Source organism: Corynebacterium accolens (assembly GCF_023520795.1).
GTDB lineage: Bacteria > Actinomycetota > Actinomycetes > Mycobacteriales > Mycobacteriaceae > Corynebacterium > Corynebacterium accolens.
The window spans coordinates 1,325,960-1,383,630 of the sequence record NZ_CP046605.1 but is presented as its reverse complement, the minus strand read 5'-3'; the positions used below and the strand labels follow the sequence as shown (position 1 = coordinate 1,383,630).

The 57,671-nt window shown below is 59.7% G+C and carries 53 protein-coding genes and 1 pseudogene (2 of these 54 running past the window's edge); 38 read left to right on the top strand and 16 right to left on the bottom strand.

Going from position 1 to position 57,671, the window contains the following annotated elements:
* The 19 genes from mihF to whiA form a co-directional block, all read left to right on the top strand.
* Positions 1-152: the end of an integration host factor, actinobacterial type gene (mihF, locus tag CACC_RS06620; protein ID WP_023017443.1), read on the top strand. Its footprint begins 172 nt before the window's first position; 152 of the gene's 324 nt are visible here — the last part of the coding sequence; its start codon lies off the left edge, out of view; it ends in the stop codon at positions 150-152.
* 8 nt (positions 153-160) lie between these two features.
* Positions 161-730, top strand: coding sequence for a guanylate kinase (gene gmk, locus CACC_RS06615; RefSeq protein ID WP_005279073.1), 570 nt, complete (start codon positions 161-163; stop codon positions 728-730).
* A 40-nt stretch (positions 731-770) separates the two neighbouring features.
* On the top strand, positions 771-1,073 hold the full coding sequence (gene rpoZ / locus CACC_RS06610; protein WP_005279075.1) for a DNA-directed RNA polymerase subunit omega: 303 nt from the start codon (positions 771-773) through the stop codon (positions 1,071-1,073).
* 138 nt (positions 1,074-1,211) lie between these two features.
* Positions 1,212-2,465, top strand: a complete 1,254-nt coding sequence (gene coaBC / locus CACC_RS06605; protein WP_035108465.1) for a bifunctional phosphopantothenoylcysteine decarboxylase/phosphopantothenate--cysteine ligase CoaBC — start codon at positions 1,212-1,214, stop codon at positions 2,463-2,465.
* Between the two features lie 97 nt (positions 2,466-2,562).
* Positions 2,563-3,795 carry a methionine adenosyltransferase gene (gene metK / locus CACC_RS06600; RefSeq protein WP_035108466.1) on the top strand — a complete coding sequence of 411 codons (1,233 nt, stop codon included), beginning with the start codon at positions 2,563-2,565 and terminating at the stop codon, positions 3,793-3,795.
* Positions 3,796-3,806: 11 nt separating this feature from the next.
* On the top strand, positions 3,807-5,837 hold the full coding sequence (locus CACC_RS06595) for a primosomal protein N' (protein ID WP_005279079.1): 2,031 nt from the start codon (positions 3,807-3,809) through the stop codon (positions 5,835-5,837).
* A gap of 52 nt (positions 5,838-5,889) precedes the next feature.
* Positions 5,890-6,405 carry a peptide deformylase gene (gene def, locus CACC_RS06590; RefSeq protein WP_005279086.1) on the top strand — a complete coding sequence of 172 codons (516 nt, stop codon included), beginning with the start codon at positions 5,890-5,892 and terminating at the stop codon, positions 6,403-6,405.
* 75 nt (positions 6,406-6,480) lie between these two features.
* Positions 6,481-7,422, top strand: coding sequence for a methionyl-tRNA formyltransferase (gene fmt, locus CACC_RS06585; RefSeq protein WP_005279087.1), 942 nt, complete (start codon positions 6,481-6,483; stop codon positions 7,420-7,422).
* Positions 7,419-9,044, top strand: a complete 1,626-nt coding sequence (locus CACC_RS06580) for an RsmB/NOP family class I SAM-dependent RNA methyltransferase (RefSeq protein ID WP_035108469.1) — start codon at positions 7,419-7,421, stop codon at positions 9,042-9,044. The genes fmt and CACC_RS06580 overlap by 4 nt, the downstream gene beginning before the upstream one ends.
* A gap of 10 nt (positions 9,045-9,054) precedes the next feature.
* Positions 9,055-9,723 carry a ribulose-phosphate 3-epimerase gene (rpe, locus tag CACC_RS06575; protein WP_035108471.1) on the top strand — a complete coding sequence of 223 codons (669 nt, stop codon included), beginning with the start codon at positions 9,055-9,057 and terminating at the stop codon, positions 9,721-9,723.
* Between the two features lie 11 nt (positions 9,724-9,734).
* Entirely contained in the window at positions 9,735-10,757 is a 1,023-nt protein-coding gene (ribD, locus tag CACC_RS06570; protein ID WP_425265812.1) for a bifunctional diaminohydroxyphosphoribosylaminopyrimidine deaminase/5-amino-6-(5-phosphoribosylamino)uracil reductase RibD, read from the top strand.
* Positions 10,758-10,795: 38 nt separating this feature from the next.
* On the top strand, positions 10,796-11,398 hold the full coding sequence (locus CACC_RS06565; protein WP_005279094.1) for a riboflavin synthase: 603 nt from the start codon (positions 10,796-10,798) through the stop codon (positions 11,396-11,398).
* A 23-nt stretch (positions 11,399-11,421) separates the two neighbouring features.
* Entirely contained in the window at positions 11,422-12,699 is a 1,278-nt protein-coding gene (locus CACC_RS06560; RefSeq protein ID WP_005279095.1) for a bifunctional 3,4-dihydroxy-2-butanone-4-phosphate synthase/GTP cyclohydrolase II, read from the top strand.
* Entirely contained in the window at positions 12,696-13,169 is a 474-nt protein-coding gene (ribH, locus tag CACC_RS06555) for a 6,7-dimethyl-8-ribityllumazine synthase (RefSeq protein ID WP_005279097.1), read from the top strand. The genes CACC_RS06560 and ribH overlap by 4 nt, the downstream gene beginning before the upstream one ends.
* 31 nt (positions 13,170-13,200) lie before the next feature.
* A complete protein-coding gene (locus CACC_RS06550; RefSeq protein ID WP_005279101.1) occupies positions 13,201-13,749 on the top strand; it encodes a PH domain-containing protein in 549 nt (182 codons plus the stop codon).
* Between the two features lie 3 nt (positions 13,750-13,752).
* A complete protein-coding gene (gene uvrC / locus CACC_RS06545) occupies positions 13,753-15,822 on the top strand; it encodes an excinuclease ABC subunit UvrC (protein ID WP_005279102.1) in 2,070 nt (689 codons plus the stop codon).
* Positions 15,823-15,866: 44 nt separating this feature from the next.
* Positions 15,867-16,748 (top strand): RNase adapter RapZ, encoded by an 882-nt coding sequence (gene rapZ, locus CACC_RS06540; protein WP_172596749.1) that lies wholly within the window; start codon positions 15,867-15,869, stop codon positions 16,746-16,748.
* Between the two features lie 23 nt (positions 16,749-16,771).
* Entirely contained in the window at positions 16,772-17,749 is a 978-nt protein-coding gene (locus tag CACC_RS06535) for a gluconeogenesis factor YvcK family protein (protein WP_035108474.1), read from the top strand.
* 155 nt (positions 17,750-17,904) lie between these two features.
* Entirely contained in the window at positions 17,905-18,882 is a 978-nt protein-coding gene (whiA, locus tag CACC_RS06530; protein ID WP_005279109.1) for a DNA-binding protein WhiA, read from the top strand.
* Positions 18,883-19,057: 175 nt separating this feature from the next.
* Here whiA and CACC_RS06525 read toward each other — a convergent pair whose 3' ends face one another.
* Positions 19,058-20,704 carry an L-lactate permease gene (locus CACC_RS06525; protein WP_005279111.1) on the bottom strand — a complete coding sequence of 549 codons (1,647 nt, stop codon included), beginning with the start codon at positions 20,702-20,704 and terminating at the stop codon, positions 19,058-19,060.
* A 545-nt stretch (positions 20,705-21,249) separates the two neighbouring features.
* On the opposite strand from CACC_RS06525, the gene gap reads away from it, so the two are divergent.
* From gap to secG, 4 genes are all read left to right on the top strand, one after another.
* Positions 21,250-22,257, top strand: coding sequence for a type I glyceraldehyde-3-phosphate dehydrogenase (gap, locus tag CACC_RS06520; protein ID WP_005279113.1), 1,008 nt, complete (start codon positions 21,250-21,252; stop codon positions 22,255-22,257).
* A 129-nt stretch (positions 22,258-22,386) separates the two neighbouring features.
* Positions 22,387-23,604 (top strand): phosphoglycerate kinase, encoded by a 1,218-nt coding sequence (locus tag CACC_RS06515; protein ID WP_005279114.1) that lies wholly within the window; start codon positions 22,387-22,389, stop codon positions 23,602-23,604.
* Positions 23,605-23,650: 46 nt separating this feature from the next.
* On the top strand, positions 23,651-24,433 hold the full coding sequence (gene tpiA / locus CACC_RS06510) for a triose-phosphate isomerase (RefSeq protein WP_005283078.1): 783 nt from the start codon (positions 23,651-23,653) through the stop codon (positions 24,431-24,433).
* A 198-nt stretch (positions 24,434-24,631) separates the two neighbouring features.
* Entirely contained in the window at positions 24,632-24,868 is a 237-nt protein-coding gene (gene secG / locus CACC_RS06505; RefSeq protein ID WP_005279116.1) for a preprotein translocase subunit SecG, read from the top strand.
* A 123-nt stretch (positions 24,869-24,991) separates the two neighbouring features.
* Here the strand turns inward: secG and pgl are convergent, their stop codons facing one another.
* The 5 genes from pgl to tkt all read right to left on the bottom strand — a co-directional run bounded on the left by pgl (position 24,992) and on the right by tkt (position 31,573).
* Complete coding sequence (gene pgl / locus CACC_RS06500) at positions 24,992-25,753, bottom strand: 6-phosphogluconolactonase (RefSeq protein WP_005279117.1); 762 nt, start codon at positions 25,751-25,753, stop codon at positions 24,992-24,994.
* Positions 25,754-25,800: 47 nt separating this feature from the next.
* Positions 25,801-26,736, bottom strand: a complete 936-nt coding sequence (locus tag CACC_RS06495) for a glucose-6-phosphate dehydrogenase assembly protein OpcA (RefSeq protein WP_005279118.1) — start codon at positions 26,734-26,736, stop codon at positions 25,801-25,803.
* A gap of 14 nt (positions 26,737-26,750) precedes the next feature.
* Entirely contained in the window at positions 26,751-28,283 is a 1,533-nt protein-coding gene (gene zwf / locus CACC_RS06490; RefSeq protein WP_005279119.1) for a glucose-6-phosphate dehydrogenase, read from the bottom strand.
* A gap of 99 nt (positions 28,284-28,382) precedes the next feature.
* Positions 28,383-29,468: a transaldolase gene (gene tal / locus CACC_RS06485; protein ID WP_035108475.1), complete on the bottom strand. Its 1,086-nt coding sequence runs from the start codon at positions 29,466-29,468 to the stop codon at positions 28,383-28,385.
* A gap of 32 nt (positions 29,469-29,500) precedes the next feature.
* The gene (gene tkt / locus CACC_RS06480) at positions 29,501-31,573 is read right to left on the bottom strand and encodes a transketolase (RefSeq protein WP_208854188.1); all 2,073 of its coding nucleotides are present in this window, start codon (positions 31,571-31,573) and stop codon (positions 29,501-29,503) included.
* A 364-nt stretch (positions 31,574-31,937) separates the two neighbouring features.
* On the opposite strand from tkt, the gene CACC_RS06475 reads away from it, so the two are divergent.
* Positions 31,938-32,882, top strand: coding sequence for a heme o synthase (locus CACC_RS06475; protein WP_005279123.1), 945 nt, complete (start codon positions 31,938-31,940; stop codon positions 32,880-32,882).
* Positions 32,883-32,935: 53 nt separating this feature from the next.
* On the opposite strand, the gene CACC_RS06470 is transcribed toward CACC_RS06475, so the two are convergent.
* The 5 genes from CACC_RS06470 to mptB form a co-directional block, all read right to left on the bottom strand.
* The gene (locus CACC_RS06470; RefSeq protein ID WP_005279125.1) at positions 32,936-33,904 is read right to left on the bottom strand and encodes a quinone oxidoreductase family protein; all 969 of its coding nucleotides are present in this window, start codon (positions 33,902-33,904) and stop codon (positions 32,936-32,938) included.
* A gap of 57 nt (positions 33,905-33,961) precedes the next feature.
* Entirely contained in the window at positions 33,962-34,990 is a 1,029-nt protein-coding gene (locus tag CACC_RS06465; protein ID WP_005279127.1) for a COX15/CtaA family protein, read from the bottom strand.
* 70 nt (positions 34,991-35,060) lie between these two features.
* Positions 35,061-35,825 carry an ABC transporter permease gene (locus CACC_RS06460; RefSeq protein ID WP_005279129.1) on the bottom strand — a complete coding sequence of 255 codons (765 nt, stop codon included), beginning with the start codon at positions 35,823-35,825 and terminating at the stop codon, positions 35,061-35,063.
* An 84-nt stretch (positions 35,826-35,909) separates the two neighbouring features.
* Positions 35,910-36,839 (bottom strand): ABC transporter ATP-binding protein, encoded by a 930-nt coding sequence (locus CACC_RS06455; protein WP_005279130.1) that lies wholly within the window; start codon positions 36,837-36,839, stop codon positions 35,910-35,912.
* Between the two features lie 6 nt (positions 36,840-36,845).
* Positions 36,846-38,570 carry a polyprenol phosphomannose-dependent alpha 1,6 mannosyltransferase MptB gene (gene mptB / locus CACC_RS06450; RefSeq protein WP_005279132.1) on the bottom strand — a complete coding sequence of 575 codons (1,725 nt, stop codon included), beginning with the start codon at positions 38,568-38,570 and terminating at the stop codon, positions 36,846-36,848.
* Positions 38,571-38,785: 215 nt separating this feature from the next.
* On the opposite strand from mptB, the gene CACC_RS06445 reads away from it, so the two are divergent.
* The 9 genes from CACC_RS06445 (at position 38,786) to CACC_RS06405 (ending at position 48,116) form a co-directional block, all read left to right on the top strand.
* On the top strand, positions 38,786-39,523 hold the full coding sequence (locus CACC_RS06445; RefSeq protein ID WP_005279134.1) for a helix-turn-helix transcriptional regulator: 738 nt from the start codon (positions 38,786-38,788) through the stop codon (positions 39,521-39,523).
* A complete protein-coding gene (gene sufB / locus CACC_RS06440) occupies positions 39,520-40,959 on the top strand; it encodes a Fe-S cluster assembly protein SufB (protein WP_005279136.1) in 1,440 nt (479 codons plus the stop codon). Before CACC_RS06445 ends, sufB begins: the two co-directional genes overlap by 4 nt.
* 4 nt (positions 40,960-40,963) lie before the next feature.
* Positions 40,964-42,118, top strand: a complete 1,155-nt coding sequence (gene sufD, locus CACC_RS06435) for a Fe-S cluster assembly protein SufD (RefSeq protein WP_005279137.1) — start codon at positions 40,964-40,966, stop codon at positions 42,116-42,118.
* Between the two features lie 29 nt (positions 42,119-42,147).
* Complete coding sequence (sufC, locus tag CACC_RS06430; RefSeq protein WP_005279139.1) at positions 42,148-42,906, top strand: Fe-S cluster assembly ATPase SufC; 759 nt, start codon at positions 42,148-42,150, stop codon at positions 42,904-42,906.
* Positions 42,907-42,952: 46 nt separating this feature from the next.
* Complete coding sequence (locus tag CACC_RS06425) at positions 42,953-44,197, top strand: cysteine desulfurase (RefSeq protein WP_005279141.1); 1,245 nt, start codon at positions 42,953-42,955, stop codon at positions 44,195-44,197.
* Positions 44,197-44,649 carry a Fe-S cluster assembly sulfur transfer protein SufU gene (gene sufU, locus CACC_RS06420; RefSeq protein WP_005279143.1) on the top strand — a complete coding sequence of 151 codons (453 nt, stop codon included), beginning with the start codon at positions 44,197-44,199 and terminating at the stop codon, positions 44,647-44,649. Before CACC_RS06425 ends, sufU begins: the two co-directional genes overlap by 1 nt.
* Positions 44,650-45,057 carry a metal-sulfur cluster assembly factor gene (locus CACC_RS06415; protein ID WP_005279145.1) on the top strand — a complete coding sequence of 136 codons (408 nt, stop codon included), beginning with the start codon at positions 44,650-44,652 and terminating at the stop codon, positions 45,055-45,057.
* 93 nt (positions 45,058-45,150) lie between these two features.
* Positions 45,151-46,782, top strand: a complete 1,632-nt coding sequence (locus CACC_RS06410) for an ABC-F family ATP-binding cassette domain-containing protein (RefSeq protein ID WP_023030716.1) — start codon at positions 45,151-45,153, stop codon at positions 46,780-46,782.
* Between the two features lie 5 nt (positions 46,783-46,787).
* A complete protein-coding gene (locus CACC_RS06405) occupies positions 46,788-48,116 on the top strand; it encodes a DUF2254 domain-containing protein (RefSeq protein ID WP_005279149.1) in 1,329 nt (442 codons plus the stop codon).
* Between the two features lie 60 nt (positions 48,117-48,176).
* Here CACC_RS06405 and CACC_RS06400 read toward each other — a convergent pair whose 3' ends face one another.
* Together CACC_RS06400 and CACC_RS06395 are read right to left on the bottom strand one after the other, a co-directional pair.
* Entirely contained in the window at positions 48,177-49,541 is a 1,365-nt protein-coding gene (locus CACC_RS06400) for a PFL family protein (RefSeq protein ID WP_005279150.1), read from the bottom strand.
* Position 49,542: 1 nt separating this feature from the next.
* Positions 49,543-49,812 carry an ACT domain-containing protein gene (locus tag CACC_RS06395; RefSeq protein WP_034654051.1) on the bottom strand — a complete coding sequence of 90 codons (270 nt, stop codon included), beginning with the start codon at positions 49,810-49,812 and terminating at the stop codon, positions 49,543-49,545.
* A 115-nt stretch (positions 49,813-49,927) separates the two neighbouring features.
* Here CACC_RS06395 and CACC_RS06390 point away from each other — a divergent pair, with 115 nt between their 5' ends.
* From CACC_RS06390 to CACC_RS06370, 5 genes are all read left to right on the top strand, one after another.
* Positions 49,928-50,596 carry an NAD(P)H-binding protein gene (locus CACC_RS06390; RefSeq protein ID WP_005279152.1) on the top strand — a complete coding sequence of 223 codons (669 nt, stop codon included), beginning with the start codon at positions 49,928-49,930 and terminating at the stop codon, positions 50,594-50,596.
* A gap of 18 nt (positions 50,597-50,614) precedes the next feature.
* Positions 50,615-51,592, top strand: a complete 978-nt coding sequence (locus CACC_RS06385) for a nucleoside hydrolase (RefSeq protein ID WP_005279154.1) — start codon at positions 50,615-50,617, stop codon at positions 51,590-51,592.
* A 121-nt stretch (positions 51,593-51,713) separates the two neighbouring features.
* Positions 51,714-52,460 (top strand): ECF transporter S component, encoded by a 747-nt coding sequence (locus CACC_RS06380; protein ID WP_005283022.1) that lies wholly within the window; start codon positions 51,714-51,716, stop codon positions 52,458-52,460.
* On the top strand, positions 52,460-53,152 hold the full coding sequence (locus CACC_RS06375; RefSeq protein WP_035108476.1) for an energy-coupling factor transporter transmembrane component T family protein: 693 nt from the start codon (positions 52,460-52,462) through the stop codon (positions 53,150-53,152). The genes CACC_RS06380 and CACC_RS06375 overlap by 1 nt, the downstream gene beginning before the upstream one ends.
* Positions 53,143-54,297 (top strand): ATP-binding cassette domain-containing protein, encoded by a 1,155-nt coding sequence (locus CACC_RS06370; protein WP_005279157.1) that lies wholly within the window; start codon positions 53,143-53,145, stop codon positions 54,295-54,297. The genes CACC_RS06375 and CACC_RS06370 overlap by 10 nt, the downstream gene beginning before the upstream one ends.
* Before the next feature lie 205 nt (positions 54,298-54,502).
* On the opposite strand, the pseudogene CACC_RS06365 reads toward CACC_RS06370, so the two are convergent.
* From CACC_RS06365 to can, 3 genes and pseudogenes are all read right to left on the bottom strand, one after another.
* A pseudogene (locus tag CACC_RS06365) lies at positions 54,503-54,640 on the bottom strand (IS110 family transposase); the annotation flags it as partial.
* Positions 54,641-54,720: 80 nt separating this feature from the next.
* Positions 54,721-55,296 (bottom strand): TetR/AcrR family transcriptional regulator, encoded by a 576-nt coding sequence (locus CACC_RS06360; protein ID WP_005279159.1) that lies wholly within the window; start codon positions 55,294-55,296, stop codon positions 54,721-54,723.
* A gap of 194 nt (positions 55,297-55,490) precedes the next feature.
* Positions 55,491-57,671, bottom strand: the 3' portion of a protein-coding gene (gene can, locus CACC_RS06355) for an aconitate hydratase (protein WP_023017477.1). Its footprint extends 636 nt past the window's final position; 2,181 of the gene's 2,817 nt are visible here — the last part of the coding sequence; its start codon lies beyond the right edge, outside the window; its stop codon occupies positions 55,491-55,493.

The window sequence follows — 57,671 nt, the reverse complement described above, 5'->3', positions numbered from 1 at the left end:
CCGCACTCCTCGAGGCTCTGCCTAAGGTTGGCAAGGTCAAGGCCAAGGAAATCATGGAAGATCTGGAGATTGCGCAGACCCGTCGCCTGCGCGGTCTGGGTGAGCGCCAGCGTCGTGCTCTGCTTGAGCGCTTCGGTTACGACGACGAATAATCACGTCTATGGCTGACGCAACTGCTCGCGGTCGCCTCGTCGTGTTGGCGGGTCCTTCCGCAGTGGGGAAATCCACCGTAGTCTCGCGTCTACGGCATGACGTCGAGGGGCTGTATTTCAGCGTGTCTATGACAACGCGCCAGCCCCGCCCCGGGGAAAAAGACGGCGTGGATTATTTCTTCGTCACCCCTGAGGCCTTTCAGGAACGCATTGATGCCGGTGAGATGCTCGAATGGGCAGATATTCACGGCGGATTGCAGCGTTCCGGAACACCCGCCCGGCCCGTAGAAGAGGCCTTGGACGCCGGTCGCCCGGTTCTCGTCGAGGTCGATTTGGCCGGTGCGCGCAGCGTTCGCAAGGCCTTGCCGGAAGCGGATTTGGTCTTCTTGGCACCGCCTTCGTGGGAGGTGTTGGTAGAGCGCCTGACCGGTCGCGGTACCGAACCGCAAGACGTCATTGATCGTAGGTTGCACACTGCGTACGAGGAACTAGCTGCACAGGATGAGTTTGATCACGTTGTGGTCAATGAAAACCTAGATGAGGCAGTGGCCGCCATTAGTGATATCCTGCGTGGATAGACTCTTCTTTTGACCATCTTCAACCAATGTAAAGGTGCATGTGACTAACGTGACCACCCCTTCTAACACTGAATCCGCGAAGTCGGAACCGGTATTTGATGACCCGATTGGCATTACGGACCCGCCAATCGATGAGCTGTTGGACAAGGTTTCTTCCAAGTACGCCTTGGTAATTTTCGCTGCCAAGCGTGCGCGCCAGATCAATAGCTACTACCAAGAGCAAGATGAAGGCGTCTTTGAGTTCGTCGGCCCACTGGTTAACCCAGAGCCCGGCGAGAAGCCACTGTCCATCGCGCTGCGCGAAATCGACGCAGGTCTGTTGGACCACGAGGAAGGCAAGTAAGTAGCGCTCGCTTTCGCGTGCGCACCTTGTGCCTCATTTCAGCCCCGTCCGGCCAAGCCCACTTGGTTTCACTTCTGTGGAACTAACGTGGTGGCCGGGCGGGGCTCTTGTCATGCCTGCACGGTACGATTGTGCGATGTGACTGTTTCAAAATCTCCTCGCAATATCGTGCTTGGCGTTGCCGGTGGCATCGCCGCGTATAAGGCCTGCCACTTGGTGCGCAATTTCAAAGAACATGGCGATAATGTCCGCGTCGTTCCTACAGAAAGCGCATTGAACTTCGTAGGTGCCGCCACTTTTGAGGCATTATCCGGAAATCCCGTTTCCACCAGTGTTTTTGAGGCCGTAGAGGACGTTCAACACGTAGCGGTAGGTCAGGAGGCCGATGCCGTGGTCATCGCCCCTGCCACGGCTGACCTCATTGCGCGCTTGGCTGCGGGACGCGCCGATGACTTGTTGACCGCGACCGTGCTGGTGGCAACGTGTCCCATCATCGTGGCGCCCGCCATGCACACCGAAATGTGGAATAACCCAGCGACACAAGACAACGTAAAGACCCTGCGCCGGCGCGGAATTACCGTCATGGAACCAGCGCACGGGCGCCTTACGGGTAAGGATACGGGCGCAGGCAGGCTGCCGGATCCAGAACAGATTGCGGCCATCGCGCGCACCGAGCTCGCGGGTTTTCATATCGATCACAGCTGGGCGGGGCTGAAGGTCGTGATCTCTGCCGGTGGCACTCAAGAGGAATTGGATCCGGTTCGCTATTTAGGAAACCGTTCCTCCGGCAGGCAGGGGTTTGCGCTGGCTGAGGTCGCCGCACACAAGGGCGCGGATGTCACGGTTGTGGCAGGCAATACGGCGGAGCTGCCCGTACCGAGCGGGGCTACGATCCGGAATATCGTTTCCGCCCAAGACTTGGAGGCCGCGATGCGCGAGGAATCCCGCGATGCCGATATCGTCATCATGGCCGCGGCGGTCGCGGATTACCGGCCCGCGAACGTGGCTGAGTCCAAAATGAAAAAGGGCAAGGCGGATGATGCGCTCGCGACGCTAGAGATGGTGGAAAACCCAGATATCTTGAAGTCTCTCGTGGCAGCGCGCGAGGAGGGCGAGGTGCCGCAAAAGTGCGTCATCGTCGGTTTCGCGGCCGAGACGGGGGATGGCGATTCTTCGGCGCTGGATTATGCGAAAGAAAAGTTTGCGCGCAAGGGGTGCGATGTATTGATGGCTAATGAGGTCGGCCGCGGCGTGACCTTTGGCCAGGAAAGTAGCGAGGGGTGGATCCTGAGGCGGAATGAGGAACCACAGCGCGTAGAGCATGGATCCAAGCAGGTCGTCGCGGCGCAGATTCTGGACGCCGTGAATGAAATGATTGAACCGGGAAATTAAATATTGCGTTTATAGACCGCTTGGTCTAGGGTTGCCTTGTAATGGGTTGGGGCAGAATGCCTCGGTATCGAATACGTAATAATCAAAGGAAGTTTTTGTGACTGATAACGCTGCAGTGGAAGCTCGTCTTTTTACAAGCGAGTCCGTTACTGAGGGGCACCCGGATAAAATCTGTGACGCCATCTCGGATGCCATCTTGGATGCACTTTTAGAAAAGGATCCGGAGTCTCGCGTCGCCGTGGAAACGCTGGTTACCACCGGCCAGGTACACGTCGTGGGCGAGGTCCGCACCAACGCCTACGTGGAAATTCCGGCCCTTGTGCGCGAGACCCTTAAGTCCATCGGCTTTACCTCTTCCGATGTGGGCTTTGATGGCAATACCTGCGGCGTCAATATCGCCATCGGCGAGCAGTCGCAGGAAATCGGTGCCGGCGTGGATACCTCCACCGAGGCGCGCGACCAGGGCGCGGATTATGACGAGGAAAATGACACCGCCGGCGCCGGCGACCAGGGCCTGATGTTTGGTTACGCGTCGAATGAAACCGCGGAGTACATGCCGTTGCCCATCGCCTTGGCGCACCGCCTGTCCCGCCGCCTGACCCAGGTGCGCAAAGAGGGCATTGTGGACCACCTGCGCCCGGATGGTAAGACCCAGGTGACCTTCGCTTATAACGATAATAATGAGCCGTCTCACCTGGATACGGTCGTTATTTCTACCCAGCACGATCCTGAGGTTGATAGCCAGTGGCTAGAAACCCACCTGCGCAGCGAGGTGCTGGACTGGGTCATTAAGGATGCCGGGCTCGATAAGTACTACACCGATGAGACCAACCTCTTGGTCAATCCTTCCGGCTCCTTCATCTTGGGCGGCCCAATGGGCGATGCAGGCCTTACCGGCCGCAAGATCATCGTGGATACCTACGGTGGCATGGCCCGCCACGGCGGCGGTGCCTTCTCCGGCAAGGACCCCAGCAAGGTGGACCGCTCTGCGGCCTACGCCATGCGCTGGGTGGCCAAGAATATCGTCGCCGCGGGCCTGGCGGATCGCGCAGAGGTGCAGGTGGCCTACGCCATCGGTCGCGCCAAGCCGGTTGGCCTCTACGTCGAGACCTTCGGAACCGCGAAGCAGAACTTGACCGATGAGCAGATCCAGGCTGCCGTCAATAAGGTCTTTGACCTTCGCCCGGCCGCCATCATCCGCGAATTGGATCTGCTGCGTCCTATCTACGGCCAGACCGCCGCCTACGGCCACTTTGGACGTACCGACGTTGACCTGCCGTGGGAGCAGTTGGACCGAGTGGAGGAATTGCGCGCTGCCGCTGGTCTGTAGAATGTGGGCTTATGCCTAAGAAAACACCCGCCGCCCGGAAACCGGTCGCGCGGGTGTTGCCTCTTTTAGGGGTTGCCCACCTCGATCGGGGCTTTGATTACCTGGTAGATGAGGCCGAATCTGATAGCGCCCAAGCCGGGGTGAAGGTGCGCATTCGGTTTAATGGGCGCTTGGTGGATGCGATCATCGTCGAGCGCAAGCATGAGTCCGATTTTGGCGGGCAGCTGCGCTTTATCGAGCGGGTCATCTCCCCATTCCAGGTTTATCCACCGCAGCTGTCCCGGCTGGTGGAAGCCCTTGCGGATCGCTATGGCGGAATTTGCTCCGATATCATTCGCTCCGCCATTCCGCCACGGCACGCAAAGGCAGAAGAAGCGGATTTGGATACGCCGTGGGAAGAACTCGGCGCCGCCAGCGAGCCCGATTTATCCGGGTGGTCTGCCTATCAACATGGGGAAACCTTTGTTGATTCCATCCTGGGCGGGAAATTAGCACGTGCCGCGTGGCAAATCGCTCCCGGCGATGAATGGGAAGATGCACTCGCGGCCTTAGCGGTCAAGGTTGCCCTGGGTGGGGGAGGCGTCCTTATCGTGGTCCCAGACCAAAAGGTGGTCGACGCCCTTGAAAACGCCCTGCGCGGTGTTGTGGGGCCGAAACAAATCACGGTGCTCACCAATAGCATGGGCCCGCAAGCGCGCTATCGCCGCTATCTTTCGGCCTTGGTGGGGCAGGCGCGAATCGTCATTGGAACGCGCTCGGCGGCTTTTACCCCCGTGGACAACCTGCAGCTGGCCGTTATTTTTGATGACGGCAACGATAACTTGGTGGATAATATCAAGCCCTACGTCCACGCCCGGGAGGTGCTTACCACCCGATCTGCCTTTGAAAATTGCAGCTTCATTGCGGCGAACCACTCGCGCACGGCGGAAACCCAATTATTGGTGGATTCAGGGTGGGCACACGACCTCATACCGAGCGCCTCAACCATAGAGGCACGCCGGCCGGATATTTTGGCCATTGGCGCCTACGGGCTGTCCATTTCCAGGGAGTTAGAGGGCGGTACGACCTCTGTGCAGGCGCCGGCCTTTCAGGCGGCGCAGCAGGCCCTCGACCGCGGCGAACCAGTGCTAGTGCAGGCCCCGCGCAAGGGGTATGCGCCTATTTTGGCTTGTGGAAAGTGCCATTCTCCTGCGCGGTGCCGTCACTGTAACGGGCCATTGGGGTTGCCTCCGAGCTCGGAGCGCTCAAGCGAGGAAGCCGTCATGCCTACCTGCCGTTGGTGCGGGCGCATTGCCACCAATCATCGCTGTACCGAGTGCGGTTCGCCGCGCCTGCGCGCCATCGTTTTAGGCTCTGAACGCACCGCGGAGGAATTGGGGCGCGCCTTTCCTAATACGTCCGTCGTGGTTTCTGGCGGCAATAAGGTCGTGGGCTCAATTGAAAATGCCCCGGCATTAGTGATTGCTACCCCTGGCGCCGAGCCGCGGGTGAATGGCGGCGCCTATGGCGCGGCGCTGCTATTGGACGCGGGCACCTTATTAAACCGGCAAGACTTGCGCGCCACCGAGGACTGCCTGGCCAAATGGGCGCAGGCGGCCACCATGGTCAGGCCGCATTTTAAGGGCGGGCGCGTCATCATCGCCGCGGATCCGGAACTTCCCGTCGTCCGCCACTTCATGAGCTGGGACATGGTCGCGGCCGCGGTAGAGGAATTGCGGGCCCGGCGCGAGGTGCGCTTTCCGCCGGCCGTGCACTTCGCCGCCATCGATGGGGCGGACGCGGCTCTGGATTCCTTCGAACAGTTGGTGGACCTGCCAGAGCACGCCGAGGTCTTAGGCCCGGTTCCGCTCCCGCCAGGGGACAGCCTCCCCGGGGAATACGATGCGGACCGCTTTGGCCCACCCCAACGCCTAGTGGTGCGCGCCCCGCTGGGGCCGCGATCGCAGTTGGGACGCGCGCTGCGCAAGGCTAATGCGGCGCGCAGCGCAAGAAAAGATGAATTGCCGCTTCGCATCACGGTCGATCCCATTCACGTGGGTTAGAAGTGCGCATAGACTTACCCGATTAGGCAGTACAAGAGAAAGGGACAAATCAGTGGCGGAATTAGACATCAGGCTCTACGGGGATCCCGTATTAAGCTCGCGGGCAGAAGAGATTACGACCTTTGACTCCAGCCTGCGCACGCTGGCGCAGAACATGTTGGACACCATGGATGCCGCCGGCGGGGTGGGGCTCGCGGCGAATCAGGTGGGCATACTCAAGCGCATCTTTGTCTATGACTGTTCGCCTATCCAGGCCGGATTGCGCGGGGTTCTCATCAACCCCGTGTGGACGCCGCTGGGAGAAGACATGCAGGTTGGCCCGGAAGGATGCCTATCCATCCCGGGGATTAGCGCCGATACCCCGCGGCACAACCGGGTATTTGTCTCTGGGCGCGATGTAGAAGGCAGGCCGGTGGGGATGGTCGCCTCGGGGCTTTTGGCTCGGTGCATTCAGCATGAAACCGATCACCTTGATGGAGTGTTATTCCTGCGCCGGCTTGGCGATGCCGACCGCAAGGCCGCCATGCGTACCATCCGCGAAGCCGATTGGTTTAATAGCGCGGGGTAGGCGAGCTTCGGCAACGCAGGCAGGCTCGTTGTACCCTAGAATTTTCACCCGAGACCTCGAGGAGACTCATCCAGTATGCGGATTATTTTTGCCGGCACCCCAGAGCCGGCGGTGGTGGCATTGGAGAAATTGCTTGCCTCCAGCCACGAAGTGGTAGCGGTCATTACCCGGCCCGATGCGAAGAAGGGCAGGGGCCGCAGCCTTCACCCGAGCCCGGTAAAGGCGCTGGCGCAAGAACACGGCATCGAGGTGTTGACCCCGACCACGCTGCGGCCTGGCACGGAGGATGGCGATAACCTGCGTGAGCGCCTGGCGGAGCTGCAGCCCGAGGCCATTCCGGTGGTGGCCTATGGCAATCTCATTAGCAAGGATCTCTTGGATGTCGCGCGCCATGGCTGGGTCAACCTGCACTTTTCCCTTCTTCCCGCCTGGCGCGGCGCGGCGCCGGTGCAGGCGGCTATCGCGGCAGGCGATGATATTACCGGCGCGTCCACCTTCCGGATTGAAGAAGGCCTGGATACGGGACCGGTCTTCGGCACGGTCACAGAAGCCATCACTGGGACGGATACCGCGGACGATCTGCTCACGCGGCTGGCGTATTCCGGGGCGGATCTCCTGGTAGCCACCATGGATGGGCTGGAGGCCGGCACGCTTGAGCCGCAGGCCCAAAGCGGCGAGGCCACTTATGCGCCGAAGATTTCCACGGCCGCAGCCCGCATTGACTGGGCGCAGCCTGCCTTCTCCATCGACCGGCATATCCGCGCCCACACCCCAGGCCCGGGCGCGTGGACGCTGCTTGACGATGCCCGCCTCAAGCTCGGCCCGGTGAGTCTCACCGAGGGCATCGGCAAGCAGCTGCATCCGGGCGAGGCGCTGATTAGCAAGGACGCGGTGTACATCGGGACCGCGACGCAACCGGTGCAGCTGGATAGGATTCAGCCGCCGGGCAAAAAGATGATGAATGCGGCCGATTGGGCGCGTGGATTAGGAAAGAACGCAGAGGTGAGGTTCCAGTGACTGGTGGATTCCGCTCCCGCAGTAAGTCCGGCGACAAGGCGCCGGAGGCTACACAACACGGCAAGAACGGCGCGCCCCAGCGCGGCGGTGGGCAGCGAGGCAATGCGCAGCGTGGCCAAGACAATCGCGGCCAAGCTCAGCGTGGATCCGCACAGCGTGGTCGCGGCATGCAGGACCAGCGCAACCGCGACCACCGGGATAACCGAGGAAACCGAGGTGATCGGAATGCGGGCACAAAGAACACGGGCGCGGGGAAAACACTGGTGCAGGCCGCCATCGACCAGGGCGTGGATCCGGCCCGCGCCGTTGCCTTCGATGTGGTGCGCCGGGTAAGCGAAGAGGATGCGTTTGCCAACCTTGTCCTGCCCAAGGCGCTGCGCAAGCAGAAACTTACTGGCCGCGATGCCGCATTTGCCACGGAGATTACCTATGGCACCCTGCGCACCTTGGGCGTGCTCGATGCGGTAATCGCGCAGTGCTCCTCGCGCGAGTTGGAGGCAATCTCGCCGGTGGTCATCGATGCCCTGCGCCTGGGCACCTACCAGGTGCTCTATACGCGCGTGGAACCCCACGCTGCGGTAGATACCTCCGTCCGGCTCGTCGTGGCGGGCGGGGAGGAAAAAGCCAAAGGGTTTGCCAATGGCATTTTGCGCACCATTACCCGCACGCCGCCGAATGAGTGGCTCAAGCGCCTTGCCCCAGAAGGTGAGATTGCGGGCCTGGCCTTTAGGCATGCGCACCCAACGTGGATCGCGGAGTCTTTTGCCCGCGTTGTCGACCCCGAGGAATTGCCGGCTGTCCTAGCGGCGGATTCCGAGCGCCCGAGCGTGCACCTGGTGGCGCGGCCGGGCGAAATTTCCGCCGAGGAACTGGCACTGATTACCGGAAACGAAGAAGGTACCTACTCGCCCTACGCGGTGTATATGGATTCCGGGGACCCAGGCCAATTGGAACCGGTCCAGCAGGGCATGGCCGCGGTGCAGGATGAAGGCTCGCAGCTTATCGCCCGCGCGGTCTGCGAGGTGCCCGTCAGCGGTACCGACCAGGGCCGCTGGCTCGACCTATGCGCGGGCCCGGGTGGCAAGGCGGCCCTGATGGGGGCCTTGGCGCGCATCGAGTCCGCGCACGTTGATGCCGTGGAAGTATCACCGCACCGCGCGAAACTGATTGAAAAGACCGTGCAAGGGCTGCCGGTGACCGTCCACGTGGCCGATGGCCGCAACCCGCAGGTGGGCTCGGGATTCGATCGCATCTTGGTGGACGCGCCGTGTTCAGGGCTGGGCGCTTTGCGGCGCCGCCCAGAGGCACGCTGGCGGAAATCTGAAGCCGATATTGCCGAGCTTTCGACACTTCAATTCGAGCTATTGTCCTCTGCTCTCAAGCTCGTGCGGCCGGGCGGGGTCGTGGTGTATTCCACGTGTTCGCCGGACCTGCGCGAAACCCGTGACATCGTCGACCAAGCGGTAGAAAAGCTGGGCGCGCAGGAGCTAGATGCGCGGGAATTTATCCCAGATATGGGCAATGTGGGCAAAGAAAAATCCGTCCAAATGTGGCCGCACCGCCACGGGACCGATGCCATGTTCATGGCGGTATTGCGGCGCGGCGATGAGGAAGGGCGCTAGGATTAAAGGTATGCCTGCACCACTTATTTCTCCGTCAATTTTGGCTGCTGACTTCGCGCGGCTAGGTGAACAACTAGAGGCCATCTCGAATGCCGATTGGATCCATGTAGACATCATGGACGGGCACTTTGTCCCCAATCTTTCCTTCGGCCCGGATATTACGGCCACGGTGAAAAGGTCCACGGATAAGCCGCTTGACGTGCACCTGATGATTGAAGATCCGGCGAAATGGGTGGAGACCTATATCAAGGCCGGTGCCACCACCATTATTTTCCACGTAGAAGCAGTGGAAGATGAGGTAGCCGCGGTGGAATTGGCAGAAAAGATCCGGGATTTGGGCGCGCGTGCGGCCTTTTCCATCAAGCCGGATACGCCCATTGAGCCGTGGCTGGATAAGCTGCACCATTTTGATGAGGTGCTGGTCATGTCCGTGGAACCAGGTTTCGGCGGGCAGAAATTCATGCCCGCCATGCTGGATAAGGTCCGCGCCCTGCGCGAAAGCATTGACCAGCAGAACCTGGATACCGTCATTGAAATCGATGGCGGCATCGATCCGGAAACCATTGGCTTGGCCGCGGAGGCCGGGTGCGATTCCTTCGTGGCGGGATCGGCCGTATTCAAAAGCGACGATCCAGCGCAGGCGGTAGAAGAACTGCGCGCGCTTGCGGCGCGGTCATAATGGCCGGCGCGATGGATGAAACCAATATTCCCGGAGCATTGCTTCAGGCCATGCAGGCCGGCGCGGCGGTGCGCGGTACCACAAGCCCCAATCCTCCTGTAGGCGCGGTGATTTTGTCTGCTACCGGCGCCGTTGTGGGCATTGGTGCAACCCAGCCGGTGGGCGGTGCCCACGCGGAAGTCATGGCGCTGCGTGCGGCCGGTGAGAAGGCCCGCGGCGGCACGGCCGTGGTTACCCTGGAGCCCTGCGCGCATACGGGCAGGACGGGTCCCTGCGCCACGGCGCTTATCGATGCCGGAATTGCTCGCGTATTCTACCTGCATCCCGATCCCACGCCCCAAGCGGGCGGGGGTGCGCAGGCCCTGGCCGCCGCCGGGGTAGAGGTGGGCCGGCTCACCGCACCGGATGGCGTCGAAGACGCGGTGCGTGCCTGGTTGCGCGCGGTAAAGCTGCAGCGCCCGCACGTCACCCTGAAATTTGCGCAGACCTTAGATGGGTTTACCGCTGCCGCCGATGGCACGAGCCAGTGGATCACTGGGCCTAAGGCCCGCGAGTGGGTCCACGCCGATAGGGCGCGGCGCGATGCCATCATTATCGGCACCGGCACCGCGCTTGCCGATAACCCCTCGCTTACCGCGCGCTTTAGCGACGGGAGTCTGCGCGAGCACCAGCCGCGCCGCGTGGTCATCGGCAAGCGCGACCTCCAAGCCGCGGGTGAGAAGGCCTCGCACCTGCAGCAGCTGGGATTTGAGCAATATGACACCATCGAGGGCGCGCTGAAGGAGCTATATGCCAGCGGCGCCCGCGATGTCTTGGTGGAAGGAGGGGCTGGCCTGGCCCAGGGCTTTATCGAGGCTGGCGCCGCGGATGCGCTGGCGGCGTATATTGCCCCCATCCTGCTCGGACAAGGGCGCGGGGTTCTGGCGAATGCGGTGGCGCACACGCTTGCCGATGCCCCACATTTTACCACCGTGCGCACCACCAGCCTCGGGCCCGATGTCCTCATCGAATACGAGGCGCGGAATGAGCGTTAAGAGATTAGATACTTAAGAGATAAACACAAGGGGATTAATTGTTTACAGGGCTAGTACAAGAACTCGGCACGGTAGCCGCGCTCGAGCAACAGGCGGATGCGCTGCGGCTGAGCATTCGCGCGCCGCAGACGGTGAGTGACGCGCGCCTAGGGGATTCCATCGCCATCAATGGCGTGTGCCTTACCATCGCGGAATTGGATGGGGATATTTTCTGCGCTGATGTGATGCAAGAGTCATTGGACCGGACGGGACTCGGTCAGCTGAAAGAGGGCGCGCGGGTGAACGTTGAGCCGGCATTGCTGCCGACCACGCGGCTGGGTGGACACATGATGCAGGGCCATGTCGATGGCACGGCGCGCTTGGTCTCGCGCGAGCACTCGGAGCACTGGGACGTGCTGCGCTTTAGCTTGTCCCGCGATCTTGCTCGGTACGTCGTGGAAAAGGGCTCCATCGCGGTCAACGGCACGTCCTTGACCGTCAGCGCCGTAGGCGAAGATTGGTTCGAGGTCTCCCTCATCCCAACCACCTTGCGGGAGACGACGCACGGTGAATCTCAAGTTGGCGATATTGTAAACCTCGAGGTGGATGTGCTGGCGAAGTATGTAGAAAAGATGCTTCACCCCGAATCCGGGATTGCTTAAGCAAAGGACTAGACTGCTAGGTTATGTTCGCGACTGAAGAGAGCATCCATTTTGATGCCATCGATCACGCCATTGCGGAGATTGCCGCCGGCAAGCCGGTCATCGTCATGGATGATGAAGGACGGGAAAACGAAGGGGATCTGATCTTTGCCGCGGAGCTGGCAACCCCGGAACTGGTCGCGTTTATGGTGCGGTATTCCTCCGGATACGTGTGCGCCTCGCTATTGCCGGAAGATTGCCAGCGGCTCGATTTGCCGCCGATGATGGCGCAGAATCAGGACGTGCGCCAGACTGCTTATACGGTCACCGTGGATGCGGCAACGGGCTCTACCGGAATTTCTGCGGCCTCCCGCGCGGAAACCATCCGCCGCTTGGCGGATCCTTCGACCCGGTCCAGCGACTTTACCCGGCCAGGACACGTCGTTCCCCTGCGCGCACGGCCCGGTGGGGTGCTGGAGCGCGATGGGCACACGGAAGCCGCCGTCGATTTGGCGCGCCTTGCTGGCCTTCGTCCTGCGGGCGTGCTGTGTGAAGTCGTATCAGAAGAAGACCCGACGGATATGGCCCGCGGGCCGGAGCTGCGCCGCTTTGCCGATAAGCACGGCCTCGCCCTGATTTCTATCGCGCAGCTCATCGAGTGGCGCCGCCACCATGAGGTGCAAACCCAGCGCGCGGTGGAAACCCGCCTGCCCACCGAGTATGGCGAATTCACCGCGATTGGTTACCGCCATGACCTCGATGGCCAAGAGCACATCGCCTTGATCGCCGGTGATCCCACGCAGCTTCGTGGAGCCCGCGATGTTGTGGTGCGCGTGCATTCCGAGTGCCTGACCGGAGACGTCTTTGGCTCGCGCCGCTGCGATTGCGGCCCCCAATTGCAGGAATCCCTGCGCAAGGTGCAGGAAGCCGGCAGCGGGGTAGTCATTTACCTGCGCGGCCACGAGGGCCGCGGGATCGGGTTGGTGCACAAGCTGCAGGCGTACAGGCTCCAGGACGAGGGCTGGGATACAGTCGATGCCAACCTGGAACAAGGGCTGCCCGAAGACGCCCGCGAGTATTCCGTGGCCGGCCAGATCCTGAAGGACCTTGGGGTGGAATCGGCGCAGCTGTTGACCAATAACCCACACAAGGGCGAAGGCCTTGCCGGCTTTGGCATCGAGGTCAGCCGGCACACCCCGCTGACCATCGCGGCAAATGCCGATAATATTCGGTATTTGCGGACTAAACGCGACCGCATGGGCCACAATCTTCCGCAGGTGGCACAGTGGGACGCGCAGCACGAAGGAGAATTAGGTAAATGAGTAAAGAAGGATTACCGGCTATCGCCCAGGTAGATGCGCGCGGCCTCCGCGTCGCGGTGGTGACCGCGACGTGGAACGAGGAAGTCTGCGATCAGTTGCACCAACAAGCGGTGGACACTGCGCGTGTTAATGGGGCAGAGGTCGCGGAGTTCCGCGTCGTCGGCTCCCTGGAACTGGGCGTGGTTGTCCAAGCAGCCGCGCGGAAGTTCGATGCCGTCGTTGCCTTGGGCTGCGTCATCCGCGGCGGCACCCCGCACTTCGATTACGTCTGCGATTCCGTCACCCAAGCCCTAACGCGCATCTCCTTGGATGAATCGACGCCGATTGGCAATGGGGTATTAACGGTCAATGACCAGCAGCAGGCCATCGATCGCGCAGGTTTTCCTGACTCGGCGGAAAACAAGGGCGCAGAATCCATGATTGCGGCTTTAGATACCGCGCTGCAATTGCGTAGACTAAACGCAGATTAAAGGCAGGCAGGACTTCCGGAGGAGTAAGCACATGAATGAGGCCGCAGCCTCGAATGAATCCCACCCGCGCCGCTCTCTCAGCGATGCAGAGGTATTGGCCTATACCAGCGCGGATCCCTTCGCACGGACCACGTCGAAGCCGTGGGAATATACCGCCAAGTCCCCGTTCTTGCGCAAGATTGCCATCGGCTGGGTCATCCTAGTTATGGCCATCCATATTTTCATGGGTGTCACGCTCGATATCTCCTTTACCGGCGCGCACGTGACCACCATCGATAAATTCGCTTTCCCCGGTGTGGGCGTAGTTATTTCCATCTTGTCCTGGATTGCGCTGAACCGGCCGCGGCTGCAGGCCAATGAGGATGGGGTAGAGGTCCGCAATATCATCGGCACGCGCTTTTACCCGTGGCAGGTGGTCTACGGGCTATCCTTCCCCGTCGGCCAGCGCATGGCCCGCCTCGAGCTGCCTGAATTTGAGGCCGTGCCCGTGTGGGCGCTGCAGTCCGGCGATAAAGATACCGTGATCACAAAAGTCCGTGACTTCCGCGATCTGGAAGCCAAATACATGCCGCAGGATTAAGCATTGGCAGATCCAACCACCTATCGCCCCGCCCCAGGAACCATTCCGACGGAGCCGGGCGTTTATAAGTTCCGCGATGAAAACAAGCGCGTCATCTACGTAGGCAAGGCCAAAAACCTGCGGGCGCGCCTGTCCAATTATTTCCAAGACATCACGCAGCTGCACCCGCGCACGCGGCAAATGGTGTTGACCGCCAGCTCCGTGGAGTGGACGGTTGTTGCCAGCGAAGTTGAAGCCCTGCAGCTGGAATATACCTGGATTAAGCGGTTTGACCCGCACTTCAACGTCATGTACCGCGATGACAAGACGTATCCCATGCTTGCCGTCTCGGTGGGAGAGGTTGTCCCGCGCGCCTTTTTCTACCGCGGCCCCCGGCGTAAGGGGGTGCGCTACTTCGGGCCCTATTCCCATGCATGGGCGGTGCGCGAAAGCCTGGATCTGCTCACCCGCGTCTTTCCCATGCGCACCTGTTCAAAGGGTGTATATAACCGGCATGAGCGGCTGGGGCGGCCGTGCCTTTTGGGCTACATCGGCAAGTGCGATGCGCCCTGTATCGGGCGGGTAAGCAAGGAAGAACACCGCGAGACCGTCAATGAGTTGGTCTCGTTCATGAACGGCAATACGGCTGGTGTTAGGCGCAAGCTGGTCAAAGACATGGAGGCCGCCGCCGAAAACTTGGAATTTGAGCGCGCGGCGCGGTTGCGCGATGACCTTGGGGCCATCGATAAGATTATGGAGCAACAAGCGGTTGTCTTCGCCGATGGCACCGATGCCGATCTGATTGCGTTTAATTCCGACGAATTGGAAGCCGCCGTCCAAATCTTTCACGTCCGCGGCGGCAGGATCCGCGGCCAGCGCGGCTGGGTCGTTGAACGCGCCGGCGACCAGGCAACCTCTGAGCCCATTGAGGAGGGCCAACCCGATCCCGCCTTGCCCGCCCTGGTGCAAAACTTCCTCATCCAATTTTACTCGGATGCCGTGGAGCGCGAAGAACAAGAAGCCCGTGAGGACGCGGCTTTAGCTGCGGATGTGCCGCGGCGCGGGGTGGACCAGGAATCGCACATGGAACAGCGCCACGTCCACGTCATCCCGCGCGAGATTCTGGTCCAGGCCATGCCGGAGGAGTCCGAACAAGTGGTGTCCCTCTTGGAAGACCTGCGTGGTGCGCGCGTCGATCTGCGCGTTCCCCAACGCGGCGATAAACGCTCCCTTATGGATACCGTGGAGAAGAACGCCAAGGAGCAGCTGCGTCAGCACAAGCTGAAGCGCGTGGGCGACCTCACCGCGCGGTCTGCGGCGCTGCAGGATATCCAGGATGCCTTGGGCATGGACCAAGCACCGCTGCGCATTGAGTGCACCGATATTTCGCATATCCAAGGCACCGATGTCGTCGCCTCGCTGGTGGTTTTTGAAGACGGCATCCCGAAGAAATCCGATTACCGGCGCTACCGCATCAAGGAAGCCGCCGGCGACGGGCATTCCAATGACGTCGGCTCCATTGCAGAAATCACGCGGCGCCGGTTTAAGCGCCACAACCAAGATAAGTTGGCGAACCCGGACGAGGAAAAGGAAGAGTCTTCGTTCGCGGAAGAAAAGGTGGCGGAAGAATCCGCCGAGGCAGGCCGCCGCTTTGCCTATCCTCCTCAGTTGTTCATCGTGGACGGCGGCGCGCCCCAGGTGGCTGCGGCGCAAGAGGTATTTGATGAACTGGGCATTGTCGATGTCACCCTCGTGGGGCTGGCCAAGCGCTTGGAAGAAATTTGGGTGCCAGGCGATGATGAACCGGTGATTTTGCCGCGCAATTCCCAGGCCCTGTTCTTGCTGCAGCAGATTCGCGATGAGGCGCACCGCTTTGCCATTACCTACCACCGGCAACAACGGTCTAAGCGCATGCGCTCTTCGGCGCTCGATGCAATTCCTGGTCTCGGTCCACAGCGCCGGACGGATTTGGTCAAGCATTTTGGCTCCGTCAAAAAGCTCAAGGCTGCTTCGGTGGATGAGATCTGCGAGGTCAACGGCTTCGGGCCGAAGCTGGCCCAGACCGTCTACGATAAGTTGCACGACGCACAGTAAATAAGCAGCATTCTGGCAGAAGTGTAGAGCGCGAAAACGCTAGACTGGTGTGCATGACGCACTTCGAGACTCCGCCCATCTTGATTACCGGCATGTCCGGCGGCGGGTTGAGTTCCGCCGCCAAGGTTTTTGAGGATAAGGGCTACTACGTGGCGCATAATATCCCGCCGCGCGCCATCGTGGACCTGTGGAAATTGTGCAACCAGGAAGAAACGCCCGTTGAAAAGGTTGCGGCGGTAACGGACGTGCGTTCCCGCATGTTTCCGGGTTCCCTCATGGAAACCATCGATGAGTTAACGGCGCTGGGCATGAAGCCCACCGTGCTCTTCCTCGATGCCCGCGATGATGTGCTCATTCGCCGCTTCGACTCTGTGCGGCGCACCCACCCCTTGCAGGGCGAAGATACCTTGAAGGTGGGCATTCAACGCGAACGCCAAGCGGTGGCGGAGATTCGGGATCGCTCCGATATCATCATCGATTCGACGAACCTCTCGATTCATGATTTGCGCCGGGCTATCGAAGCTGCGTTTGGCGAATTTCAAAATACCAACCAGCACGTCACGGTGGAATCCTTCGGTTTTAAGAATGGTTCCCCGCGCGATGCGGATATCGTCGTTGACGTGCGCTTTTTGCCCAATCCCTACTGGATTCCGGAGTTGCGCGGCTGCCGCGGTACCGATGCACCGGTGGCCGATTATGTTCTGTCGCAGCCGGCCGCACAGAAATTCGTGGATAATTTTGTCGCCATGTTTTCTACGATGCTCGAGGGATACCGGCACGAGGGCAAGAATTTCATCACCGTCGGCGTCGGCTGTACGGGCGGGCATCACCGCTCGGTGGCGGTAGCTGAGGACATCGCCAAGCGCCTGCGCGCCAATGACACCCTGGACGTCAGCATTTTGCACCGGGATATCGCCCGCAATTAGGGCTGAGGAGCATTAAAAACTGTATGAAACACCCTTCTCATATGGTCTGCCTTGGCGGCGGCCATGGTCTTTATCAAACGCTTTTATCCGCCAGGCGCAGCGATGCAGCGGATATTTCTGCCATCGTGACGGTTGCAGATGATGGCGGTTCCTCGGGGCGCCTGCGCCGGGAATTGGACATTATTCCGCCCGGTGACCTGCGCATGGCTTTGGCGGCGCTAGCCGATGACAATCGGATAGGCGAGCTGTGGGGCAAGACCCTCCAACACCGCTTTGGCGGCAATGGCGCTATGGCAGGCCATGCCGTGGGCAACCTCATGATCGCCGGTTTGACCGGGGTTTTGGGCGATTACCAGGCCGCCTTGGACGCGGTGGCGGAGCTTACCCACTCGCACGGGCGGGTCATCCCCGTGGTTCCGCATCCCTTAGAGATTGAGGCCGATGTCTCAGGGCTTGACGATGACCCCCGGGTCATGCGCCAGGTCCGCGGCCAGGTCGCGGTGGCATCGACGCCGGGGCATGTGCGGCGCGTGCGAATCCTGCCTGAAGCCCCACAAGCCAATCCCGCCGCGCTGGAGGCCATTAGACAAGCTGATCTTATTACCATCGGTCCGGGATCCTGGTTTAGCTCCGTGCTGCCACATACGTTGGTGCCAGAGATCGTCCAGGCCATTTCTGAATCCAATGCCTTGCGCGTCGTCATGCTCAACCTGTCGGCCGAACCGGGAGAAACCCAAGGCTTTTCTGCGGAGCGCCACGTGCACGTTCTTGCCCGTCACGCACCGAATTTGCGCATCGATCGCATCGTGGTGGATGCGGCAGCGCTGCCGAATGAGAGCGAACGGGTTTATGTGCAGCGCGCCGCGCAAGCCTTGGGGGCGCGCGCGGTATTTGCGGATGTCAGCATTCAGGATGACAATGGACAGCGATTGATGAAACACGATCCAGACAAACTTTCTTCTGTCATCGTGGATCTTTATAACGAGTACTGGCGGGCCTAGTTAAAATCAGGCCAGCCAGTCCTCAATGCGCGGGACACGGTAAAATAAGAAAATTCAGTTTCCCACGCAGTAGTTGGTGTGCGTGGGGCCGTGCATTGCACGAGCGTCATTCGTGACTGTGACAGAGAAATGGGGCGAACTAGGTGACCACACCGTTGACCGAACAGGTCAAAGAAGAACTAGCGGCGGTAGGCGTAACCCGTCAGTCCGCGCGCGCAGCGGAGCTCGCATCGATTCTGCGCTTTGCCGGAGAGGTAGACGTCTCTGGGGACAGCATGGCCTATGAGCTTGAGCTCGATAACCAGGCTATTGCGCAGCGCATCCTCGTGGCTTTAGACGAGCTCTATGGGATCGAAGCGGAAAGCCACGTTGTTGGCCCTGCGGGGACGGCGAAGAAATCCCGCGTCATCGTGCGCATCACCACAGGGGCGAAGGAGCTAACCCGCCGCCTGGGCCTGATCACCCGTTCCGGTCACGCTGTGGTGGGGCTTCCCCCGCAGGTCATTTCCGGCACGGTGGCAGATAGCGAGGCCGCGTGGAGGGGTGCCTTCCTTGCCCACGGCAGCCTGACGGAGCCAGGGCGTTCTTCGGCGCTGGAAGTAACCTGCCCCTGCCAAGAGGCCGCGTTGGCACTCGTGGGCTGCGCGCGGCGCCTGGGGATTTCCGCGAAGACAAAAGAGACCCGCGGCGAGGATCGGGTCGTTGTTCGCGACGGCGATGCCATTGGCGCGCTGCTGACCCGCATGGGCGCTCAGGTGACCCGCTTGTCTTGGGAAAAGAAGCGGGTAAAGCGCGAAGCGCACGATACATCGCGCCGGTTGGATAACTTTGATGATGCCAACCTGCGCCGTTCCGCACGGGCCGCCGTGACCGCCGCGGCGCGCGTGGATAGGGCGATGGAGATTCTGGGCGATGACGTTCCCGAGCACCTAGCCGATGCCGGTCGCCTGCGCGTGCAGCACCGCGAGGCCTCGTTGGAGGAGCTCGGCCGGCTGGCGGATCCGCCCATGACCAAGGATGCGGTAGCCGGGCGCATTCGGCGCCTATTGTCCATGGCGGATAAGCGGGCCGAAGAACTGGATATCCCCGATACTAACGAGTCCATCTCGGACGATCTTTTTGGTGACTCTTAGGCGCTGGGTACGATTGGCTCCGGCTCTTTGAACCACGAAAGGCGGGAAGGAGACAGCACTGAGGTGCTTGTCCTTCCCGCCTTGTGTTGTGCCGCGGCCCAGCACCGAGGATGATTTGGTGCTAGGCGGGGGAGGGGCTTAAAGCCGGTGGCGGCCTAAGCTTTATGGGACCGCCTTATGGGACCAAGAAGCCCAAGACGTTGGTCATCAAGAAGACGATGACACAGACAACGGCCAAGAACGCGATGGAGTAGCCCACGACGTTCTTCAAGATGACGGATTCCTTGCCCTCCATGGATACGGCGGTTGCCGCAATGGCCAGGGACTGTGGCGAAATCATCTTACCCACAACACCACCGGCGGTATTGGCGGCCAGCATGAGGTCAGGGTTGACGCCAATGCGGTCAGCGGCGGCGACCTGGAGGTTGCCAAAGAGCGCGTTCGCGGAGGTATCGGAGCCGGTCACCGCGGTACCGATCCAGCCCAGCACGGGAGCGAAGAGAGCGAAGATGGAACCGGCGGAAGATACGAATTCACCGATGGCGATGGTCTGACCCGAGTAGTTCATCGTGTAGGCCAAAGCGAGGACCAAGACAATGGTCAGTCCGGAGAACTTCATGCGGTTGGCAACTTCACCAAAAGCTTGCACGGGTTGGGCGAAGCTGAGCTTGTAGCGGCCGTTTTCGTTGCAGAAGTGATAAACAATGGCCACGATAATGCCGGAGAGCAAGAGCAAGGTACCGGGGTTGCCAAAGACATTGAAGCTAAAGCTGGTGTCCATGGCCTCGCCGTTGGTGCCGATGACGGTGCCATCCAGCAGCGGCCACGCGAACTTCAGCTTCCAGAAGCCGAAGATCGCCGGTGCTGCGGTCGCGATGGCAAATACGGCGGTAACGACGGCGTAGGGCAGCAGGGCCATCCAGATGCGGCGGCCATTGAGGTCGGTCGACGTTTCTGCGGCGGGCAGCTCCATGCGCTCGCGCAGCTGCGCGACGCCGCGTGGCTTCCAGACGCGGAGGAAGATGAAGGCGGCACCCAGGGAGACGATGCAGGCAATAACGTTGGTGAGCTGGTAAGCAAAGAAGGTGGCGGTCAGCCACTGTGCGGCGGCAAAGGAAATGCCGATGACCGCGGCGGCGGGCGCCGTTTCCTTCACGCCGCGCATGCCGTCCAGGATGAATGCGATGAGGAACGGAACAATCGCGGCAATGACCAAGACCTGCAGGGCGATAAGGCCGGCGATATCTTGGGTTTGCTCGGCGGTACGTCCGCCAACCTCACCGGCGGTGGTGACCGGAATACCAACCGCGCCGAATGCCACCGGAGCGGTATTGGCAATAAGAACGACCGTCGCAGCGCGCAGCGGCTTGACGCCGAGCGCCATAATCATGGTGGCGGTGATGGCCACCGGGGCGCCGAAACCCGCAAGGGCTTCAAGGAGGCCACCGAAACAGAAGGCGATGAGCATCGACTGGATGCGGATATCGCCATCGCCTAAGAGGTCGAAGGTCTTACGCAAATCTTCGAAGCGGCCCGAGGCGACCGTGATTTCGTAAAACCAAATCGCCGTAATAATGACCCAAACAATGGGCAGGAGGCCGAAGAGCCCACCGCGGACCGCGGAGGACAGTGCCATATCCACGGGCATCGAAAAGGCAACTATGGCCAGGATGATGGAGGTCGCAAGGGCAACGGCTCCTGAAGTGTGTGCACGGGCTTTAAAGCCCATCAACATAATGAAGAAAGCCACGAGGGGGAGAATTGCCACGAGCGCGGTGAGCCCAAGACTGTCTCCCACAACAGAGGTATTTATCTCAAACATTGAGTATCCTCGATTCTAACGGGGGTACTATCGCAGGCGCATTCGGTCTGCGGGGGACTTAAATTAGTTGCCCACGCGTTTCAGGCGAGAGCTAGCGCCGAGCGAATGCCCGAGTGCTACCTGGAACACAGTGAGTTAGCGTAAGCATATCGCGTCATAAACGCGGTCGTGTGATTTGGCCCAAGTTAATTTATGTCACCGTCTCTGTGGGGAGTCAGTGTGCGAGCAGGCAGCGGAATACTCCGTACAGTGATATATCACACATTAACGGTGTAAAGTCCACAAGAACCAACTTAAACGGGCTTGAACTGCCGGATAATTCGGGAGAAACAAAAATGCTCGGGAAGATTGTACGCCTAGATCGGAAAACTTTCAGATACTTTTCTGGCAGCCTTGCAGCCCACTGCACGCGCTATAAAGGCTCTGTAGTATTGCGGTTGTTGGGCAAAGCCTCGGGCACCTTACTCACCCAGAGCAGTAAAGTACTCGAAGGACCCGCGGTAGGCCCATAGAAATTATTACTCGACTTTTTGAGGAGATTTACAGTGACTACCCGCGTAGGCATTAACGGCTTTGGCCGCATTGGTCGTAACTTCTTCCACGCAGTTAACCGGACCGACAACGACCTTGAGATCGTTGCCGTCAACGACCTGACCGATAACCAGACTCTCTCTAACCTGTTGAAGTACGACTCCGTACTGGGTCGCTTCGACGGCGAGATTACCTACGACGATGACTCCATCACCGTCAACGGCAACCGCATCCAGGTCTTCAACGAGAAGGACCCAAAGAACCTGAAGTGGGGCGAGCTGGACGTGGACCTCGTTATCGAGTCCACCGGCCTGTTCACCAACAGCAACGACGCAAAGGCTCACATTGAGGCCGGCGCCAAGAAGGTCATCATCTCTGCTCCTGGCAAGGAAGTTGACGCAACTTTCGTCTACGGTGTTAACTCCGACACTTACGACCCAGCTAACCACGACGTTATTTCCGCAGCTTCCTGCACCACCAACTGCTTGGCTCCTATGGCCAAGGTCTTGAATGATAAGTTCGGTGTGGAAAAGGGCCTGATGACCACCGTTCACGCTTATACCGGTGACCAGCGCCTGCAGGACGCTCCTCACAAGGACCTGCGCCGCGCCCGCGCCGCAGCCGTCAACCTGGTACCTACCTCCACCGGTGCAGCTAAGGCCGTCTCCTTGGTCCTGCCTGAGCTGGAAGGCAAGCTGGACGGCTACGCAATGCGTGTTCCGGTCATCACCGGTTCCGCAACGGACCTGACCTTCACCGCTTCCCGCGACGTCACCGTTGAGGAGATCAACGCCGCACTCAAGGAAGCAGCTGAAGGCGAGCTGAAGGACACCCTCGCATACACCGAGGATCCGCTGGTTTCCACCGACATCGTCACCTCCCCGCACGGCTGCATCTTCGATGCCGGCATGACCAAGGTCTCCAACGGCAACCTGGTCAAGGTGCTGGGTTGGTACGACAACGAGTGGGGCTACACCTCCCAGCTCGTCCGTATGACCAACCTGGTTGCAGAAAAGCTCTAAAGTTCTAATACAGAGCAGCCCTTAATGCGATACCGGCCACAACGAACGCCCCTGACGGCACGACGTTGTGGCCGGTATCCTTTTATGTAGGAACCTCAACTGCAGAGTTCACTTTAAAAGGAGTAACACATGGCTTTTAAGACCCTAGATAACCTGCTAGAAGAAGGCGTAGAGGACCGCCACATTCTGGTTCGGTCTGACTTCAACGTGCCGCTGGATGATGACGGAAATATCACCGACCCCGGCCGCATTACCGCATCTCTTCCCACCATCAAGGCTCTTGTCGATGGCGGCGCGAAGGTCATCCTTTCCGCACACCTCGGCCGCCCCAAGGGTGAGGTAAATTCCAAGTACTCCCTGGCTCCGGTCGCAGAAGCGCTGTCTGAGCCCCTAGGCCAGTACGTTGCCTTGGCCAACGACGTCACCGGCGAAGACGCCCACGAGCGCGCCAACGGACTAAATAGCGGCGATGTCATGCTGGTAGAAAATGTCCGCTTTGACCCACGCGAGACCTCTAAGGATGAGGCAGAGCGCGGCGAATTCGCCGACGAGCTCGTCGCCCTGGCTGCCGATAACGGCGCCTTCGTCTCCGACGGCTTCGGCGTTGTTCACCGCGCACAGACGTCTGTGTATGACGTCGCCAAGCGCCTGCCCGCCTACGCCGGCAAGCTGGTGGAAAAGGAATTGGACGTATTGTCCACCGTGGCCAAGGATCCAGCGCACCCTTACGTCGTCGTTCTGGGCGGTGCAAAGGTTTCCGACAAGCTGGGCGTTATCGAAGCCCTTGCCGGAAAGGCCGACAAGATCATCATCGGCGGTGGCATGTGCTACACCCTTCTGGCCGCTAAGGGCTACAACGTTCAGGAGTCTTTGTTGCAAGAGGACCAGATCGAAAACTGCAAGAGCCTGCTGGAGCGCTTCGGCGACAAGATCGTCCTTCCGGTAGACCTCACCGCCGCCAGCGAGTTCGCCGCAGACGCTGAGACCAAGGTCGTTGAGCTCGATGGTATCCCTGAGGGCTGGATGTCACTGGACATCGGACCCAAGTCCATCGAGGAATTCGCCGACGTACTGGCAGATTCCAAGACCGTATTCTGGAACGGCCCCATGGGCGTATTCGAAATGGAAGCCTTCTCCAAGGGCACCGCTGGGGTGGCGCAGGCGATTATCGATGCCACCTCCTCCAACGGTTCCTTCTCCGTCGTCGGCGGCGGCGACTCCGCAGCCTCCGTGCGCACCTTGGGCCTCGACGAGGATGGCTTCAGCCACATCTCCACCGGCGGCGGCGCATCCCTTGAATACCTCGAGGGCAAGGAGCTGCCGGGCGTTTCCGTGCTCGAGGCATAAACCGCCTAAAACAGCTAAATACAGGCGTACACAGAAAGGATTAATTATGGCACGTACACCACTTATTGCTGGCAACTGGAAGATGAACCTCGATCACATCGAGGCCATCGGTTCCGTTCAAAAGTTTGCCTTCTCCCTGCCGGAGGATTACTACGACAAGGTCGATGTAGCCTACATGGTTCCATTTACCGATATCCGCACCATTCAGACCCTCGTTGAGGGCGATAAGCTGAAGATCACCTACGGTGCGCAGGATATCTCCAAGCACGAATCCGGCGCCTACACCGGTGAGGTATCCGGTCAGATGCTGAGCAAACTGGGCTGCAGCTGGGCAGTCGTCGGCCACTCCGAGCGCCGCGAATACCACGGCGAAACTGACCAGCTGGTCGCTGAGAAGGCCGCAGCGGCCCTGGAGAATGGCATCAGCCCCATCGTCTGCGTGGGCGAGCCACTCGACGTGCGCGAGGCCGGCACCCACGTTGACTACGTGGTGAACCAAACCCGCGATTCCCTGCAGGGACTTAGCGCCGAGCAGCTATCCAAGACGGTTATCGCCTACGAGCCCGTGTGGGCCATCGGCACCGGCAAGGTTGCCTCCGCCGATGACGCGCAGGAAGTATGTGCTGCAATCCGCGGCTTGGTCAAGGAGCTGGCAGGCGACGAGGTCGCCGAGGGCATCCGCATCCTGTACGGCGGTTCCGTGAAGGTCGATTCCGTTGCTGATATCGTCAGCAAGCCCGACGTGGACGGTGGCCTGATTGGCGGTGCTTCCTTGGTAGGAGAGGACTTTGCCAAGCTAGCCGCCAATGCCGCTAATGCCGTTAGTTAACATGCGTTAACAATCATCACAAGGTGACTGTTGTGCCGCGGGTTGGGGTGAGCCCCGCCCGCGGCATGGTGTACAGTAGGCGCTTGTGATTGCTTTGCGTAGGCAAAGCCGGAAAGTACTTCGCGCCGGTGGCTAGCGTGACTTTCGGTAGTACATCGAAGGTGCCACTGGGCGCACGTTGAGAAAAGGAAGAACCTCATGGTCTTAGCACTGGAAATCATTTTGCTAATTTCAGCTATTTTGATGTCCATCTTTGTGCTTTTACACAAGGGCAAAGGCGGCGGCCTGTCTAGCCTTTTCGGCGGCGGTGTGCAATCGAACCTGTCCGGTTCGACCGTGGTGGAAAAGAACCTGGACCGCTATACCGTCGTCATGGTGATTATCTGGTTGGCCTGCATCGTTGGCCTTAACCTTATCCAGGCCTACGCTTCCTAGGAAGCACGCAGCAGGCCCCCGCGAACCACTAGCGGCGGCCAACCGCGCAAAACAGCGCCGGTACTTCAGTCCCATAACCCTTCGTAGAGAAGGGAAAGGACCGAGGTACCGGCGCTGCTGGCTTTACAGCTCCTGGGCGGCATCGTCTGCAAGGAAGAGGATCGTTTCCTTCGTCCCTTGCGCACCAGCGGCCGGGCATTCTTCAGCGTCGACGCCGTCAACGATGTTCTTTGCGGCAGTGGCCTTTTCTTCCCCGGCGACCAAGAGCCAGACGCGCTCAGACCTATTGACCGCCGGCAACGTCAGGGTGATGCGCTCGCTGGGCGGCTTCGGCGAATCGTGTACCGGTACCGCGAGTTCTTCCTGCTCACGGATGGCAGGAGAGTGGGGGAACATGGAGTTAATGTGGCCTTCTGCACCCATGCCCAAAAGGTGGAGGTCGAAGCCTAAAGGCGCGAAGTCCTTCAACTCTGGCTCGTAGGCATTGGCGGCCGCCTCCATGGAGACCGCACCGAGGTCGAACCCGTGGATATTCTGATCTGGGATATCCACGTGATCGAGCAGCGCGGAACGCGCTTGGCCTTCGTTGGAATCTGGGTCGCTGACCGGGACATTGCGCTCATCGCCAAAGAAGATGTGCACGCGGGACCAATCGATGCGCAAGGCGGGGTAGTTCTCGCCTTGCTGCTGTGCGGCGAAGTCCAAGCGCGCGAGCTCGTGCAGCAGCCCAATTCCTGCGCCCCCGCCAGTTAGTACGACTCTTGCCACGCCGTCACCATGGAGGCCACCGTTGCCGGCTTGAATACCGGCGATGGTTTCAATGAATTTGAGTGCGGCTTGGGAAATAAGGTCATCTACATCGCTGACGCGGTGAAGCGTTACCATTCGGTATCAGAATCCTTTGCAAAGAATCGGTATGAGCAAGTGCGCTATTAAAGCTTACTGTAGTCTACTTCTCCCAGAGCACGCAGCGCCTGAGCATAAGTTTTATCGGCGTCGAGGTGCCGCAATTCCTCCGAGAGGATTTCGGTTTGCGTGCGCGGGCTCAAACTAACCAGCGAGTCTGGCGTGCCAGGCACGCGCACCCGCACGGTGCGCTCGTCCACGACATCCACATCCACGTGGGTCGTCTCCCGGTTAAAGCGCAGGTGGGTAACCGGGAAATAGTCACTATTGGTTTCCTCGGCCATGCGCTGTACTGGGACGCTCAGGCGGTCAAGCAGCCACCCCGCAGCGAAGTTAGGTGCCGGATGCCCGGCGGGGCCGGCGACCTCTACCGATTGCACCTTTTCATGGGGATGATGGTCGAGCGCCGATGCGACGACGCCGCGCCACAAGGTGATGGAGGCCCAGGACATATCGGAATCGCCGGGGGAGTAGCCATGAGAAAGCGCGCGCAGATCCTGCTCACCCACGGTGCCTTTATGCGCCACATTCGTGATGCGGCGCTGCGCTAACTTGCCCACGGGGCTTTCGGAGGGAACCTGCGGGCACAGGTTTGGCCACCACGCGACCAGCGGGGTATCCGGCAGCAAGAGCGGTGTGAGCACGGACTCGGCTTGATCCGCGAGCGCACCGTGCAATTGCATGACGACGGTCTCGGAGGCACCGGCCTCGCCACCGACGCGGAGCTGGGCATCGAGCTGGGTATCAGAATTCGGATCTCCAGGGACCACGACGAGCACGCGGGAGGGGTGCTCATGAGAGGCATCGCGCACAGAGGAAAGGATCTGTTCCAGATCGTCGCCTTCTTGTGCCTCCACGATCAGGGTGAGCACCCGGCCGGTGGTGCGGGTGTAGTGCTCCTGGGCATCGACAAGCTTCTTGGCAATTTCACCGGTGGTGGTATTAGGCAATGGAATAATCATTGACTACGTCCCTTCTACGGGCGACGCCAGGAATGACCCCGGCGGCGCAGCATCTTATCGGCTGTGGTGGGCCCCCATGTGCCCGCCTTATAATCTTCGGGCTCGCCATGCTTGGACCAGTAATCGATGATCGGATCCAAAATCGACCACGAAAGTTCGACTTCTTCATTGGTGGGGAACAGCGATGATTCATCGAGGAGGGCATCCAAGATGAGGCGCTCATAGGCCTCGGGAGATTCCTCGGTGAATGCCTCGGCGTAGGCGAAGTCCATGTTTACATCGCGGACTTCCATGGTGGAACCAGGCACCTTTGAGCCAAAGCGCATGGTCACGCCCTCATCGGGCTGAACGCGGATAACCACAGCGTTTTGGCCAAGGGCATCGGTTTCGCCATCGACAAATGGCTGGTTCGGCGCGGCCTTGAAGACTAAGGCGATCTCGGTGACGCGACGCCCCAGCCGCTTGCCCGTGCGCAGGTAGAAAGGCACGCCTCCCCAACGCCGCGAATTGACCTCCAACGTGCACGCCGCATAGGTCTCTGTGGTGGAGGCGGGATCGAAGCCCTCCTCCTCGCGCAAGCCCTTCACGTATTCCGAGCCCTGCCAGCCGGCGGTGTACTGACCACGGGCGGTGGTTTTATTGAGCGGATGGACCGGCTGCGTAGCGCGCAGCACCTTGACCTTTTCAGCGCGCAGCGCCTCCGGCTCGAAGGAGGAAGGCTCCTCCATTGCCACGAGGGCGAGCAGCTGCAGGAGGTGGTTTTGAATGACGTCCCGCGCCGCACCGATTCCGTCATAATAGCCAGCGCGCCCGCCAAGGCCAATATCTTCGGCCATGGTGATTTGCACGTGATCGATATAGTGCGCGTTCCACATCGGCTCAAAAATCTGGTTAGCAAACCGCAGCGCCATGATGTTTTGCACGGTCTCTTTACCCAGGTAGTGATCGATGCGGAAGACAGCAGATTCTGGGAAGACCGCGTTGACGATCTCATTGAGCTCGCGCGCAGATTCCTGGTCGTGGCCAAACGGCTTTTCGATGATCACTCGGCGCCACGAGTCCTCCATGGAATTGGCCATGCCCACGCGCTCCAATTGGTGGCAGATATCGGAGAAAAACTCTGGCGGCACCGAAAGGTAGTATGCCCAGTTGCTTCCCGTGCCGCGGGCCTTATCCAGCTCGGCCAACCGCGCAGAAAGCTTGTCGAAGCCCTCATCATCGAAGGAGCCTTGCACGAACTCGATTCCTTGGGATAAGTGCTCCCACACGTCGTGGTTAAAGTCAGTGCGGGCACCGGCTTCTACCGCGCTGCGGAAATAATCGCAGAAGTCCGCGTTATCCCAGTCCCTGCGGCCATAGCCGACGAGCGTGAAGCCAGCGGGCAAGAGACCGCGGCTAGCAAGGTCATAGATGGCCGGCAGGAGCTTTTTGAAAGCTAAATCGCCGGTCACACCAAAGATGACCATGCCCGCGGGGCCCGCGATGCGTGGCAATCGTTTATCGGCGGCATTACGCAAGGGATTGACCCAAGCGGCTGAGTCCGTCACGGATTATCCTTCCTAGAGGGAAAAGCTAAGTAGTCTTTCAACTAGTGGCGGCATAATGCCCCGCCGGCTATCCGGCGGGGCTAGGACCACGGTCGTAGTTTACGCGAGTTGTTGTTTGAGGGAATCAAGGAGGTCATTCCACGCGGCGACGAACTTATCCACGCCCTCGCGCTCGAGGACCGCAAAGACATCTTCTAGGTCGATGCCCACCGATTCGAGCTGGGAGAAGACCTTCTCGGCTTCTTCGCCGGCAGTGGGGAGGGTATCGCCGTGGAATCCACCCTCCTGCAGGACCGCATCAATGGTCTTTTCCGGCATGGTATTGACCGTGTGCGGGCCAGCCAGCTCGGTCACGTACAGCGTTGCTGGGTAGTCGGGGTTTTTCACGCCGGTGGAAGCCCACAGTGGACGCTGTACAGGTGCGCCTTCGGGGAGGCCGTTATCACCGAGCAATTCCTCTTGGAAGAGGGCGTAGGCACGCTGCGCGTTGGCAACGCCGGCCTTGCCGCGGAGGGACAGGGCCTCATCGGAACCGATAGCTTCCAAGCGCTTATCCACTTCCGTATCCAGGCGGGAGACGAAGAACGATGCGACCGAGTGAATCTTGGTGACGTCCTTGCCGTTACCAGCCGCGCGCTTGAGCCCGGCCCGGAATGCGGCGATGACCTCGCGGTAGCGGGAGACCGAGAAGATCAGGGTGACGTTGACGCTGATTCCCTCTGCCAAGGCATCCTCGATAGCGGGGAGGGAGCCCTTGGTAGCCGGGATCTTGATCATCGCATTGGGGCGGTCCACTTGGTCCCACAGTTCGCGGGCCTGCTTGAGTGTTGCCGCGGCATCGTCGGAGATGCGCGGATCCACCTCGATGGATACGCGGCCATCCTGGCCGTCGGTCTCGGCATAAATATCGGCAAAAAGATCACAGGCGTTTTGCACGTCCGTAATGGCCAGGGAGTAGACGGCTTCATCGGCCGAAGCGTTCTTCTCCTTCAAGACTGCCAGGTCTTCGTCATAGGCCGTGCCGCTGGTCATGGCGGTGGCGAAGATGGCCGGGTTGGTGGTTACGCCCACGATGGACTTGGAGGAAATAATCTCCTTCAAGTTTCCGGATTCCAAGCGCTGGCGCGAAAGATCATCGAGCCACGTGGAGGTGCCCAATTGGGCAAGTTCAGAAATGTTGTTCATAGTCATTCCTTTTAGCGTCGGTGAGGTGGGGCTTAGCTTTGGGCTTCGGCGATGCTCTCGCGTGCGGCATCGGCAACCGCAGCAGAGGTAAAGCCAAACTTTTCGAAGAGCTCATCGCCGGGCGCAGAGGCCCCATAGTGCTCTAGGGAGACGTTTCGGCCGAAAGTACCGGTGTACTTGTGCCAGGACTGAGCGAGGCCGGCTTCGACGGAAACACGGGCCCTCACGCTGTTGGGCAGAACCGATTCGCGGTACTCTGCGTCCTGCTCGTCGAACCACTCCAGGCACGGCGCGGATACCACGCGAGCGGCCGTGCCCTCGCTTTCGAGCTGCTGGGCGGCCTCCACGGCGAGCTGTACCTCCGAGCCGGTGGCCAGCAAGATGACATCGGGCTCGTCCTTGGAGCCTGCGACCAAGGTGTAGGCGCCGCGGCGAACGCCATCGCGTGCCTTTTCCTTGGTGCCTTCCAAGATGGGGAGGTTCTGGCGGCTGAGCGCAAGGCCCTTCGGGGCTGCCTTGTATTCCATCGCTGCGGCCCAAGCCTGCGCGGTTTCATTGGCATCGGCAGGCCGGATGACGGACAGGTTTGGAATAGCGCGCAAGGCCGACAGGGTCTCCACCGGCTGGTGGGTAGGGCCGTCCTCGCCCAAACCAATGGAATCGTGCGTCCACACGTAGTAGGTATCGGTAGACATCAGCGAGCCGAGGCGCACCGCCGGGTACTGATACTCGGAGAAGATCAGGAATGTACCGCCATATACGCGGGTATTTCCATGCAGGGCGATGCCGTTCATGATGGCGGACATCGCGTGCTCGCGGATGCCAAAGTGAAGGTTGCGGCCATAAGGCTGCGCGGACCACTTATTGGTGGTGATGTTTTCAGGGCCGAAGGAATCCGCGCCCTTAATCACGGTGTTATTGGACCCCGCCAGGTCGGCCGATCCGCCCCACATTTCCGGCAAGGCGGCGGCCAGCGCCTGGATGGTCGCCTCAGAGGCCTTACGGGTGGCGATCGCATCCCCTGGCTCCCATACGGGGAGCTCGGCATCGAAGTTCTCCGGCAATTCGCGGGCGCTCATGCGGTCAAACAGCGCCTTATTCTCGGCGTTGTCCGCCGCCCACGCGTCGAACTCTTCTTGCCACTGCGCGTGCTTTTTGGCGCCGCGCTCGCGCAGCTTGCGGGTGTGCGCCAAGACCTCATCATCGATGTGGAAGGTCTTTTCCGGGTCGAAGCCGAGCACTTCCTTGGTGGCGGCAACTTCGTCATCGCCAAGCGCTGCGCCGTGCACGCCCCCGGTGTTCATCTTGGTCGGGGCAGGGTAGCCAATGACCGTCTTCACGCGGATGAAGGAGGGGCGCTCCGTTTCCTGCTGTGCATTGCGCACTGCCTCTTCAATGGCAACGACGTCCTCGCCGGATTCAACGGTCTGGACGTGCCAGCCGTATGCCTCATAGCGCGCAGCGACGTCCTCATTGAAGGCGATATTGGTGTCATCCTCAATGGAAATCCGGTTGTCATCCCAGAAGACAATCAGGTTACCCAGCTTCTGGGTGCCAGCCAAAGACGATGCCTCAGCGGTAACGCCTTCCTGCAGGTCGCCGTCGGAGGCAATGGTGTAGACGTAGTGATCAAAGGGGGATTGGCCGACCGGTGCCTCAGGATCGAAGAGGCCGCGCTCCTTGCGGGCAGCCATCGCCATACCTACCGAAGATGCCAGACCCTGGCCGAGCGGGCCGGTGGTGATCTCCACGCCATCGGTGTGGTGCACCTCAGGGTGGCCCGGGGTGAGAGAGCCCCAGGTGCGCAGCTGCTGGAGATCTTTCATCTCCAAGCCGAACCCACCCAAGAAAAGCTGGATGTACAGGGTCAGGGAAGAGTGGCCGACAGACAACACGAAGCGGTCGCGGCCGGCCCAATTCACGTCATTGGGGTCGTGATTGATAACGCGCTGGTAGAGCGTATAGGCGAGGGGAGCCAGTGACATCGCCGTGCCGGGGTGCCCGGAGCCGCAGTTTTGGACGGCATCGGCAGCAAGCACGCGCACAGTGTCGACCGCGCGAGTATCGGTGTCTGTCCAGTCGTCCGGATAACGGCGCTCGACCATAGCTTGCAGGTCTGGGGACAAATTATCTTTCGACACGGTATAAGGCCTCGCTTAAATCTAGGCGTTAATTACTGAACTCCACACAGTCTAGTTACTTTTTTGACGGCGGTGCGGAATTATTGAAAGCCGCGGGGAACCGGTAAGCTGGCATGGCTAAGCGGTGTACGGCACAGCATTAGTTACTCTCTGCGTTTCCGCTGCATTGCTACGATCCATGTGTAGCGCATTTTATATGTAAGCCATAGTGTGAATTAATTCTCCGGAACTTTTGTGCCGGAGTGTGCGACCACTACACCGTGGGCATAGCGCACTGTGTAGCGTGTGTGCTGTAGATCAACGTCTGTTCAGATAGTGGAGGAATTCCTTGGAGACCATCAAGGCCTATTTTGCGCTAACGAAGCCGAGGATTATTGAACTCCTCCTCGTGGCCGCAATTCCGGCGATGCTCCAAGCGCAACGGGGCGTTGAGGCGGTTTCTGAAAATATCTGGCTCATCATTTCCACCATTTTCGGCGGATGGATGGGCGCTGCGGCCGCCCATACCTTTAATAACGTGGTCGATTATGAAATTGACCAAAAGATGCAACGCACCCGCGCGCGCCCACTTGTGCGCGCCACGATTTCGAAGCGGAACGCGGCGATCTTTGCTTGGATCATGCTCGTGGTGTCGGTGCTGTGGCTGGGCATCCTGGCAAATTCTTGGTTGGCGGCGTTCTTCGTCATCCTCACGAACTTTTTCTATGTATTCGTCTACACCAAGTTTTTGAAGATGCGCAATGCCCAAAACATCGTGTGGGGCGGTTTAGCGGGGTGCATGCCGGCCATGGTGGGTTGGGCAGTCATCCGCGATAACGCGCCGGCGGGAGAGCCCGACCGCTGGTGGCAGGCAATAGTCCTATTCCTCATCATCTTTTTCTGGACCCCGCCACATACCTGGGCCTTGGCCATGAAATACAAGGAAGATTACCGCAAGGCCGGGGTGCCGATGCTGCCGGTCGTGGCAACGGAACAAGAAGTAACCCGCCAAATCGTGTGGTATTCCGTTGGCACGGTCATCGTCACGCTGCTTATCGTTCCTGCGGCATCGTGGATTTACCTCATTGCCGCCGTAACATCTGGCGCGGTCTTCTTATGGCTAGCCATCCGCTTGCACCAAGGCGTAAAGAAAGGCGCAAAGGTAAAACCCATGCGCCTGTTTATCTATTCAAATAACTACCTGTCGGTACTCTTTATTGGCCTGTCCATCGATGCCGTCATAGGTTGGGAGCCAATCGGCCGGATGCTTGGTTGGTCCGCCACCCTGTTCTAAATCCCGGTAGCACGCTGAAGCGCGAGCCTTCGTGGCTCGCGCTTCTTTTTGTCTTAATCCTGCTTTACCCGCAGAACAATAGAACCGGTGGTGCTGCGCGATTGTAGGTCGCGGTGGGCCTGCTCTGCTTCTTCCAAGGGGTAGGAGGCCGATACGTTGAACTTGAGGTCTCCGTCCATCACGGCCTGGACGACCGCTTGCGCGCGCATCTGGAATTCGCCCTCTTGCGCCGTCCACGCGCCGAGCGAAGGCCGGGTCAAGAAGATGGAGCCATGCTTATTAAGCAGCTGGGGATCGATGGGCTCAACAGGGCCAGAAGCGGCGCCAAAGAGTGCAACAGTGCCGCGCGGGCGAACGGCCTCGAGCGATTCGAAGAAGGTGGATTGGCCCACGCCGTCATAGACCACATCGACGCCCCGTCCGCCATTAAACCGGCGAACCTGCTCGCCCAGACCATCGCTGTAACGGAAGACGTGGTCGGCGCCGCACTTGTACGAGATCTCTTCCTTTTCATCGGTGGAAACGACCGTATAAACAGTTGCGCCCAAAGAGGACGCCATTTGGGTCAAGAGCTGGCCCACGCCGCCCGCACCAGCGGTAATGAGGCAGGTAGCGCCTTCGCCAAGCTCATACACGCCGTGGGAAAGGAAGTGGGCGGTCATGCCCTGTAGCAGCATGGAGGCAGCGATCTCGGTGGGGAAATCATCCGGTACGGCGACAAGGCCGTTCCGGGGCACGCAGACCTGCTCGGCATAGGAGCCAAAGGCGTGGTGCCATGCCACCAGGGAGCCTTCCGCAATTTCTCCCTTGGGATCGTGGACAACGCGCCCCGTTCCCTCAAAGCCAGGGATAAAAGGCATCTGGGCGTTATAGATACCCTCGCGGTAATAGGTATCGATATAGTTCACGCCCGCTACGATGACATCGACTAAGACTTCGTCCTCAGTGGGCGTGGGCGCAGGAACCTCGGCGTAGCGCAGGACTTCCGGCCCGCCCGTTTCTGTGATCTGGATAGCATGCATAAGGCCATGCTATCCCACAACGCCCACTAGCTGCAGAAAAATGGTGCTGCCTAAATCCTAGACGGCGGCGCGTTCCTCATTTAGTGATTGCTGGCGAACGGCGTATTTATCGTCGCCTGCGGGAGAGCCTGAGATGAGGTCTGGCGTGCCGCCGACGCGGTGGCGCCCGTGTGCCCAGAGCAGGGCGGTAAAGCCGGTGACCACGGCGGACATACCGATGTGGAAGGGGACCGTCCACCGAGGCACGCCCAGGTAGAACTGCAAGACGCCCACGGCCCACTGGATGAGGATGCAGACGATAAGGACCCACCCGGCCTTCTTGGTCTCCTGCGGCGCGCGGTGCTTGTACAACAGGAAGACGGTGATGGCGGTAAAGATGAGGTAGACGTACATGCACATGGCGTGGGCGATGGCCATGGACTCGGTATCCACATCCAAGCGGCCTTCCATTCCCACTCCGGAGTCGCCGGAATGCACGCCGGAACCGGTCACCATGGTGCCGGTAATCAGGACAACCGATAGGGCGATGGTCGCGATGACGGCGATAATGCGAATTGCCTGCGGGAACCGCGGCTGGGCGGTGCCATCATCGGGTTCTTTGATGCGGGCATACAGCATGCAGGCAAGCCACACCAGCACCATGGAAGGCAGGAAGTGAAGCGCCACGGACCACCAGCGCAGATCCAGGTGCACGGAGATGCCGCCGATGACGGCCTGCAGGACGATGCCGGCCACGTTCAGCCATGCATAGATCCTGAGCTCAGGGCGGCGGCACGCCATATACATGGCGATGACTGCCGCGCCGGCGGCGGCGGAATCAACAAAGGTGAGCAGGCGGTTGCCAAACTCAATGACCTGGTGGATTGCCGGTGCTGCGCCCTCTACCGGCACCAAGGAACCAGGCTGGCATTGGGGCCAGGTGGGGCAACCCAGGCCGGAACCGGTGACGCGGACGATGGAACCAGATACGGTGATGCCGCCTTGGCAGAAGATCAGGATCAGCGCGATGAGGCGCTGTTGCTCCACGGTAGGGACGGCTTCTTTAAAAAAGCGTTTAGTTCTGGTCCAGTAATTCACAAGGTGCATCTTACTAGGGGGTGTGTAGCGAGCCGAAACCTTTGGCTCTGTTTCGCGGGGAACTGGGTATAACTCACATTTAGCCGTCGAAACGGAACCAACGAACGGCCGCATACGACGCCACCGCTAGCCACGCGGTCAAGGAAATGAGTTCGATGCCAGGAAAGGTGGAATTGGAGGCATCGGCAAGCGCGCCCGCTAGTGCCACGGTGGGCACGATGTTGAGCAGGCCATTATCGCCCAAGCCCTGGGAGTACAGGGCCCAGCCGACGATCGCCAGCAGGATAAACCAAATGAGGTTCGCCAGCGCGAGTACGGCCTCAGAGCTAAGGGTGCCGCCAAGCACCAAACCCATGGCGGTAAAGGCGGCGACGCCGAAAATGAGCGAGACGATCATGAGCAGGATGCCGGGCGCACTGATGCGCAGGCCCAAGGCAAAGGCCGTGGCACCGAGCACGAGAATCTGGAATACCACCATCGTCAGCACGCCAATAATCTTGCCGCCAATGATCGCCCACGCCGGCACGCCGGAGGCGCCGGTGCGCTTTAAGGCCCCGTAGCGGCGGTCAAAGGCCAGGGAAATGGCTTGCCCGGTAAAACCAGCCGAGGTTGCCGCCACCGCGAGCACCATGGGAAAGACCTCGTGCAGCCCATGCCCGGTAGATGATTCCAGGCGGGCGGTCCCAATCAGGATGGCGAGCGGGATAATGATGCTGAGCAATTGTTGCTCCCCGTGGCGCAGCATGAGCTTGGCCTCCATGCCGCCTTGGGCAAAGATGATGGCGCCCGCACTCGCTCGTTTGGGTGCCGGGCTGAAGGTGCCGGGGGAAAACGTTGCGCTCATAATCGGGGCCTATTCCTTGAAAAATTTGAAGTGGCGATTTTAGGTACTGGTGATTCTAAGATGAAGACAGGACACAGGGTTTTATCAACTGCGCAAGTGCCTGCCTGTGAGGTCGAGGAATACTTCCTCGAGGTTCCGGTGGTGGGATTCCAGGCTTCGCAAAAGCACGCCTTGGCGGGCGAGCTCGGCGGCGAGGGCGGAAATCAGTTCCGGCGAACTGGGCTGGCTCACCCTGTAGTGCAGCGGCCGCGAGGCGGTCGTGGGGATGCCAATTCGCTGCAAGGCGTCCAGGTCAACTGCGGAGTTGGCGCTAAAACTAAACCCGGCGCCCTCGCCCTGGGAGGTAAGTTCTGCCGGCGTTCCCTGTGCCACGAGCGCGCCGTGATCCATGATGGCGATGTGATCTGCCAGCGATTCGGCCTCATCCATCAGGTGGGTGGTCAATATCACTGTGACCCCGTCGCGCTTCAGGGCGCGGATCAAATCCCACACGGCGAGCCGGGATTGGGCGTCCATGCCCGCGGTGGGTTCATCGAGGAAAACTAGCTCTGGCCTGCCGATGACCGCGAGCGCGAGCGATAGCCGCTGCTGCTGCCCGCCGGAAAGCCGCCGATAAGGCGTGCGCGCAACACCTTGCAGGCCCAACGTTTCGAGCAGCCATTCCGGCGGTAGAGGATTGGCGTTATAGCGCGCGGTCAATTCCAACATCTCTAGCACGCGGATGCCGGAATAAGAACCGCCGCCTTGCAGCATGATTCCCACCTTTTCGCGCACCCTATCGGGCGCGGTGCTTGGATCAAGGCCCAAGACCTTAATGGAACCGGTGGTGGGGTGGATAAATCCTTCAGACATTTCGATGGTGGTGGATTTACCAGCACCATTGGGGCCGAGCAGGCAAAATATTTCGCCGTGTGCAACGCTTAGGCTGAGCCCATTGACGGCTGCCGTGGGGCCAAATTTCTTTACCACACCATCCAAGGACAGGGCGGGGCTTTCAGCTGGAATTGCATTCACGGGTGCCTAGTTTAAGACACGGATTCCGTGTCGGCGCATTGCACCCCACCACACTCCGACTACCACGGCGAAAGCGCAGGCAGCGGCGATATAGATGGAAAGCACCGTCCCAGCGGGCAGGCCCAAGCCGCGCGGAAGGACGAAAAAGCTCATCGCGCCGGTATAGGCAACGACGCTAAACCGGAAGATGTGCCGGTTCGCCCACGCCGCCAACGGCAAAACGGCCCAGAGGATGTACCACGGGTGGACCACTGGGAAGAAGATAACGAGCACGAGGGTAGAGATTCCCAGCCCGCCCACGGGGTGGATATATCCGCGCAGCGTGGCAAAGAGCATGCGGGACATGAAGGCGACGGCGACCAAGACGCCGAAACTGCGCGTGATGGTCAATATGGCATCGGTGTGGTCCCCAAGGCCTAAAAACATGCCGAGGAAACCGGCGCCCACTCCCGTAGCCGTGGATAGGGAAAGCCAGGAGCGAATCGTGGCGGCTCCGCCTTGCCCGGTAATCCACCCGAGGTTAATGCCCGTGATGATACTGATGAGCGCAATGGTGACTACGAGCACCGCGCCCTGCACGGCAATGGCTATAAATAAGGCCCGCCAGCGCGGCACGCGCGCCTGCACGTGCAGGTGGCGGGCATACGCCATGCCGATAAAGCCGAGCCCAATAAAGCCGGTGACCTTGACCATTCCGGCGCAGGATAGGAAAAAGCCAGAGGCTATTAGCGCAACGTAGGCTCCTCTTTTATCCTGCCCCAGCTTATCGATGCCCCTTAATCCAAGCTCCATGCCCAGTAACGACAATCCAAGCATGATGGATTCATTATGGATACCGCCGACGAGGTGAAGGATGGTCAGCGGGTTCAAGATGCCGAGCCATAGTGCGGAGGCAGGGGAGACGCGGCATCGCTGAGCAAGCTGCGTGATGGCCCAGCCGGCCACGATGATGCCCACGATGGAAAGTAGGCGGTGGGCGATGACGCCTAAGACAATGGAATTTCCGGTGATGATGCTGACGATGGCCGCCAGCCCCAAGGCAACGGGCCCATATGGTGACGGTGAATTCGCCCAGATAAACGGAACGGAGCGCGCGAACTCGTTGCCAGCGCCCAAGAGCTGAACTGGGCCGGCGGAATAGGGATCCATCCCTTGGGCCACGATGGAGCCATTGGCCAAATAAGAATAGATGTCTTGGGTAAATAAGGGTGCGGTAAAGATGAGGGGGATGATCCACCCAGCCCACGTGATCCACAGCTGGCGCGGGGAGACCAGCCGGCGGGAGCGATCGCTGGCGGGCTCGCCGGGTCGCGCCTGGCGCAGCGGGGTGCCCACGAAGGGGGCGAGGAAAATCCAGGCCGTAACTAAAAGCCCCACGCCCACCATGACGAGCGCAGACGAGGTCTGCAGCATGCGCGACATGAGGGAGCCGAAGGGCACATTGTCATAGGGGTTGCCCACTACAGGCAGTGCGCCTGCTCCCAAAGCGCCAAAGGCAATGAGGAGGGAACCGACGGTTCCGGCCCACCGCAAGATGAAAAAGGTGCGCTTTTGGGAGACCGTGGTGTGCTGCAGTTCCTCTGGCGCCTGGGTGATGAAATCGTAGCGAGTATCCCCGGCTTGCGCGCCGGTGCCTTCGGCGTGCAGCTGCGCGGAACGAGAACCTGCGGTGCCCAAGCGCGGCAATTCTGCCTTAACGCTCTCGAGCACTCCCCGTAGTTTCCCTTTCATGGCTTAAGACCTTACGCGAGGACTGTGGGGTGGGAAATTCACCCCCGCCGCCACGCCCGGTGACTGCAATGGTGGCATTCCGGAATGAATTAAGGAACACTAGTGTTGTCTAATGATGAAAGCGCAGTTATGGCGCTTGCGTAGCGACGGCATTTCCGGCGCGACGGAGCACGGTGACTGCAGGCAACTGACCTGAGGAAGGGAGGTTTTAGGGCATGGCTAACTCACAGCGCGCGGCAGCGGCGCATGTGGCGGTGAAAGAATCACGGTCCACGGATGGTGATACCCGCCGCCAGGTACTGCTGCTATTGCTTAAGGACGGCCCTGTAACCGCCTCTTACCTGGGTGAGCGCCTTGGTCTTTCGACCGCCGGGATCCGCCGGCATTTAGACATTCTGGTGGAAGAAGAACTAACGGAAGTTGTCGAGCGCCGTCCAGCTTCTCGTTCGCGGATGCACTCCGGAGCGGGTCGTGGGCGACCGGCAAAACACTTCCGCCTGACGGATCGTGGGCGTGCGCAATTTGGCCACGCCTATGATGAATTGGCTTCTGAAGCGTTGACCGCGCTGCGCTCTGCGGGCGGTTCAGAGGCTGTGAAGAACTTCGCTAAGGCTCGTTTTGAGCGCATCATCGCCGATGTGCGTCCCTTCGTGGACGCGGAAGAATCGGTCGAGGAAGTAGCGCGCAAACTGGCTGAAACCCTGGATAAGCACGGGTACGCCGCAACCGTGGACCGTGCGGGCCAGGGCGTGCAAATCTGTCAACACCACTGCCCGGTTGCCCATGTGGCGGCCGAGCACCCTGAACTGTGCGAGGCAGAGCAGGAAGTCTTTTCCGCCCTCTTAGGCAAACACGTACAACCTTTGGCTTCTATCGCAGATGGCCACGGAATTTGTACCACGAATATCCCCTTGACACCTGTCAAAACTAATACTGAAAGGAGCGAGTCATGACCCAGGCACAATCGGCACCTGATAACAAGATGACCGATGATGAGATCATCGATTCTATTGGTGCGTATGAGTACGGCTGGCACGACTCTGACTCGGCCGGCGCTTCTGCCGCCCGTGGCCTGAACGAGGACGTTGTCCGCGATATTTCCGCAAAGAAGGGCGAGCCCGAGTGGATGCTGAACCAGCGTCTCAAGGCCCTGAATATCTTTGATAAGAAGCCCATCCCTACCTGGGGCGCGGATCTCTCCGGCATCGACTTTGACCAGATCAAGTACTACGTCAAGTCCACCGAAGAGCAGGCGCAGACCTGGGACGATCTCCCGGATGATATTAAGGCCACCTACGATAAGCTGGGCATCCCTGAGGCAGAAAAGCAGCGTTTGGTTGCCGGCGTGGCCGCACAGTACGAGTCTGAGGTTGTCTACCACCAGATTCGCGAAGACCTGGAAAGCCAGGGCGTTATCTTCGTCGATACCGATACCGCGCTGCGCGATTACCCAGAGCTTTTTAAGGAACACTTCGGCACCGTTATTCCTGCCGGTGACAATAAGTTCTCCGCGCTTAACTCTGCAGTGTGGTCCGGCGGCTCCTTCATTTACGTCCCGAAGGGCGTGCACGTTGACATCCCGCTGCAGGCCTACTTCCGTATTAATACCGAGAACATGGGCCAGTTCGAGCGCACCCTTATCATCGTGGATGAAGATGCCTACGTTCACTACGTGGAAGGCTGCACCGCGCCCATCTACAAGTCGGACTCCCTGCACTCCGCAGTAGTTGAGATCATCGTGAAGAAGGGCGGCCGCTGCCGCTATACGACGATTCAGAACTGGTCCAGCAACGTCTACAACCTGGTGACCAAGCGCACCAAGGTGGAAGAGGGCGGCACCATGGAATGGGTCGATGGCAACATCGGCTCCAAGGTCACCATGAAGTACCCGGCCGTGTGGATGACCGGTCCGCACGCTAAGGGTGAGGTACTCTCCGTCGCCTTCGCTGGCGAGGGACAGTTCCAGGACACCGGTGCGAAGATGACGCACATGGCGCCCTACACCTCCTCCAATATCGTCTCCAAGTCCGTTGCCCGCGCCGGCGGCCGCGCTGCTTACCGCGGCTTGGTGCAGGTCAACCAGAATGCGCACCACTCCACGTCCAACGTGGAATGCGACGCCCTGCTCGTGGACAATATCTCGCGTTCGGACACATACCCGTATAACGACATCCGCAACGAGTACGTCACGTTGGGCCACGAGGCAACCGTGTCGCAGGTTTCTGAAGAGCAGCTGTTCTACCTCATGTCCCGCGGCATTGCGGAAGAAGAAGCAATGGCAATGATCGTGCGTGGCTTCGTTGAGCCGATTGCTAAGGAGCTGCCGATGGAGTACGCCCTCGAGCTCAACCGCCTCATCGAACTGCAAATGGAAGGATCGGTCGGCTAAAGAAATGGTCGCTTCGAACGAATTCAATCCGGATAAGATCACCAAGGGTGACGTCTTTACCTCTACCAACGTGGAGGATTTCCCGGTACCGCATGGCCGCGACGAGGTATGGCGCTTTGTTTCCCTGCGCAAGCTGCGGGGCCTGCACAACGGGGAATTTGCTCAAGCGGTTGCCCAGGACGTCAAGGTAAGCAAGCACCCAGGCGTTTCTGCGGAGACTGTAGACCGCGACGATGAGCGCCTTGGCCGCGTGGGCAAGCCTTCTGACCGCGTGGCCGCCCAGGCATGGACCTCCATGCCGGAAGGTCAAGTGGTAACCGTTGACCCTGAGGTGCAGGTGGAAGATCCCATCACCATTACCTTTACGGGCAAGGGCGAAGACGTGACCTCTTTCGGCGCCACCTCCATCGAGGTTGGCCACCATGCGGAGGCCACCGTTGTGCTGAAGTACGTCGGCTCTGGCACCCACGCGGATAACGTGGAATTCATCCTTGGCGATGGCGCACACCTGACCGTCATCGTGGACGTCGACTGGGAAAACGACGCGGTGCACCTGTCTAACCAGGTGGCCCAGGTGGGACGCGATGCCGTGCTGCGCCACAACTCCGCCATCTTCGGCGGCGAGGTCGTGCGCATTGTCCCGCGCGTGAACTTCACCGCTCCCGGCGGCGACGCCGAGCTGCTGGGCGTGTACTTCGCCGATTCTGGTCAGTACTTCGAAAACCGCATGCTCGTGGATCACTCGGTTCCGAATTGTCGCTCCAATGTCCTGTACAAGGGCGCATTGCAGGGTGAGAAGAAGAACGAGGCTCGTACCTGCTGGGTAGGAGACGTGCTTATCCGCTCCAACGCACAGGGCACCGATACCTATGAGACGAATAATAACCTCATCCTCACGGACGGTGCGCGCGCAGACGCCATTCCGAACCTGGAGATTGAGACCGGTGAAATCACCGGCGCCGGCCACGCCGCAACGGTTGGCCGCTTTGACGATATCGAACTGTTCTACCTGATGTCGCGCGGTATTCCGGAGGCAGAGGCTCGTCGCCTCATCATTCGTGGCTTCTTCAACGAGGTCATCCACCGCATTCCGGTGCAATCCCTGTCCGAGGAACTGGAAAACCGCATTTCTGAAGAACTGGAAAAGATCTCCGCTTAACGCACTTACAGAAGGAAACCCACAAAACTATGTCTACTCTGGAAATTAAGAATCTCCACGCCCAGGTTCTGCCGAATGAAGAAAACGGCGAGCCCAAGGAAATCCTCAAGGGCGTCAACCTCACCATCAACTCCGGCGAGATCCACGCCATCATGGGCCCGAACGGCTCCGGCAAGTCCACCTTGTCCTACACCATTGCTGGTCACCCGAAGTACGAGGTCACCGAGGGCGAGGTGCTTCTCGATGGCGAGAACCTCCTCGACATGCCCGTTGACGAGCGCGCTCGCGCCGGCCTGTTTTTGGCCATGCAGTACCCCACCGAGGTGCCGGGCGTAAAGGTATCGCAGTTCATGCGCTCCGCCGTGACCTCTATCCGCGGCGAGGCCCCCAAGCTGCGCGAGTGGAATAAGGAACTTACTGAGGCTCGCGAGAACCTGAAGATTGATAAGTCCTTCATCTCCCGCTCCGTCAACGAGGGCTTTTCCGGTGGCGAGAAGAAGCGCCACGAGGTCATGCAGTTGGACATCCTAAAGCCCAAGTTCGCGGTCATGGATGAGACCGACTCCGGCTTGGACGTTGACGCGCTGCGCATTGTCTCTGATGGCATCAACCGCTACCAGGATGACACCAATGGCGGCATCCTGATGATTACCCACTACAAGCGCATCCTGAACTACGTGCAGCCTGATTTCGTGCACGTATTCGCTAACGGCCAGGTTGTGAAGACCGGCGGGGCCGAGCTGGCAGACCAGCTTGAGTCTGACGGCTACGACCAGTTCCTGCAGTAAAGACCAGCCCAGCGCTGGTTCATCCTCGATGAATCGAAGAAGTTTTATGTCTGGATTTGATGTAAACGCAATTAGGGAGCAGTTCCCGATCCTGCAGCGCACCGTGCGCGGCGATAAGCCGCTGGTGTACCTGGATTCGGGGGCTACCTCCCAGCGCCCACTGCCGGTGTGGAAGGCAGAGGAGGAGTTCGTTCTCCATACCAACGCCCCCGTCCACCGCGGCTCCTACCAGTTGGCCGAGGAGGCGGATAACGCCTATGAATCGGCCCGGCAGGCCATCGCGGCCTTCGTTGGCGCGGACCGCGATGAGATTGCCTTTGCCAAAAACGCCACCGAGGCGCTCAATGAGGTTGCCTATACGCTTTCCGATGAGCGCGCGGGCGAGCTGTACGTAGGAGAGGGCGATACCGTCGTCATCACGGAGCTTGAGCACCACGCCAACCTCGTGCCGTGGCAGGAGCTCTGCGAGCGCACCGGTGCCACCTTGAAGTGGTACTCGTTGACTGACGATGGCCGCATCGACCTGGATTCGCTCGAGCTCGATGAATCCGTCAAGGTCGTTGCGTTTACCCATCAGTCCAACGTCACTGGCGCGGTTTCCGATGTCGAGGAAATGGTGCGCCGTGCTCGCGAGGTCGGCGCCATGGTGGTGCTCGATGCCTGCCAGTCCGTCCCGCATATGCCGGTAGATTTCCATGCCTTGGATGTGGATTTTGCCGCATTCTCGGGTCACAAGATGTGTGGCCCCAATGGCGTGGGAGTGCTCTACGGCAAGGACGAATTGCTGCGCAAGCTTCCCCCGTTCCTCACGGGTGGCTCCATGATCGAGGTAGTGAAGATGGAAGGAACCACCTTCGCGGAACCACCCACGCGATTTGAGGCGGGAACCCAGATGACCAGCCAGGTCGTCGGCCTCGGCGCCGCGGTGAAGTTCCTCGAGGAGGTGGGGATGGATAATATCCATGCCCACGAGCAGAAGCTCACCACCTATGCCTTGGAACAGCTTCGTGAGATTCCAGGGCTGCGCATCATCGGCCCAGAAACCACTGAAGACCGCGGCGCGGCCATCTCCTTTACCGTGGAAGGCGTTCACCCGCACGATCTGGGTCAGGTTCTGGATGACCAAGGCGTATCCATTCGCGTAGGCCACCACTGCGCGTGGCCGCTGCACCGCGCCTGCGGTGCGCAATCTACCGCACGCGCTAGCTTTTACCTGTACAACACGGAAGCCGAAGTAGATAAGCTGGTAGAAGCCATTAAGGCCGCCCGCGATTTCTTTGGAGTTGCCTAATGAATCTAGATTCGATGTACCAAGACGTGATCTTGGATCACTATAAAAATCCGCAACACGCGGGGTTGCGCGAGCCGTTCCAAGCGGAGGTTCACCACGTGAACCCCTCGTGCGGCGATGAGCTCACGTTGCGCGTCAACCTTTCCGCGGACGGCAAGACCGTTGAAGATGTGTCCTACGACGCCGAAGGTTGTTCCATTTCGCAGGCATCGACGTCCGTCATGGCGGAAGAGATCGTCGGCTTGCCCTTGGAGGAAGCCAATAAGAAGCTTGCCGAGTTTGAAAAGATGGTCACCTCGCGTGGCCAGGACGAAGGCGATGAGGACATCATCGGCGATGGTGTTGCCTTTGCAGGTGTTTCTCAATACCCGGCACGAGTTAAATGCGCGCTGCTGGGGTGGAAGGCTTTTCAGGCCGCCACTGCAGATGCGCTCAATGAAGTGGAGAAGTAAATGACCGATCCCGTAGATCCTTACCAGAACGAGAATTCGTCCTTCAGCGCAGGCGGTGAGCGGCCAGAGCAGACGGAAGAACAGCTGTCGAAGGCCTTTGACATCACCGAGTTCATGCGCGATGTCATCGACCCGGAGCTGGGCATCAACGTCGTTGACTTGGGCTTGGTCTATGACCTGTGGCTGGAAGAAGAGGACGGCAAAGAGCTCGCCATGATCAACATGACGCTGACCTCGCCGGCTTGCCCATTGACCGATGTCATTGCGGAACAGGTTGAGGACATCGTTACCGGCAAGAAGCTTGCCGATGGCGTGCGTATCAACTGGGTCTGGATGCCACCCTGGGGCCCACACATGATTTCCGAAGAAGGCCGTGAGCAGCTCCAAGCTCTGGGCTTTGCGGTTTAATCACCGCGGAATGTCTAAAAGGCGGCGGTAGTTTTACCGCCGCTTTTTTGCGTGAATTAGTGCCTTGGCCTTTGGTTGCTAGACTGGCTTGTCGTGATTGTGACCAATGATTTTGAGGTACGCGTAGGCGCCCGCACGCTTCTCGATGCCCCCGGACAGCACCTCCGCGTCCAGCCCGGCGACCGCATCGGGCTAGTGGGCCGCAATGGTGCGGGAAAGACCACGACCATGCGCATCTTGGCCGGCGAGACCGAGCCCTATGGCGGCACGGTGTCTCGCTCGGGTCCGATTGGCTACCTTCCGCAGGATTCGCGCGAAGGCAATATCGAACAAACCGCGCGCGAGCGCGTGCTTTCTGCCCGCGGGCTGGACGATATTAAGCGGCGCATGGCCAAGCAGCAAGAGCTGATGGAAACGGCCACGGATGAGAAGTTCCGCGATAAGGCCATCCGTAAATACTCCCGCTTGGAAGAACAATTTGACTCCTTGGGCGGCTATGAGGCCGACTCCGAATGCGCCCAAATCTGCGATAACCTAGGCCTGCCTCAGCGCGTTTTAGATCAAAAGCTCAAGACACTATCGGGTGGCCAACGCCGCCGCGTGGAGCTGGCGCAGATCCTTTTTGCAGCCAGCGAAGGCTCGGGTAAATCCCAGACCACGTTGCTCCTGGATGAGCCCACTAACCACCTGGATGCGGACTCCATCGTCTGGCTCCGCCAGTTCCTGTCCAAGCACGAGGGCGGACTGGTCATGATTTCCCACGATGTCGAGTTGCTCGAGGCCGTGTGCAATAAGGTCTGGTTCCTCGACGCGGTGCGCGGCGAGGCGGATGTCTACAACATGGGCTATAAGAAATACCTCGATGCCCGTGCTACCGATGAGGCGCGGCGGCGCCGCGAGCGCGCGAATGCGGAAAAGAAGGCCTCCGCGCTGCAAAAACAGGCCGCGAAATTGGGTGCCAAGGCCACCAAGGCCGCAGCGGCGAAGCAGATGCTAAACCGCGCCGAGCGCATGATGAATGACCTCGATGAGGTGCGCGTTGCGGATAAGGTAGCCAATATTAAATTCCCCGAGCCCGCCCCGTGCGGCAAGACGCCCATGAACGCCAAAGGCTTGACTAAGATGTACGGTTCGTTGGAGGTGTTCGCGGGCGTGGACCTGGCCATTGATAAGGGCTCCCGCGTTGTTGTCCTGGGGTATAACGGTGCCGGTAAGACCACTTTGCTCAAGCTCCTGGCGGGGGAGGAGCGCACCGATGGCGAGGGTGGCATCGTCAGTGGCCATGGTTTGCGCATTGGCTACTTTGCGCAGGAGCACGACAATATCCACCCGGATAAGAGCGTGTGGGAAAACACCATCGAGGCCTGCCCCGATGCGGACCAGCAAGAGCTGCGCGGGCTGCTGGGAGCGTTCATGTTTTCCGGCGATAAACTGCAACAGCCCGCCGGAACGCTGTCCGGCGGTGAGAAAACCCGCCTGTCGCTGGCTACGTTGGTCTCCAGCCGCGCGAACGTGCTGCTTCTCGATGAGCCGACCAATAACCTCGACCCCATCTCTCGCGAGCAGGTGCTCGACGCGCTCAATACGTACACGGGTGCCGTCGTCTTGGTAACCCACGATCCGGGCGCAGTGAAGGCGCTCGACCCTGAGCGGGTGATCATCATGCCGGATGGCGATGAAGACCTGTGGTCCGATGAGTACATGGAAATCGTCGAGCTGGCTTAAGCCTGATGAAGACGCTGATCGAGAGGATGCCCGCCTGGCGGGATAAGTTTTGGGTCATTCCCGCCGTAGCGGTAGCGGTAGCCGTCGTGGCGGCCGAAGGCATGTTGGCGCTCGACCGCAACTTCGATCTGGCGTTCTCTCGACTCTACGACGGTAGTGCGGAAAGTGCCCAGGGCCTGCTCACCGCCGTTGCCACCGCCACGCTGTCTCTGGCCGGCACCCTGTTCTTTATCACCCTGACCGCGCTCTCCGGCGTGGTGACGGTGATGGGCCCCCGCCTATTGCACGAGTTTTTAAAGGACCGTTCCATCCAGTCCACGCTGGGGATCTACCTGGCGACTTTTACCTACTCGCTGCTCTCTCTGCGTGCCGTGCGCGCCGGCGGCGAGGGCAAGCAAGAACACGTTCCCTCGCTGAATGTCGCTGTCGACATCGCCTTGGCGCTGATATGCGTGGTCTTTTTGATTTATTTCATCGTCCATATCGCGCAGTCCATTAGCATGTCTCATGTAGTGCACGTGGTGGCCCAGGATGTGGAAGAGCACATGCGGCGCCTCATTGAGCGCGGCGAGGAAGAAAAGGTTGCCAAGGCACCAGGTTCGGATTTCTATGAATCCGCCGATGCAACCCGCAGCTCCCAAACGGGCTACCTGAAATTCGTGGACTACGAGTCTATTGCCCAAGCGGCCGCCGAAGAAGAGTGCGCGGTTCACCTGGGTGTTGCCCCGGGCGATCTCGTGCTAGAAGGCGAGGTCATTGCTCACGGCGTGCCGCACATGCCGGAAAACATTGAAAAGCACATCGTGGTCACGCAGCACCGCGAGGATGCCTCTGCGCACGACCCTCGGTTTACTGCCCGGCACCTCGCAGAGATTGCTGCTCGCGCTCTCAGTACCGGCGTCAATGATCCTTATACGGTCATCGACATCATTGACCGCTTCACGCAAATCTTGGTGGTCATTGGGGACAAGCGCTTGCCGCAGGGGATTATGCATATCGATGGCGAGTTCCGCTTGGACTATCAAACCTTTAGCTACGAACAGATCATTGAGGCGATGTTCACCCAAATCCGCCGCGATGCGGCCGATAACGCCGAGATCTATCTGAGCCTGTTGAATAACCTGGCCAAGGTGGTCGCGCTGCTGCGGACCGTGGAACGCCGCAATGTCCTAGATGAAGCGGCGGAGGCCATCTACTCCGATGCGGGCCGCCAGGTCGGCGGCGAGGTGGAGCTGCGCCAGCTAGAGGATTCCTTTCAGCACTTCAAAGCAAACCTCGCCCGGTGGGAAGAATCCGAAAAGCCGGGCGAGGAGAATGAAGACTCCGAGTCCTAAGGGGAGCTTGGCGCGCTTGTCCTAGGCGCGCTTCTCCCCTAGGTGTGGATTACTCCGCGCCTAGTTGCGGAATCCGTGCACCGGTGCGGGGATAAAGCCACCGCGGTTGATGAACTGCGAATTGCCCACCTGATTGACCGGGATGATCGGTGCGTAGCCCAAAAGCCCACCGAAGCTGACCTCGTCGCCCACCTTGGCGCCAGGTACCGGAATGACGCGCACGGCGGTGGTCTTATGATTCATCACGCCGATCGCGGCTTCATCCGCAATCATGCCGGAGATCGTGGCCGCCGAGGTATCGCCGGGGAGTGCGATCATGTCGAAGCCGACCGAGCAGATGGAGGTCATGGCCTCCAACTTGTCCATGGAAATGGAGCCGGACTTGACGGCATCGATCATGCCCCTGTCCTCAGAGACCGGAATGAAGGAACCGGACAAACCGCCCACGCGCGAGCATGCCATCATGCCGCCCTTCTTGACGGCATCGTTAAGCAGCGCCAATGCCGCCGTCGTGCCGTGCGTGCCCACCTGATCGAGGCCCATGTGCTCGAGGATGTGTGCCACGGAGTCGCCGAGTTCTGCCGTGGGGGCCAAGGAGAGGTCAATGATGCCGAAGGGAACGCCGAGGCGCTCGGAGGCCATATTGCCCACGAGCTGCCCGGCGCGGGTGATCTTGAAGGCCGCCTTCTTTACTTCCTCAGCCACCTGATCCAGGCTTGCGCCTTCCAAGGAGCCGAGGGCGCGGTCCACCACGCCGGGGCCGGAGACGCCAACGGAGACGACGCAGTCAGGCTCCTCGATGCCGTGGAAGGCGCCGGCCATAAACGGATTATCGCCCACGGAGTTGGCAAAGACGACGAGCTTGGCGCAGGCAATTGCGGAATTATCCTTGGTCAGCTCAGCGGCTTCCTTGATGACCTCGCCCATCTGCTTCGTCGCATCCATGTTGATGCCGGCGCGAGAGCTGGCGATATTGACCGAGGAGCACACTACGTCCGTCTCGGCCAAGGCTTCGGGGATGGAGGAAATGAGCTTTTGCTCTGCGCTCGTCGCACCCTTTTCTACCAGCGCGGAGTAGCCGCCGACGAAGTTAACGCCCACTTCCTTCGCGGCCTTATCCAGCGCCCGCGCGGCATCGACGGGGTTGCCGTCCAAGCCTGCGACAACGAGGGAAATGGGGGTGACGGAGATGCGCTTGTTGACGATCGGGATGCCGAGCTCACCTTCGACGCCCTCGCATACCTCAACCAAGCGGCCCGCTTGCTGCGTTACGAGGTCATAGATGGCCTGGCAGGTTGCCTCCATGGTCGAGCGCGTGCATCCCAGCAGGGAAATGCCCATCGTCACGGTGCGGATATCGAGACGATAGTTTTCAATCATCTCGATGGTGTCCAAGATATTGGTGGTATTAAAACGCGTGCTCATGTTAAATCTCGTTCATGGCGGTAAAGAGGTCTTCGGACTGAATGCGGATGGATTGCTGCTTTTCCTCCGCAACCGGGCGCATCCGCTCCTTGATGGTTTGGATGGATACGGCATCCGCATCGAATTCAACGCGGAGGATCATGGTGAAATAGTCACCCATAATGGTCTGCGAGACATCAATGACGTTGATGTCCAGATCAGCAAGAGTCGTGGTCACTGCGGCAATGATTCCGGTGCTATCGGCGCCGGTAACGGTCATAATGGCATACATAACCAGTATTCTATCTGGTTCGGTGGGCAACGCTCGCACCACGGTCGCGGCATGTTCTGGCACTGCTGAAAAGAACCGCTGCAGCATAAAAATCGCGCTGTTACCATGGGGCGCTATGGCTGATACCAAGAAAAAGGTTTTGTACATCGGTGGACACGGCAAGGTTGGCCTGCTGGCGGCTCCAAAATTAGCGGAAGCTGGCCACGAGGTTCACTCGCTTATCCGTAACCCAGACCAAAAGGCCGATATCGAGCAGGCCAACGCTACGCCGGTTATTGCAGATATTACCGAGCAGTCCGTTGACCAATGGGCCGAGCTATTCGCAGATTATGACGCAGTTGTATGGGGTGCCGGAAACGGCGGCCGTGGCGGCGCGGAACTGACGTGGGCCGTCGACCGCGACGGCGCATTGGCCGCCATCGAGGCCCTGGAAAAGCTGGGCAAAGACGTTCCTCAGTTCGTCATGATTTCTTATGTCGGCTCCCAGGTTGCGACGACGGACCCAGCCGATGAAAAGTGGTACGCCTACGTGGAGTCCAAGAAGGAAGTGGACAACCGCTTGGCCGATAGCTCTATCCCGCACATTATCCTGAAGCCTGCTGGCCTGACGGAGGAGCCTGCGCAGGGGCTGGAATTTGTTGAGGACAAGATGCTGCAGGAGGGCCAGACCTCTTCCCGCGACTTGGTGGCAGACGTCATCGTAGAGGTACTGGGCCGCGAGGAGCTTCCAGGCTCTCCAGTCGTATTCGTTGACGGCGACAAGCCAGTCAGCTCGATTAAGTAATAGTTAGCCAGGCTAGCTATGAGTCTCTCGCGCCCAGCCGTCCTGGTCGACTGCGATCCAGGCATAGATGACTGCCTCACCCTGATGTACCTGGCAGGACTGCATCACGCAGGCGAGATCGAATTGGTGGGTGTGAGCACGACCGCTGGAAACGTCGAAGTCCAGCAGACTGCCGCCAATGCACGGTGGATTCTGGATCTCTGTGGATTACCGGAGGTTCCCGTCGCACCAGGGCGGTCGGCCCCGCTCGAAGTAGAGCTGACCACGACACCTGAAACCCACGGTGAGTCCGGCTTGGGTTATCTTTCCGCGCCCGATCACGATTTCGGCGATATTCAGTGGCATGAGTTGTGGTCGAGCACTATTGCCCGCAACCCGGGGCTACACCTCATCGTCACCGGGCCGGTAACTAACTTGGCAGACTTCGAGCGGGAGCATGGCGATGCCGTCGCGCGGTGCGGCTCGATTACCATCATGGGCGGTGCCGTTAATTACCGCGGTAATACGACGCCGACCGCGGAGTGGAATTTCTGGGTAGATCCCCACGCGGCAGCACGTCATTTTTCAGCCTCAGCAGAATTGAACAGTACGCTGTGCTCGCTCGAGGTCACCGAGCAATTTCTCATCACTCCAGAGCGCTTGGCAGAAATTCAAGGGCTTCTTGGTACACACCCAATGGCGGAAAAGCTGCCGGAGCTACTGCGGTTCTACTTCGAATTCCATCAAGCGCAAGAAGAAGGCTACCAAGCCCAGATCCATGACCTGCTGACCTGCATCATCGCGCTAAAGAAGGTGCCGTTCGAGGCGGTAGAAACGACTATTGACGTGGAAGCGGACTCTGCGCTGATGCGCGGGACCAGCGTCGCGGACCTCCGCAACCATTGGGGCCGGCCAGCTAATGCCTCTCTGGTGACCAGTGCGGATATTCCAGCTGCCCACCGCGAGTTCGACAGGGCGCTGCGCGCATTGAGCGCGCGTGTTGCTCTAGGCGAATAAATCTTTTACCCTAATCCGCAGCGCATACGCCACATTTTTCCTACGCTGAGGTGACATAGGCTGGAACTAAAAGCAGTGTGCCCCGATCTCTTTTACACATTGATGGATTAGGAATACCTCTATGCCTCAGCTTTCTCTTACCCCTGCCCGCCGGGGGATGGTCATCGCGGGCGCCGCGCTAGTCGTCGCCACGTGGATCTACTTGGTGCTTTTCCGCCCCACCGATTGGGAGTCCGTCGCGGGCTCTGCCGAAGCGTTGATCACCCTGGCCGGCTACCTCATCGGTGCGGCCTTGCTGCTCGCCGGCACCGTGCCATCCCTGCCGGCTCGCACCATCGCCATTATTCCCATCGCCTTGGTTCTCAACATCGTGGTGGGCCAAATCATTGGGTCGAGCGGCATTCCGCTGTATATCGACTCCGTGGGAACCATCCTGGTGGCGGCACTGGCAGGCCCCATTGCCGGGCTTGCTACCGGTACGCTGTCTTCAGTGGTCTGGGGATTGCTCAACCCGATGGCGCTCCCATTCGCCGCGGTGTCCGCTGCTACCGGCTTCCTTTCCGGCTGGGCCATCCAAAAGGGGGCGTTTACCAAGATCTGGAAGGTCATCGTCAGCGGTGCCATCATCGGCATCATCTGCGGCATGCTCGCCGCACCCGTGGCCGCATTCGTCTACGGCGGTACGGCTGGTGTCGGTACCGGTGCGCTCACGTCCCTCTTCCGCGAACTCGGCAACTCCTTGATTGCGTCCGTGACGATGCAATCACTTATCTCCGACCCACTGGATAAGGCCGTCGTCTTCCTCATCGTGTGGGCCGCCGTGAAATCATTGCCTAAGCGCACGCGGGAATCCTTGCAGCCTCGCTAATGTATCGCCTTCACCCGTCGACGGTCCTCACCATTGCTGCGTGCGGCTGGCTACTTATCCTCGCTCTCAATAGCCCATTAGCCTCTGCAGTGGTAGCTGGCGCAATGCTTGCCTATGGCGTGTGGGCCACGAGATCCCTTGCGATCGTCTTGGCCTCTGCAGCGCTCTGTGTTCCGGTGGCCTTATCGATGTTGGTGATCCACGCCCCCTATGGCGATAACCAACTAATTCCGCTGGTCACAAGCGATGGCCTGCTCATCGCCGCCACACTTGCCCTGCGCTTTTTCGCGCTTATGGTGTGCTTCATCGTGGCGATGTCCGTACTGCGAATTTCCGATATTGCGAAGTGGCTACAGGTCTCGCGTGCGGGGCACAAAATTGCCTATATCGTTGGTGCTTCACTGCAGTCTTTACCGCAAGGTGCGCAAGCCTGGCGGACCGTCCGTGATGCCAACCAGCTGGCAGGAATCAAGGTGACGTGGCGCAATACCATTTCCCGGGTGGTCATCCCAGTAATCTCGCGCCTCCTGATCCAAGGCACCGAGCGTGGACATGCCCTTGCCGCCGTGGGCTTTGATGAAGAGGGGACAAGGACCCTTTTGCGGCCGGTACCGGATTCTGCCGTGTCTCGCCTGCTGCGCTACATCGTTCCCATTGGAACCATAGGAGTCATGGTCTTTGTATGGATTTAGACGATATTCAGCCAGGTAAAGGCAGCATTATCCAAGTACTTGTGCCTTCGGATGCCATCGCCGAAAACGTGGCGCAAGAGCTGGGCGAAAAATTATCATCATCCGCCATCATTGGTACTGACTCTTCTGCGCAGATGAGCTACCTACGCGATACCTGCATCGAAGAAGTGGTCCTAGGATTAGAAAACCAGGGTGAGGACCCAGCCCGCATGCAGGTACGCGGAGAGGAAATGCTCGCGGCGGTGGGCCTTAGCGATTACGCGGAGAAAAACCCCACCCAGCTTTCTGGCGGTCAGACGCGGAGGCTCGCTGCTGCGTGTGTAGCGATCCGCGAGCCCGAGGTGCTCATTATGTGCGAGCCGAGCGCGGGGCTTGACCCCACATCGTCGGCGATGATGGTGCAGCTATTGCATTCGCTGCGCAATACCTGCGTTCTTGCCGTGTCATCCATGCACTGGCCCGAATTGGGCGGGGAAGTCGTAGGAGAGATCCCACAACCTGCCGCTATACACCTGCAATCGATTTCGGATTATGGGGCGCAAGAATACCTCGGGCCGCTTACTGCGCGCCGCGGACAAGAAAAGAAGCGCTGGTGGCAATCGGCGAAGCCTTCCGGCACTACCTTTAGCGTCGGACCGGTAACCATCCCCATTCGCGGCGGGGGCGTGACCTGGTTGCGCGGGGCAAACGGAACCGGAAAAACGTCGCTCCTGCGCGCCGCCGCCGGCCTTGATGGGGCACAGCGCCCAGCAGAGCCTCTGGGATTGGTCCTACAATCTCCTTATGACCAGGTAATATATTCCGCTTTGGGGGATTTTGTTCCCGATCCCGCGTTACGAGAGCTGCTGGAACTTGATGCCGATGAGCACCCATTGGATCTATCCGCTTCCCGGCTAAGGCTGGCCCAAACGGCACATGTGGTGGGGATGGGCCACGCCATCTTGCTCATGGATGAGCCGGATAGCTTGCTGTCCCTAACGGATCGAGCGCTGATGCATCAACTGATTCATAAGACGCTGGACTCAGGAACGGCAATCGTCCTTACGTGCCACGATCCAGGGTTCGTTGCAGAGATAGCGCAGTATGTCAGCGTCCAGGAAGTGGAGCTTTCCACTGCCGGCGGCTTGGCAGAGGGCACCGACTAACCGAGTCTGCGTTCAGCTGGCGCCTTCTCCTCCCAGTGAGAAAAGCGGAGTGACGAAAGCAGGGGTATTCCTATATAGTTTGTCAGTCTCGCGGATGGGGTTGACGGGGGTGGATCCTCAACTCGGGATTTTTAGGTGTGTTGTTTTGCACGCGACTGGTAGCCGACTGGGATTTTTCCCAGTCGGCTTGTTTCGTTGTTAGGGGTTAGGCTGCTGCGGCTTCCTTTGCTGGGGCGGGGTCGCGGTAATACTCGTGGTTTCGCATCATGGCGTAGAGGACGTTGATTCGTCTGCGGGCGAGTGCTACGACTGCGGCGTTGTGACGCTTGCCTTCCTTGCGCTTTCGTTCAAAGAATTGCGGGCCTAACCCCCGACGTGTCCACTTTCCGGGGTCAGGCCCCAAGAGCAACGTAATGGGCTCGGTTAGCGCTGTGGAGACCTAGAACTCCGAATGGATTGCTCCACCAGATCGAGGACACGCTCTAGGCCATCCGTATCCCCTAAGGCGAGCCTATTAATGAACCCATCCATGAAGGTTTCCAAATAGCACACCAGGGTATCTATATCGACATCGTCTCGCAGACGGCCTTGTTCCGCGTTGGAAGCGAGGCGGGCGCGGATAGCCTCGTCACGAATGGACTGGTGTTCTTTCCACCGAGCAGCAAACGATGGGTCCGTGCGCAAGAGGGAAGTGATCTCCAGACGCGTGGCAAGCCAATCGTGGCGTTCTGGGTGACGCAACATCTCCCGCATAACCTCGACGAGGCCGTTATTGGCCACTACTTCTGCCTGGCGTGCGGCATCCTCGCGGGCTAAAGAGAGGAATAAGGACTCCTTGTCCCCAAAGTGGTGGAATATGGCGCCGCGTGATTTCCCCGTGGCTTGTTCTAAGAGGCGGACAGTCGCGCCCTCATAGCCATGTTCGGCAAAGCACCGGCGAGCTCCGACGAGAATTTCGTGCCTGCGCCGATTTAACTCAGATTCACTCACGATTGGCATGGTGAGGTCGTCTCCTTTTAGGAATGTTTAATGCTTCAAGTTAAGTATGTTCTAAAACGAACATAGAACGACAACGAAGAAACGCGGGGCCGCAGAGCCCTCTACGGGAGAGAGCGGTGCGACCCCGCGTCTTCAAGCTCAGCGACGAGTACTAAGCCCAAGGGACTTAGTACTTTGTCGTCGCATCAAATGGCTTAGTTCTTCACCATCTGGCGCAGCACGTACTGCAGGATGCCGCCGTGGCGGAAGTACTCTGCCTCACCCGGGGTGTCGATACGTACGTTAGCGTCGAACTCGACGGCGTCGTCGGAGTCCTGCTTGGTAGCGGTGACGTGAACAGTCTTCGGGATGGAGCCGTCGTTGAATCCGGTGATGCCTTCGATGTCGAAGGTCTCCGTGCCGTCCAGACCCAGGGACTCGTGGGACTCGCCCTCAGGGAACTGCAGCGGGATAACGCCCATACCGATGAGGTTCGAGCGGTGGATGCGCTCGAAGGACTCGGTGATGACTGCCTTAACACCCAGGAGGTTGGTGCCCTTTGCAGCCCAGTCACGGGAAGAACCGGTGCCGTATTCCTTACCAGCGATAACGACCAGTGGGATGCCGGCTTCCTTGTAGTTCTCGCATGCATCGTAGATGTATGCCTGCGGTGCTCCCTCTTGGGTGAAGTCGCGGGTGTAACCACCGGTCTCATCCACCAGCTGGTTAGCCAGGCGGATGTTGGCGAAGGTACCGCGCATCATGACCTCGTGGTTACCGCGGCGGGAACCCAAGGAGTTGTAGTCAGAGCGGGACACGCCGTTCTCATCCAGGTACTGCGCGGCCGGGGTGCCCGGCTTGATGGCAGAAGCAGGGGAGATGTGGTCGGTGGTGACGGAATCGCCCAGCTTCGCAAGAACGCGAGCGCCCTTGATGTCCTCAACTGGGTCCGGCTCGGTCGGCATGCCCTCGAAGTACGGAGCCTTGCGGATGTAGGTGGAGTCCTCATCCCACTCGAAGGTCTCGCCCTCTGGAACATCCAGGTTGCGCCATGCGTCGTCGCCCTTGAAGACGTCGGCGTAGTCGGCCTCGTACATCTCGCGGGAGATGGCGGACTGGATGGTGTCCTCGATCTCCTGCGGGGTTGGCCAGATGTCCTTCAGGAAGACATCGTTGCCGTCTTCGTCCTGACCCAGCGGCTGGTTGTCGAAGTCGAAGTCCATGGTGCCGGCGATAGCGTAGGCGATAACCATGATTGGGGATGCCAAGTAGTTCATCTTGACGTCCGGGGAGATACGACCCTCGAAGTTCCGGTTACCGGACAGAACTGCGGTAGCTGCCAAGTCGTTCTCGTTGATAGCTGCAGAAACTTCCTCTGGCAGCGGGCCGGAGTTACCAATGCAGGTGGTGCAGCCGAAGCCGGACAGGTAGAAGCCCATAGCCTCGAGGTCCTTCCAGAGGTCTGCACGCTGGAAGTAGCCATCGACAACCTGGGAACCAGGTGCACAAATGGTCTTGACCCATGGCTTGGAGCGCAGGCCCTTTTCAGCGGCCTTACGTGCAATCAAACCTGCACCCACCATGACGGATGGGTTGGAGGTGTTGGTGCACGAGGTGATGGAGGCAATGGCCACCATGCCGTGGTCAAGGGTGTACTCGCCGCCGTTGTCAGGTTCAACGGTGATCGGGTTGGAGTGACGTCCCTTAGCGCCAACCGCGGCGGATTCGCCGTGGCCCTCGCGAGACTTGTTCAAGCCACCGGTGACATCATCGTCGCCAGGCGCGCCGCCTTCACCGGACATGCGCTTAGCCTCAACGGAGGAGTCGTCGACGCATACTTCGTCGGTGGTGTAGTTGGACAGATCCTTACGGAACTGCTCCTTGGCCTCCGAAAGAAGGATGCGGTCCTGCGGGCGCTTCGGGCCGGCGATGGACGGCTCAACGGTGGACAGGTCGAGCTCGATGTACTCGGAGTACTCCGGCTCCGGAGTGTCCTCTGCCAGCCACATGCCCTGGGCCTTGGCGTACTGCTCCACGCGGTCGATCTGCTCTTGCGGGCGACCGGTGAGCTCGAGGTACTTGGTGGTCTCTTCGTCGATGGGGAAGATGGCCGCGGTGGAACCGAATTCAGGCGACATGTTGCCGATGGTGGCGCGGTTAGCCAGCGGGACGGACTTAACGCCGTTGCCATAGAACTCTACGAACTTCTGGACAACGCCGTGCTCACGCAGCATCTCCGTAATGGTCAAGACGACGTCGGTTGCGGTAACGCCGGTCGGGATTTCGCCGGTCAGCTTGAAGCCGACGACCTTCGGGATGAGCATAGATACCGGCTGGCCGAGCATGGCAGCCTCTGCCTCGATGCCGCCAACGCCCCAACCCAGGATGCCCAGGCC

Coding starts and splice junctions, on each gene's coding strand:
- gmk (WP_005279073.1), top strand. CDS start 161: ATGGCTGACGCAACTGCTCGCGGTCGCCTCGTCGTGTTGGCGGGTCCT.
- CACC_RS06595 (WP_005279079.1), top strand. CDS start 3,807: ATGCCTAAGAAAACACCCGCCGCCCGGAAACCGGTCGCGCGGGTGTTG.
- fmt (WP_005279087.1), top strand. CDS start 6,481: ATGCGGATTATTTTTGCCGGCACCCCAGAGCCGGCGGTGGTGGCATTG.
- rpe (WP_035108471.1), top strand. CDS start 9,055: ATGCCTGCACCACTTATTTCTCCGTCAATTTTGGCTGCTGACTTCGCG.
- ribD (WP_425265812.1), top strand. CDS start 9,735: ATGGATGAAACCAATATTCCCGGAGCATTGCTTCAGGCCATGCAGGCC.
- CACC_RS06560 (WP_005279095.1), top strand. CDS start 11,422: ATGTTCGCGACTGAAGAGAGCATCCATTTTGATGCCATCGATCACGCC.
- ribH (WP_005279097.1), top strand. CDS start 12,696: ATGAGTAAAGAAGGATTACCGGCTATCGCCCAGGTAGATGCGCGCGGC.
- CACC_RS06550 (WP_005279101.1), top strand. CDS start 13,201: ATGAATGAGGCCGCAGCCTCGAATGAATCCCACCCGCGCCGCTCTCTC.
- CACC_RS06535 (WP_035108474.1), top strand. CDS start 16,772: ATGAAACACCCTTCTCATATGGTCTGCCTTGGCGGCGGCCATGGTCTT.
- CACC_RS06525 (WP_005279111.1), bottom strand. CDS start 20,704: ATGTTTGAGATAAATACCTCTGTTGTGGGAGACAGTCTTGGGCTCACC.
- CACC_RS06515 (WP_005279114.1), top strand. CDS start 22,387: ATGGCTTTTAAGACCCTAGATAACCTGCTAGAAGAAGGCGTAGAGGAC.
- tpiA (WP_005283078.1), top strand. CDS start 23,651: ATGGCACGTACACCACTTATTGCTGGCAACTGGAAGATGAACCTCGAT.
- secG (WP_005279116.1), top strand. CDS start 24,632: ATGGTCTTAGCACTGGAAATCATTTTGCTAATTTCAGCTATTTTGATG.
- pgl (WP_005279117.1), bottom strand. CDS start 25,753: ATGGTAACGCTTCACCGCGTCAGCGATGTAGATGACCTTATTTCCCAA.
- CACC_RS06495 (WP_005279118.1), bottom strand. CDS start 26,736: ATGATTATTCCATTGCCTAATACCACCACCGGTGAAATTGCCAAGAAG.
- tal (WP_035108475.1), bottom strand. CDS start 29,468: ATGAACAACATTTCTGAACTTGCCCAATTGGGCACCTCCACGTGGCTC.
- tkt (WP_208854188.1), bottom strand. CDS start 31,573: ATGGTCGAGCGCCGTTATCCGGACGACTGGACAGACACCGATACTCGC.
- CACC_RS06470 (WP_005279125.1), bottom strand. CDS start 33,904: ATGCATGCTATCCAGATCACAGAAACGGGCGGGCCGGAAGTCCTGCGC.
- CACC_RS06465 (WP_005279127.1), bottom strand. CDS start 34,990: ATGCACCTTGTGAATTACTGGACCAGAACTAAACGCTTTTTTAAAGAA.
- CACC_RS06460 (WP_005279129.1), bottom strand. CDS start 35,825: ATGAGCGCAACGTTTTCCCCCGGCACCTTCAGCCCGGCACCCAAACGA.
- mptB (WP_005279132.1), bottom strand. CDS start 38,570: ATGAAAGGGAAACTACGGGGAGTGCTCGAGAGCGTTAAGGCAGAATTG.
- CACC_RS06445 (WP_005279134.1), top strand. CDS start 38,786: ATGGCTAACTCACAGCGCGCGGCAGCGGCGCATGTGGCGGTGAAAGAA.
- sufB (WP_005279136.1), top strand. CDS start 39,520: ATGACCCAGGCACAATCGGCACCTGATAACAAGATGACCGATGATGAG.
- sufD (WP_005279137.1), top strand. CDS start 40,964: ATGGTCGCTTCGAACGAATTCAATCCGGATAAGATCACCAAGGGTGAC.
- sufC (WP_005279139.1), top strand. CDS start 42,148: ATGTCTACTCTGGAAATTAAGAATCTCCACGCCCAGGTTCTGCCGAAT.
- CACC_RS06425 (WP_005279141.1), top strand. CDS start 42,953: ATGTCTGGATTTGATGTAAACGCAATTAGGGAGCAGTTCCCGATCCTG.
- sufU (WP_005279143.1), top strand. CDS start 44,197: ATGAATCTAGATTCGATGTACCAAGACGTGATCTTGGATCACTATAAA.
- CACC_RS06415 (WP_005279145.1), top strand. CDS start 44,650: ATGACCGATCCCGTAGATCCTTACCAGAACGAGAATTCGTCCTTCAGC.
- CACC_RS06405 (WP_005279149.1), top strand. CDS start 46,788: ATGAAGACGCTGATCGAGAGGATGCCCGCCTGGCGGGATAAGTTTTGG.
- CACC_RS06400 (WP_005279150.1), bottom strand. CDS start 49,541: ATGAGCACGCGTTTTAATACCACCAATATCTTGGACACCATCGAGATG.
- CACC_RS06395 (WP_034654051.1), bottom strand. CDS start 49,812: ATGTATGCCATTATGACCGTTACCGGCGCCGATAGCACCGGAATCATT.
- CACC_RS06390 (WP_005279152.1), top strand. CDS start 49,928: ATGGCTGATACCAAGAAAAAGGTTTTGTACATCGGTGGACACGGCAAG.
- CACC_RS06385 (WP_005279154.1), top strand. CDS start 50,615: ATGAGTCTCTCGCGCCCAGCCGTCCTGGTCGACTGCGATCCAGGCATA.
- CACC_RS06380 (WP_005283022.1), top strand. CDS start 51,714: ATGCCTCAGCTTTCTCTTACCCCTGCCCGCCGGGGGATGGTCATCGCG.
- CACC_RS06375 (WP_035108476.1), top strand. CDS start 52,460: ATGTATCGCCTTCACCCGTCGACGGTCCTCACCATTGCTGCGTGCGGC.
- CACC_RS06370 (WP_005279157.1), top strand. CDS start 53,143: ATGGATTTAGACGATATTCAGCCAGGTAAAGGCAGCATTATCCAAGTA.
- CACC_RS06360 (WP_005279159.1), bottom strand. CDS start 55,296: ATGCCAATCGTGAGTGAATCTGAGTTAAATCGGCGCAGGCACGAAATT.